Source organism: Thermoanaerobacter thermocopriae JCM 7501, from assembly GCF_001310975.1.
GTDB classification, from domain to species: domain Bacteria; phylum Bacillota; class Thermoanaerobacteria; order Thermoanaerobacterales; family Thermoanaerobacteraceae; genus Thermoanaerobacter; species Thermoanaerobacter thermocopriae.
Window position 1 is genome coordinate 1 of record NZ_BAZY01000017.1, and the last position, 46329, is coordinate 46329.

Below are 46329 nucleotides of genomic sequence, written 5' to 3' on the forward strand. Positions count from 1 at the left end.
TATAAAAATTATACCATAAATTCTGGCAAAAGATAAATGTTGAAAAAAAAGGCATTGTACAATATAATTATAAAAGAATTTTAAATAAAAGAATGGATGAGGATAAATGATAGATATAAAAAGGCTCATAATAGTAGCTTTTTTTACAATGGTCATAAATTTGATTGATACGCTTTCTTATTCAATAAGACCTTCTGGTGTAAGAACTCAAAAGCTTGCTGTTGCTCTTTCTCTTTTTAACATTATGGCTGTAATATCAAGGCTATCTAATATGATTCAAGCACCTTTTCTTGGCAGTATTGTAGATATGGCGATAAAAATGGACAAGGTCCATCTCCTTCAAAATGATATGAGAATTGTACTTTTTTCTGCTACATTAGGGGCATTGATAGGGGCACCTCTATTGCCTACTTTTGTATCGATTTTTACTGTTGCCATAAATGGAATGGAAGGGGCTGGAACAGTTCCTAAGCTTGTTCTAAAAGGATTTAGATGGAGTAATTTAAAAAAGATAAAGAAAAAAATTGTGATGCCAAGGCTGTCTATGTTAAAAGGTGTGTGGAAGGCCAACATACCAAAAACTTTTTTGATATATAACGTTATTATTACTTCTATATACACTACAGGTATTATTTCTTCACTTTACGCCGGAGCCATTATTCCTGAGTATAGAATTACAGCAAGTCAGCTTTCGGGTATTGTAAACGGATTTGCGACTGTATTGTTTACTGTTATAGTGGACCCTGTAGCAGCTCTTATTACCGATCAGGCTTTAAGCGGTAAGAGGACTCAACATGATGTCGACAGTATGGTAGTACTTCTCGTGATGGGGAAGATTTTAGGCACTTTGCTGGCTCAGCTTATCTTTATACCGGCTGCAGAGTTGATATTGCTTGTCACAAAATTGATAGTTTAACAAAAAAATTAAAAAATTTTAATTCACTTTTAACGAAAATGTTGTATAATTAAAATAAAATTAAAAATAGTTCAATTGCGCTAAGCAATTTGCAATTAAAGGAGATGGGGGCATTGTATTTCATTAGCCCAACTAAGGGAAAAATGCATATCGATAAAATGTTTGAAGACATCATGGAATTTGTCGAGGAAGACCGGCAATCGAATTACAGGTTGATGGTGGGTACAGACTCTCAACCAGGTAAATCCGCATCTTGCTTTGTAACTGCCGTAATCATATACCGAGAGGGGAAAGGTGCCAGGTATTATTATAGGAAATTTTATAATAAAAAGGTGTTGTCTTTAAAACAGAGGATTTTTATGGAGGCTACTTACAGCATTGAAATAGCGAATCAGCTTTTTGAAAAGATAAATAAGACTGATAAAAGGGATATAAATATACAGATTCATTTAGATGTAGGAGAAAATGGTAAGACAAGAGATATTATAAAAGAAGTGGTTAACATGGTATTGGGATGTGGATTTGAGGCACAAGTGAAACCTGCTTCATACGGAGCTAGCAAAGTAGCAGATAAGTATACTAAAACCATGGCTAATATTGGATAAGACCTCCAGAAGGAGGCCTTATTTTTATATCTTTATTTGTTTGTCATTTTTACATCTTTAACTGAAAAAAATACAATTATGCCAAGTAGTAATTTGGGGATTTGTTTTTGTGAAGGATCGAAAGTTGAAAAAATTTAAGAAAAATTTTAAGAAAAAATAAAAAATGTGGTAAAATTTAAATAAGCAATAATTTTAAATTTGAAAGATTTAGGAGGTCATAGAAGTGAATTTTTTGGAAAGATTGTATGGTATATTTTTTCAACCAGTAGAGACAATTAGAGAAATTGTAAGAAAAAAACCTATTTGGCAGGCTGTTATTATAATTATGGTTACAGGACTGTTGACTGTGACAAGCAATTATAATTTTACAATGGATAGGACAGATTTTTTTTCTTACAATACAGGTATGCCTGATTTTGGGAGGTTACGGTCACTATTAGCTATAATGACTGTATTTGGAAGTATTTTTATAGCTCCTTTGACTAATTTTGCTTATGCAGCAGTGTATCATTTTTTAGCTGAAATTTTAGAGGGCAAAATGTATGCCAAAGTAGAGGATAGTGTACCTTTTAATCAAATTGAAGAGAATAATCTTCAAATTGAACAAAAAACAGGCGATGAAAAGAAAGAGGTAGTAATAGGCACGGCAAAGGGATTGTATTCTGCAATAGGGTTTGCAAAACTTCCCATGATTTTTATGGTTGTTGTAAACTTATTTGTACGTTTGTTAAATCCCAAAACTGGTTTGATATTTATGTATTTATGTTTAGCGATATTTACAATCTGGGTAATTGTTTTAGAAATTATAGCTATAAGAGAAAATTACAAAATGAATACAGGTAATGCAGTGCTTGTATTTTTTCTTCCTTATATAGTTTTGATTGTTCTATTCATAATAATGATGATTTTTATGGGCGCAACCTTTATAAGCGTATTTTCAGGAATTTTAAATGATATTCCTATACAATAAATTACAGAAATAAAGATTTACAAAATTTCAATAATTTGAGAGGAGGCTTTTGCTCCTCTTTTTTTGTTTCTACTGTATTTTTTATTTGTCGAAAATTATTTTCTGTTTTGAAGCAGGATTTTTGAAATTTGTAAAGAATATATATTTATAGATAGGTGGTGTTGGGAATGGTGGAAAGTGGGAAAGTTTTAATTAAAGATTTAGAAAAAAAAGACAAAAAAATATTTTCCTTATGGTTGCAAGACATTAATGTGGTTAAATTTTTAATTGATTTGTTTAAAATATCTCGAAGGAAAGACAATGTTTTAAATATACCTTTTGGGAAAAATCGTAAAATGTTCGTATTAGAAACAAAAGATGGTATAAAATTAGGATTCTGTGTGCTATACGATATTGACTGGCAACAAAAAAAGAGCAGTATGTATATTTATATTGAGAAGAAGGAAAATGTAGGTGTAGAAACTGCACAAGAAATAATTAATTCTTTACTCAGAAGGACGGCTTTAAAGTATAATTTAGAGGATATAGAAGTTCATACAAAAAATGATATTTTTGTCAAATGCCTCACAGATATAGAAGACTTTAAAAAAGATGAAGATGGATATAGTTTCCGTATAGCTTTAAATAAGACAAAAGTTCCTGTAAATATAGCCCGATAAGGGCCTTTTACTTTTAGAGTTTTTGTATTATAATTTTATTAAACTTAACAAGTAGAGGGTTTAGATGAATATACCGAATTTTCTTACATTTATTAGATTTTTGCTTATACCTCTTTTTGTATATACTTTTTTTTATGTTCCTGAGGGGAATACTTATGCTGCAGCGATTTTTATATTATCAGGAATTACGGATATTTTGGATGGTTATATAGCGAGGCACTATAACCAAGTTACAAAAATAGGTACTTTACTTGATCCTCTTGTGGACAAGTTGATGATACTTACTGTTTTAACTAGTTTATGGATAAGAAGTTTAATTCCTTTTTTTGTTATTGCTATATTAATGGTAAAAGAACTATCAATGATAATAGGTGCCGCGATACTTTATAAAAAGCAGGAAATTGCTATACCTGCTAATAAGTATGGCAAAGCAGCGACACTTTTCTTTTATATTGCGATAATTTTTTCAATTTTTAAGTGGCCTTATAGATTTACTTTGGTGATTATAGCGTTGTTATTGGCTGTTTTAGCCTTTGTTGTCTACGCCTTGGAGTTTTATAAAAAGACCATAAAAATTATTAAAGAAGAGTGAATGCTTATACAAAAAACAATTTGCACTATGAGGTTACGAAGATACGATAGAGGGGTGTTAATATAGAAATGAAAGACAATCTGAAAAAACTGCAAGAATATTTGTCAAAATTAGATAATGCATTAATTGCTTTTTCTGGAGGTGTAGATAGCACTTTTTTAGCAAAGGTAAGTTATGATGTTTTAGGGAATAGAGCATTAGCTGTGACTGTCACTTCTCCGATACATGCTAAAAGTGAATTAAAAGAAGCTGTAGAGCTTGCTAAAAAAATAGGAATTCCCCATTTGGTTGTGGAATTTAATGATATTCTTGAAATAGAAGAATTTAAGAAGAATCCTTTAAATAGATGCTATATATGTAAGTTCAATTTATTTTCAAGGTTTAAAGCTATTACAGAAGAAAAGGGCTTCAAATATATTTTAGAAGGTACAAATGCAGATGACGTGTCTGATTTTAGGCCAGGAAGAAGGGCATTAAAAGAATTAGGAATTTTAAGTCCTTTGTTAGAATGTGGCATAAAAAAAGAAGAGATAAGGATTTTATCCAAAGAAATGGGGCTTCCTACATGGGATAAGCCTTCTTATGCATGTCTTGCTTCAAGGATTCCTTATGGGGAAGAAATAACTTATGATAAACTTTCTATGGTAGAAAAGGCAGAAGAGGATTTAAAAGACTTAGGCTTTTCAGGATTTAGAGTGAGATACCATGGAGATGTTGCAAGGGTTGAGCTTCCAAAGGACCAGATGGAGACAATTTTTAAAGAAGGTATAAGGGAAGAAATTGTAAAAAGAATTAAAAGAGCTGGTTTTAAATATGTAGCACTGGATTTAGAAGGGTACAGAGCTGGTAGCTTAAATGAACCTCACATGAGGGTGGTAAAAAATGTATAATGAAAAAATATTGCAGATTTTAATGGAGTTTAAACAAAACAAGTTGTCAACAGATGAAGCTTTAAATGCTTTAAAAAAACTTCCTTATGAAGATTTGGGATTTGCTAAAATTGATTATCACAGAGAGGTAAGAAAGGGATTTCCTGAAGTAATTTTTTGTCAAGGAAAGACTCCCCAGCAGGTTAGAGAAATTGCTTTTAATATGTTTAAAAATGGAAGTAATGTTTTAGGGACGAGAGCATCTCTAGAACATTTTGAAGCAGTGAAAGAGGTAGCAGAAAAAGCAGTCTATTATGAGAAAGCTCGTATAATTTCTATAAGAAATACGCCAATTGAAAAGACAAAAGGCATAATTGGAGTAGTGGCTGCTGGAACTTCTGATTTGCCTGTTGCTGAAGAAGCGGCTATTACTGCAGAACTTATGGGAAACACTGTAAAAAGATTTTATGATGTTGGAGTTGCAGGATTACATAGGCTTTTAGATAAATTAGACGAAATCAGACAATGCCGTGTATTGATTGCAGTTGCTGGTATGGAAGGAGCACTTCCTACTGTTTTAGGAGGATTAATTAGTTCTCCTATAATTGCTGTACCTACCAGTGTAGGATACGGCGCTAATTTTCACGGATTATCCGCTCTTTTAGCAATGCTTAATTCCTGTGCTAGTGGCGTAAGTGTTGTAAATATTGATAACGGTTTTGGGGCGGCTTATTCTGCCAGCTTAATAAATAAAATAGGGGAGGAAACTAAATGAAAGTTTTGTATTTTGACTGTTTTTCTGGAATTTCTGGAGATATGACTATTGCTTCATTATTATCTCACGTGGACGTGGAAGAGTTTAAAAAGAAGGTAAAGAAAATAGCTTTAGACAATTTTGATATAGAGATAGGGAAAACGCAAAAGAATAGTATAAGTGCTAAGACTTTTAAAGTATTGTATGAAGGAGAGCATCATCATAGGCATATGAAAGATGTGAGAGAAATCATCGAGAAGAGTGATTTAGAGGAAAAAGTTAAGAAAATGAGTGTTGATATGTTCGAGAAATTAGCAGAAGCAGAGGCAAAAGTGCATGAAAAATCTCCCGAAGAAGTGCATTTTCATGAAGTAGGAGCAGTAGATTCTATAGTAGATATAATAGGTACGGCGATACTTATAGACATGATAAAGCCAGATAAGATTGTTTCTTCTCCATTGCCAGTAAGTTCGGGCTTTGTAGATACTCAACATGGACTTATGCCTGTGCCTGCCCCAGCGACAGCAGAACTTTTAAAAGGAATACCTGTGTACCAAAGCGACGTAAAAGGTGAAATTGTGACACCTACCGGTGCCGCTATTGTAAAAACTTTAGCGAATGAGTTTGGTGGTATACCTGACATGAAGATAAATTCTATCGGATATGGTGCTGGCACTAAGGATTTAGAGATACCGAACGTTTTGAGAACATATGTAGGAGAAGAAGAAGTAAAAAAAACCTGAAGCATTGATGATTTTAGAGACAAATATAGACGATATGAATCCAGAATTTTATCAATATTTGTTTGAACTGCTCTTTAAAAATGGAGCATTGGATGTGTTTTTAACTCCTATTATAATGAAAAAGCAAAGGCCGGGAACCCTCCTCACTGTAATTTGTGAAAAAGAAAATGCTGATAAATTAAAGGAGATAATATTTAGAGAAACTTCTACTTTTGGCATAAGGTATTATGAAGTTTTAAGGCATAAACTGGATAGGGATTTTTCAATTGTGGAAACTCCTTACGGAAGGATAAGAGTAAAAAAGGGCTATTTAGATGGAAAACTTATTAAAGCGTATCCTGAGTATGAAGATGTTAAAGCCATTGCTGAAAAGACTGGGAATTCAATTAGCGATATTTACCGGAATGTGATGAGACACATTGATTTGCTATTTTTTTAAAGATTGAAAGCGGGATTTAACCCGCTTTTAATGTGAAATAAAAAGTAGTACCTACTCCTTCTTGGCTTTCTATTCCATATTTACTGGCGTGCAATGTCAATATTTCTTTTACTATTGCAAGGCCAAGGCCTGTTCCTGATTTGTTTCCTTTGTAATATCTGTCAAAGATGTGCTCTAAATCTTTTTGAGGTATGCCGCATCCTGTATCTGATATTTTAATTAAAACATTTTTATCTTGAGGTATTGCCTCTATTGAAAGAGTTTCTTCTTTTGTCATACTTGCTATAGCGTTGCTTATTATATTTATAATGGCTCGTTTTATCATTTCCCTATCTGCTATTACCTTAAGTTTAAGATTATTAAGCTTTACTTCTATATTTTTTTCCAAAATTTGAATTTCAAATATGTCTAAAATTTCAAAAATCAGTTTTTCTAAATCTATATTTTCTTTTTTTATCTGTACCATTCCTGATTGAAGTTTAGAAAGTTGTAACACGTCGTCTACCAGTTTAGACATTCTTTCTGTTTCTTTAATCACTGTATTCAAGTATTTTTCTCGCTTTTCTTTGTCATTTCCATAGTAGTCCAAAAGCATTTCAGAATATCCTCTTATAAGCCGAGAGGTGTTTTTAAATCATGGCTTATATTTGCAATCAGATCTTTTCTAAATTTATCTGTAATAGACAGTTGTTTTACCATGGTATTCATGGATTTTGCGAGGTCTCCTAATTCATCTTCTTCTTTGTAATTTATCTTAACATTTAAATTTCCAGAAGCGATTTGGTGAGCAGCGTTTTTTAGTATTTGTATGGGTCGAGTAAACTTTTTCGACATATAGACGGATATAGATAATATGGCAATTAGTGTGATGACAAAAATCCACCAAAAAACTTGCTTAAAAAGATTGACAGAATCGTTTATAGCGGCGATAGGAATGCTCAATATTAAAGTAGCGGGTTTTCCTTTATGTAAAAAAGGTCTTACAATAGAAAGATATTCTATATGCAAAAAAGGATGCTCATATTTTACAACTTTTACAGTGTTTGTAGGACGAAGAAATATTTCAGGAATTCCCAATCCCTTACCGTATCCTCTGTTATCTCCCGCGATTATTATGTTATTTTCTGTTATTGCCACAACTCTGGCACTAGATTTGTCGATAAGTTTACTTATAAGTATTTCATCGTTGTTATTTATTGCATTTACAATTTTTTCACTGTAATTTTTAAGCTGGTTTATTTTATAATAAGAATATATCTTATTAATAAAAACTACCTGTGTCAACCAAAACAGTGATAATATGATGCCTCCAACCAAAAGATAAGAGATAAAAAGTTTCTTTTGTATTCCTTTCAATTTATTCACCATCCAATTTATAACCTATCCCCCACACTGTTTTTATGAGTTTACGCTTTTCTCCTAATTTTTCTCTCAACTGTTTTATATGGGTATCAACTGTTCTTAAATCTCCGTAAAAATCATATCCCCATACTTCATTAAGACACTTTTCGCGAGATACCACTTTTCCTTTATTATCTATTAAGAGCTTTAAAAGGTCAAATTCTTTTGGTGTAAGGTCAATTTTTTCTCCATCAACCGTGACTTGTCGTGAACTTACATTTATAGATATTCCTTCATATTCTGTTTTTTCTACTTCTGACTCTCCTGAAGTTCGGGCTAAAATAGCTTTAACTCGAGCAACTACTTCTTTAGGGCTAAAGGGTTTTACGACGTAGTCGTCTGCTCCTAATTCAAATCCTAAAAGTTTATCATATTCTTCTCCTCTTGCTGTTATCATCATTACAGGCACTTTTGACTTTTCTCTAATTGTTTTTAAAAGGCTCCAACCACTTATATCTGGAAGCATTATATCTAAAAGGATTATGCTTATATCATTATTATTATTAAAATATTCAAGCCCTATTTTGCCATTTTCAGCTACTAATACTTCATATCCATTATTTTCTAAATAAGTTTTTAAAATATCTCTCATTCCTTCTTCGTCTTCAATTACTAAAACTTTTTGCATAAAAAACCACCTCTCATCTATAGTTTAATTATTTTTTAATCAGTTTACAATATTTAAAATTAAACTTCACACTTTTCTCACAAATTATATAAAATTACTTCAAACTATTTGGGTATCATAAAGAATGAAAAGGAAAAATCTAAAAGGAGGTATCCATGTATGAAGAGAAACAAATGGTTAATAGTTTTAGCAGTTGCATTGGCTTTGGCAATTCCTTTGACAGTTTTTGCAGCAAATATTGATTCACCGCTGACAAACAGCATAAAAGGTTTTTTGGGAATTGACACATCAAAGCTTACATCAGAGCAAAAGCAAATAATTGCAGATTACAACAAAAAAATAGCTGACCTTGAGAAAGAGTTTATAAACAAACTTTTATCAGAAGGGCTTATAACTCAACAACAAGCAGATAATATAATTAAAAACATTGATAGCAGAGTTTCTGAAGCAAATCAAGACAATGTTCCCTTCTTCATTGGTGGTGGAAGAGGATTTGACAAAGGATTTTTTGGAATAGGCCGAATTGATACTTCAAAGCTTACAGAACAACAAAAAGCAGCTTTAACAGAAATATACAAACAAATGGCGTCACTTCAGAAGGACATAGTAAACAAATTGGTATCCGAAGGATTATTAACTCAAGACCAAGCAAACAAAATCACAAGTGCGATAGATAATGCAATAGCTAATGCTGATAAAAAAGGCTATGCTATGTTTGGCGGCAAAAATGGATTAGGGTTTATTTTGAGAGGTGTTGATCCATCTAAATTGACAGACCAGCAAAAGAATGAGTTAATCAATTATTACAAACAAATGGCACAATTGCAAAAACAATTAGTTGATAAATTTGTAAGCTTTGGAGTTATTACTCAGGACCAAGGAAATACGATTAAAAGTAGAATTGATACAATGGTAAAAAATATGGAACAAAACGGATTGCCTCAAGGATTTTTCAAACATTTTGAAGGAAAAAATGGACAAACCAATACTGCTCCTCAAGGATATAGTAATTCTCTCTAATTGAATTTTTTGAATAAAAAGAGATGGTTAAATGCCATCTCTTTTCTATTTTTAAAACTTTGCATAGTAGGAACCCTCATATTACTCTAAAAAAATGTTCACACATCCTTCACAAATCCAATATAGTTATCTCAAACTAAAAGGTTATTATATAAGTGTAGCAAATAAAAAACAAAATTCAAAAAGGAGTGTGGTTTTAAATGAATATCAAAAAGACAATAGCAGTAGTACTTACAGGAGGTATACTTTTAAGTGGAATAGCTGCTTATGCAGCAACAAATGGAGACACAACTAATTCCTCTGCACCAGGTCAATATTCTACGACAGCACCAAGGTATGGCATGTCTAAAAATGCAGATTTTCTTGCAAAACTGACTGGTAAGACAGCAGATGAAATTCTAAGTGAACTTCAATCAGGGAAAACAATAGTTCAGATTGCAGAAGAAAATGGCATAACACTTGACAATCTGAAAAAAGCTTTAATTGAGCAAAAAGAAGGTTTATAGACCAATTAGTTAAAGATGGTAAAATAACTCAGGATAGGGCTGACACAATCAAAAAAACTATTGAAGACAAGATAAATTCATGGGATGGAACCTGTCAATATGGTAAAGGTTCAGGTGTAGGTTTAGGTCTTAGACTTGGAAAAAATAGCAATGGCAATACAGGTGTAGGCTTGGGAGCAGGTTTTGGTGCTAAAGGAGCGCATAAAGGAGCAGGCTATAGAGGAAATTTTGGCCCGACTGTTCAGCAATAGAGAAAAAAGGCAAGGAATTAACCTTGCCTTTTTTCATAGGACTCTACAACAGGCTTTAATTTTAAAGTGAGATAGGAAGCGATAAATGCTTTGATTAAGTCGCCAGGTATAAAAGGAAGTGCCCCGACTAAAATGGCTTTTTTAAATGGTATTCCGGTAACAAAAGAGAGCTGAGTTACTCCTAAAATATAAACAAAAATTATTGCAAATAAGAGGTAACTTAGAAAAATATTAATAAAATTTGCTTTTTTATTTTTTAGAGTCAAAGAAATTAAAAAAGCTGCAAAGGGCCAACTTAAAATATATCCTCCTGTAGGGCCTACTAAAACATTTAAGCCTCCTGTAAGTCCAGCAAACACAGGTATTCCAATTGCACCTAAAAGGTCAAAAATAAAAAGGCTTAAAAATGCTGATGTAGGATTTAAAAGTCCTCCGGCTAACATTACTGCAAAAGTCTGTCCTGTGATAGGTACTGGAGAAAAAGGTAAGGGGATTTTTACAAAACCCATTATAAAAGTAATAGCAGCAAAAAGAGAAGCTAAAATCATGTCTTTAGTTTTTATCATATTTTTCCTCCTCATTGTATTATTACAACAATTATTATATTTTTTTTAAAAAGAATTGTCAACTATTTTTACATAATGGTTAACAATTCTTTAAAAAAGTAGCCCTCTTAAATTTTTAAGAGGGCCAGTAGAATTTTAACTATCTCCATCATCAAATTTTAAATCTGCCATATCATAAGTGAATTCCGCTAAACGAACATTTATGAAAATTGGTATATCAGTTCGCATTGCTAAAGCTATAGCATCACTGGGTCTTGAGTCTAATTTTATAACTCTATCCCCTTGTTTTATATAAAGCTCCGCATAATAAGTGTCATCTTTTAAATCAGTAATTACAACTTTTTCAGGTTTTCCTCCAAGTTCTTCAATAACAGATTTTAAAAGGTCGGGGGTTAAAGGGCGAGGCGGTGTAATTCCTTGAAGAGGGATAGCTATGTTTTGAGCTTCCAGTGGACCTATGACTATAGGTAAAACTTTCTTTTCCTCTTCATCTGTCAATAGGACGGAGAAATTTCCTTCTACGTCCATCGTAATTGCCTTAACATGAAATTTTAACATTTTTTACACCTCGATTTAAAACATCTTCTTATTATCATTATATCATACTTATGCAAATTTAATCTGATTGTTTGCTTTAAAACAACTTAACTGTTGACAATTGGTGAGATTTTATATATATTATATATCAAACAGAATATGGGGCTATGAAAGAGAGGAGTAAGTGTATACTGGCTAAAGAGAGGGAAATCCCATGGGCTGAAAGGATTCCTGCCAAAGGTACACTGAAGGTAGCTCTGGAGCCTGTAAACCGAAGTTTAGTAGGTTTAAACGGGTCTGCCCGTTATAGCTTGAGTGATAAATGAAGGTGGTACCGCGAAATGCCCTTTCGCCCTTTGTGGGTGAAAGGGTTTTAAAATTTTACGGAGGGAGTGTGAGGCATGAAAGAGATAGCTAAAACGTACAATCCAAAGGAATTTGAAGATAGAATTTATGCTTTTTGGATGGAAAAAGGATATTTTACTCCTAAAATAGACTCTGAAAAACAGCCATTTACCATTGTTATACCACCTCCAAACATAACAGGGCAATTGCATATGGGACATGCACTTGATAATACTTTGCAGGACATATTGATAAGATGGAAAAGAATGCAGGGTTATTCAGCTTTGTGGATACCTGGCTCAGACCACGCCAGCATTGCGACGGAGGTAAAAGTTTTAGACACAATAAGAGAAGAAACGGGGCTCACAAAGAAAGAAATAGGAAGAGAAGAGTTTTTGAAAAGGGCATGGGCCTGGAAGGATAAATACGAAAACCGTATTTTAAGCCAATTAAAAAAGTTGGGTTCTTCTTGTGATTGGACAAGGACGCGCTTTACTATGGATGAGGTGTGTTCGAGGGCGGTAAGAGAAGTTTTTGTTTCTCTCTATGAAAAAGGGCTTATATATAGAGGAGACAGGATAATAAATTGGTGTCCTGATTGTAACACTGCTTTATCTGATGCGGAAGTTGAACATAAAGAACATAAAGGACATTTATGGTACATCAAATATCCCATAAAAGGTGAAGATGGATATGTAGTTATAGCTACTACAAGGCCTGAGACGATGCTGGGGGATGTAGCAGTTGCTGTAAATCCTGATGATGAAAGATATAAGGATGTGGTAGGTAAAACTTTGATACTGCCACTTGTAGGAAGGGAGATACCTGTAATTGCTGACAGCTACGTTGACCCTTCATTTGGAACAGGTGCTGTTAAAGTTACACCTGCTCACGATCCAAATGACTTTGAGATGGGGATAAGACACAATCTTGAATTTATCAATATAATGAATGAGAATGCGACGATTAATGAAAACGGGGGAAAATATAAAGGGCTTGATAGGTATGAGGCGCGAGAAAGAATAGTTGAAGACCTCAAAAATCTTGGACTACTTCTAAAAGTTGAAGACCACGTTCACAATGTGGGACATTGTTACAGATGCGATACGGTAGTTGAACCTCTACTTTCCAAGCAGTGGTTTGTAAAGATGGAGCCTTTGGCTAAACCTGCTTTAGAAGTTGTAAAAGAAGGAAAAATTAAGTTTGTCCCTGAAAGATTCGAAAAAATATACACTAATTGGTTAGAAAACATAAAGGATTGGTGTATTTCCAGGCAATTATGGTGGGGACACAGAATTCCTGCCTGGTACTGCGATGACTGTGGCCATATAACTGTATCGCGTAAAGACCCGCAAAAATGTGAAGCTTGTGGAAGTACCAACATACATCAAGACGAAGATGTATTAGATACTTGGTTTAGTTCTGCACTTTGGCCTTTCTCTACTATGGGTTGGCCGGAGGAAACCCAAGACCTCAAATACTTCTATCCTACTGATGTGCTTGTTACGGGATATGACATAATTTTCTTCTGGGTTGCAAGAATGATTTTTATGAGTTTGGAATTTATGAAAGAAGTACCGTTTAAGCATGTTTTGATACATGGTTTAGTCAGGGATGCTCAAGGTAGAAAAATGAGCAAATCTCTTGGCAATGGGATAGACCCATTAGAGGTTATTGAAGAGTATGGAGCAGATACTTTAAGGTTTACATTAGTTATAGGAAATGCTCCAGGAAACGATATGAGGTTTAGTCAGGACAAAGTTGAACTCAGCAGAAACTTTGCAAATAAATTGTGGAACGCTTCAAGATATGTGCTACTTAATTTAACTGATAATGATACTAACCTTTATACGGATGGGTTAACTATTGCTGATAAGTGGATTTTGACAAGGTATAACAATATAGTAAAAGAAGTGACAGAGAATTTAGAAAAATTTGAGTTAGGAATAGCTGCGACAAAACTTTATGACTTTGTGTGGAGCGAATTTTGCGATTGGTATATAGAACTAAGTAAACCTGTGTTATACAGTGATAACCTTGAAGCTAAAAAGGTTACAAAGTCTGTTTTAAGATATGTACTTGATAATACTTTGAGGCTTTTGCACCCCTTTATGCCTTTTATAACCGAAGAAATATGGCAGAATTTACCTCATGAGGCGAGAGCATAATGGTTGCTGAATGGCCGAAATACAAAGAAGAACTGGATTTCACTGAAGAAGCAAAAAATGCTGAGATTATAATGGAAGCTATTAGGACCATTAGAAATTTAAGAGCAGAAGCAAATGTTTCTCCTTCTAAAAAAGCAAAAGTTATTGTGGCTGTTGAAAATGAAAATTATGTAAAGGTGTTTGAAGTAGGTACAAATTATATAATGAAACTTGCAGGTGCTAGCGAAGTTGTAATTGAAACAGATAAAAGTAAAATTCCTCATAAAGCTTTAAGCGGAGCAATAGAAGGAGGATTGGTGGTACTTCCACTTGAAGATTTAATAGATTTAGAAGAAGAGATAAAGAGGCTTAATGAAGAAAGACAAAAGGTGATAAGCGAAATAGAAAGGGCACAAGGCTTTTAAACAATGAAAATTTCGTCAAAAAAGCGCCAGAAAAAGTAGTTAATGCAGAAAGAGAAAAATTGGAAAAATATACTACAATGCTTAAAAACATAGAGGAAAGACTTAAGTTATTAAAGAGTTAGCCTCTATTAGGAGGATTTGTATGTTATCTTTGTTTAAAAGGCCACAAAAAGAGCCTCAACTGGTTATAAGAGAGGCTAAGATAAAAGATGCGAGGGGGATAATAAAGCTTTTAAACAGTGTTGGAAGAGAAAAATTGTATATGGTGTCAGAGACATTTAATTGGTCTGAGGAGGAAGAAAAACAGCTTATTAAAAATTTAGACCGCAACAAAGATTTGATCCTAGTGGCAGACTACGGTGGAGAAATCGTAGGCTGCCTTACTCTCTTTCGTTATTATGGAGGAAGGTCTTCAAAAGTACAACATGTAGGAGAAATAGGTGTAAGTATAGACGCTCGATTTAGGAATATAGGAATCGGAACAAAGTTGTTTACGGAAGCTATTAATTGGGCAAAAAGCAAAGGTTATGAAAAACTTTGCCTTAGTGTTTTTAGTACAAATGAAGTGGCAATACATCTTTACAAAAAATTTGGCTTTGAAGAAGAGGGAAGAAGACGACGACAGTTTAAAATTGGAGATGAGTATGTAGACGAAGTTTTGATGGGGTTGTTTTTGTAAAATCCGTTTATATGGGAGATGGGCTTAAATGAACTATGAAGAAGCGATTAGCTACATACATGGTACATACAAATTTGGCATAAAGTTGGGATTAGAAAATATAAGAAGATTATTAAGTTATATGGGGAATCCTCAAAAAAGTCTTAAAATTATTCATGTTGCTGGTACAAATGGAAAAGGCTCTACATCAGCTTTTATAAGCAACATTTTGCAGCAGGCTGGATACAAAGTAGCTTTATATACTTCCCCCTATCTCGAAGAATTTGAAGAAAGAATGAGAATAAATGGAGAAAATATTTCCAAGGAAAAGTTGATTTATTATGTTGAATATATAAAGCCTATAATATCTCGTATGGCGGAGGAAGGATACAATCATCCGACGGAATTTGAAGTGGTAACTGCAATTGCTTTTAAATATTTTTACGATGAAAAGGTGGATTTTGTAGTATTAGAAGTAGGACTTGGAGGCAGATTTGACGCGACAAATGCCATAGATTCTTCTTTGGTTTCTGTTATAACGACAATTGATTATGACCATACAGACAGATTAGGGCATACTTTAGGAGAAATTGCTTATGAAAAGGCTGGAATCATCAAGCAAAAGGGAGTTGTGGTGAGTTTTTATCAACAACCAGAAGCGATGAAGGTCATCATAGAAGCCTGTGAAGTAAGAAATGCTTATTTGACTGTACTTGAAAAAAGTAACGTAATTATAAAAGAACAAAACCCTGATTTTCAGATTTTTGACTACAAAAAATACAAGGACTTAAAAATTACTTTATTGGGGGAACATCAGATTTACAATGCTGCTTTAGCGATTGAGAGCGTAGAAAAATTAAGAATGTATGGATACGAAATCACAGAAAAAGATATAAAGGAAGGGCTTTATAGGCAAAATGGCCTGGAAGATTGGAAGTAATGAGAAAAAAACCCTACGTAGTGATAGACGGTGCTCACAATCCTCAAGGAATGACTGTTTTGAAAGAGTCTCTAAAATTATTTAAATATGATAAATTGATTTTAGTAATTGGAATGCTTAAAGACAAAGATACACAGAAAATGCTGAATATCATTGTGCCAGAGGCAGATATTATAATAACAACTACCCCACTAAGTGAAAGAGCTTATAAGGCAAGTGAACTTGCACAAAAGATAGATAAAGAAAATGTAATTTCAATTGAAAATATTGAAAAGGCGGTAAAATATGCCTTGGATATAGCTAAGGAAGAGGATATGGTACTTTTTTGTGGTTCATTGTACATGATTGGTTATGTGAGGTCTATGCTTAAAAAGGTAATAATTAAGATATAGTTTTAATATAATGTAAGGTGTAAAGGCCGTAATGAGAAGGTGGTTGTTATGGAAATAACGGGGACTGCATTGTTACAGGAGATAGATAAGGCACTAAAGGCGATGAAAGAAGCAGAAAGAAATTTAGAAATGCTGGAAAATGACAACTACCTCAAGATAAAGTTAGCAAGGCTAAAGTACGATTTTGCAAGACAAGAATATTTGAGACTCTTAAGGATTGCTAAAGAACAAAAAATCAAATATAACATGAATGAATTGATGGAAAAAATAATAGACGTATGATAAAGCGGTCTTTCGACCGCCTGATTTATTGTTCAGGTAAGTTTGCTACTAATAATGGTTTTTGAAAAAATAATTAAATAGTTTTGAGTTTGGGTAGGGCTATAACTTTATTCATAGTGTAAAATTATCGTAGGATTTTTTTTGAGTGAAAAAAACAAGAGACAACCCCCGTGATAAAATAGAACTTGGAAACGAAACATTACAGAAAGGGGTGTCTCTTATGAAAAAACATATCTTTGAGGATATTATACTACAAAATGCTCTAAATTTCACTAAGGAAGTAGTAGAAAGTCCGTGTAAAGATTTGGTAGGTAAAAATTTTTATAACTGACCTCACCGTTAAAAATCTAGGAGCTTAAATCGATAGTTTATACATAATGTTGCCTCCTCATTCCTAGCCCTTCCTTGATGAGGCGCTTCCCCTTTCTTTTTATAAGGACTGTGTATAACACCTATAGGTAATAGTTCCACAGCAATTCTCCCTTCCTTTCCGTTAAAGTAGAATAAAAACTCAGACGGAAGGAACCGTCCCCTTTGTCTCTTATATTGATATAGATATATATGAAGATGACTTTTCTTATAACTGTAGTAATCCATTTTCTTTTTTTGTTGTTTGTACTGTCCTAAATACCTTTTTTGCTCATTTTCTCTAAGATAAAATTTTATGCGATTTATCACTTCATCAGTTAACTTTATCTTATGCCTATTTTTAACATTGTATTTAGGTTTCTCAATTATGTCATCAATGATCTCTTAAATATTTGTATTTCCATCTATTTTCCCTTCATTTATCAAGTCCATTCTCTTTTCTTCATATTTTTTTATTATATTTTCTGATAACTTTTCTATCGATATCAGTTTCTCTAGATATCTGTCTTTGAGATTTACTATCTCTAATATGTGATAATATTATTTCTTTTTTGTCTTTCAATGAAATCAACTCTACCGCTCCCTCATGATCTTATTTCATGAGAGAAATTTTATCTTAAAGGGGGGATTTTTCAGTTGAAATACTGGGATACTTTTAGTGTAACATAAACATCTGAGCTACTGGAAGAACATGAAAATATTAATGTGAGTTATTCTACAATATATAGGATCTTGACTAATGAGGGTATTAAAAGCCCTAAAAAACATCGTAAGCGTAAATTTCATCATCGAAGAAAGAGAAAACCTCAAAAGGGAATGCTGGTTCAGATTGATGCTTCTCCACATGAATGGCTCATAGGTAATAAAGCATTTACTCTACATGGAGCTATAGATGACGCTACCGGTGAAATTCTTGTACTTTTTTGCTCCAAACGAATGTATGGAGGGATATTTGAGGTCATAAGACGAATCGTTAACAACCATGGTATCCCTATCAGTATATACTCTGACCGTCCCACTATCTTTGTCTTTCCTAATAGCGGTAAATTATCTATAGAAGAGCAATTAGAGGGAAAGACAGTTAATCTTACGCAGTTTGAAAGAGCTATGGGAGAGCTTGGAATCAACGTTATTAAGGCTAATTCTCCACAAGCTAAAGGCCGCATTGAAAAGCTATGGGATACGCTTCAAAGCAGGCTTCCTATTGAGTTTAAGATTCATGAGATTGATACTATGGAAGCTGCTAGTGCATTTTTATCGCAATTTATTGTTGCTTACAATGAAAAGTTTGGTGTCGAACCTGAAAATCCTGAACCTGATTTTAGGCCACTTGATTCTAATATTAACCTTGATTATATCTTATGTGCAAAGGAGGAACGTACTATCATTGAAGGGTCTGTTTTTTCTTACAAGGGTAAGTATTATCAACTTATCAAGAATGGTAAAAAGGCTCCAGCTATGCCCAAAGCTAAGCTTACTGTCTTAAGTAGTTCTAAAATAAATGATGGAAGTAAACTACTTAAATCAAAGGAAAAATCCTGAAATATTGGTTCCTGATGGTATACTGACATCAATGGGCATCATTTTTTTACTTTGACATCTTTACAAACTGGGTTTACTCTGAATACACATGGTCTTTATACATTCTATCTATTGCAATAGGTCTTTTTCAGCTTTACATCGTAAGCAGAGATTTTGTACTGATGGGCTTGGTGTGGTCATAACCACCGCTGTAATATTAAGCTATGTATCCATCTTATACAACCAATTCTCCATCGCATGGCTTAATCCAAACTCGATAATCTCAATAATGATAATCTTATTAGGCCTTGCTTTAGTCATAAGAAGTCGGAGAAATAACAGTAAAAAAGACTGAAATAGATTCAGCCTTCTTCATCCAGATCAAGATAATACTACTTTGTATATATTTTTATAGCTGTAAAAGTATATAACATTCTGGTTTGTAGCGTCAAAAATCAAATTTGGAAGAATACTATATTTACTCTTAATATTAGTTACTTTGATAAAAGAATCATTTTCAATGTAATATAAAGTAGTATCATACAGAGAATTGCTTTCATTTTGCCGTATTACTATAACATATACTTTTCCTGTACTGTTTGATAAGCAATTCCAACGTTGTAAATTAACTCCCCCATGTTTGGAATGCTAATTTTTTTATTTTCCCATTATTTAATTCATATATACATCCTTCATTAATGGATTCTCTAGTTGTGAAGTACACATTATCATTTTTAGAAGGAGCAAAAATAGCTGTCAAAGACTCTGAGGTAGTTATTTGTTTCCACGAAACACCTCCATCAATGCTCTCCCAAAGACCATTTGAAGCAGAAACTAAAAAATGCTTAGAATTATTAGGATCAATCACAAGATGAGTAGACATAATAATCTCTTTTGTAGAATTTGCCTTGCTCCAATGAATCCCCGAATCATGGCTTTCTATTATTTCAATGCCATGTTCTTTATCATTTTTAACTAAAAATATTTCGTTTCTATTGGAAGGACTAAATGTCATATCAGCTAGCATCATACTATCATCTGAATTATAATAAACTTGCCCCCAACTTTTTCCGCCATCGTTGCTTTTGAAAACAATTTGCTCTGTTCCTTCTTTCCCTTCAGTAGACATAAAAAATATTTCTTTTGAATTATACGGTGAAACATAAAATTGTCCAAAATGACCTTCAAATAAAGCTATTTTATTGTATTTCTTAAAATCTTTACTAGAATACAAAGTCATATTTGTTAAATCCCTTGGTGTATCTTGCCCCTGCTGTGCTAAAACCTCTTTCCCTTGAAAAAAAATCGGACAGAAATATCCTAAATTCGGAACGGAATATTTGATTACTTTGACTTGATTTTTATCAAAAATATGATACTGACATCCATATAAAAAAAATAAAAATAAAACCAATATCGTTAATTTTTTTATTCGCATTTACAATACCTCCTAAACTTTAAAATTGAGTAGGAAAACATTAATTATTCCTACTCAATTAAATAATTTCTAATAGTAAAAGAAATGTATTGGCTGAGTTGACGATCTGTCCCAATAATAATGACACATGTAAGTATAGCCTTTACCTTGTTTTGCCCAATATAACGTTCCATATTGCCACATCGTACCACTATATTGCCCGCCTGGTCCTTCATATCCTGCTACGTGATGCACTTCAAATAGAACATAAGACGATCCACTGAGTATATCGACACCAATCCCTCCAACATCATTAACTGCTTTATTAAAATTAGTTGTCGCTGAATTGTATTTATATACTTGGTCATTTGTATTATCTTGTACGTCAGCATAGTAAGGGCTAAAATTCCATTTTGGATGATACACATGGTACCAACCATACATTTTTACAGCTATAGCTCCAGCTTGAACTGCTGTTTTCGCCGTATTGTACCAGTCGCCCCATTCATTTGGCAGTACATTATATACATACTCTCCAAAATCAACAGGGTAAGTTCCGGAACCATAATGATTTATATTTACTGAGTTTGTCATGTAAACCCTGATCTTGGAAGGTCTCGTATGTTCATCAGCTGCTGTACTATCTATACTTATTTCAGGTTCAATAGCTCTAGCATTTAATTTCTCATCTTTTAGCTGTTTTTCACTTGCAGCAATATTATCAATAACCGCACCTTTCATATTCATTATTTGTCCTTTTTTATCAAGAGTACTTTCGATTTTAACAGCAATATTTTCAGCATCTGAATTAAATCCATTGCCGGTATCTTTTAAGTATTCTATGGATGGGACTGATAGCCTTACTATTTTCCAGCTTCCATCTTCTTTTGTAACAACAATAACACGATGGTTTGTTCCATTATATAGCCATTTATCTTCTTTATCCACTTTAAAGTTAATTTCGGCATAAAAGATACGTGTATCATCTAAATTTAAGTTTTCTCCAGGTGATATGCCTGCAGCTACTACACCTACTTCTTTTGGAAGCTCTTTAATTTGAATCAACTTAGCTTCCTTCTCTTTAAAGAATGATTCTGATTTATTATTTGAAAGAAATTGTGTCATGGCTGTGCGATTAGAATTGGTAAAATAGTTCATATACTCATAAGGATCCTGATCATTAATTGCTTGAATCATCTTTAATTACTGCAATGGGGTCATCAAAATTTGTTGTATTACTCAAACTAACCGATTCTTTTGTGCTTGCTTTCGCTATTGAAGTAAATCCTGTAATCACTATTCCTATTAAAAACGTTGTTATAAGCAGTACTGCTGTTAATCTTATTTGATGTTTCATAAAAGATCTCCCTCCTAATATTTTTTGGGGATATTACATAATCTTTTTCCTTACCTCCATTTTCTGTTTTTCCCTTCTACTTAATTTTATGTCAAATTTTTTACCATGTCAAGATTTGGTAGGTAAAATTTTTATAACTGACCTCACCGTTAAAAATCTAGGAGCTTAATTTACTGCAAAAATGTCAATGATATTAGGAGCTAAAGAAAGTCAAAAAACTATAAGTGGTGAGCTAGTATTTAGAGCTCAAAGCGATATAAATATTACAGAATAATTGGATATATGAGTGTATCTTCTTCTCCGGAGGGGATAGGGAAATGCAGGGGTGCAACCTGAGCACTTCGGAGAGGGTTGGTGCCATAAAACAACTTTCTCCTGGTTCAATCCGGGGGAGAAGGTACATTCAAAATGGCATTTACCCAAGAGCGTAAAACCCAAAAATGAATATGCTTAAAACTATATGACTATGATTTTAGAATAATATGTTCTTATGATCGTATAATGTGAATTTTTAAGTAAAATCTCTTGTTTAGTGATTGTTTAATCTTTATACTTTTTTATGATAAGTCAGCTTATTTAATCTCAATTTTCCAGGATGTGATATCTTGCTGTTTAACACTACAAATGAAAAGATAAATAATATTACAGTTTTGAATATAGGGAAAGTAACGCCAATATACAGGATTTTAAGAGCAATAAAATACGCGCAAGTCATATAAAGAACATGATAAGACGAAGCCCTGAATTATGTAAGTTACAGGGGTTGTCTTAAAAAAATCCTACAGTATCTTGACACTATCCACTTTATTTTGTTTATTGAAAAAAGGAAAGGAATATGATAAAATGAATAATATGTCGGGGTATGGCGCAGTGGTAGCGCGCGCGGTTCGGGACCGTGAGGTCGCAGGTTCAAATCCTGTTGCCCCGACCATTTTTGTTTATGCAGGTTTTAAACTTTATCCAAAAGCTAAAAACGTGTGGTCCTGTTTAAGTCCTCCTGCATATTATGGAATTATGCTAATATGTGGGGGGATGTGTTTTGCACATTTACATCGCCGATATGGGGGAAGATATTATTGAGCGAGTTAATTTGGAGACAAATCACAGAGATTTCGCCAAAATCAACTCATATAACAATAAACATCTGCCATTAAATATCTATTCTAAATATTTGTGTGGTCCGCATCGATTGATTTTAGATAAACACAGGCAAAAACTGTATTCTTTAAATGCTTATGATAATTCAATTAGCATAATAAACTTAGAAAATTTTACTCTAGAAATTTCCTTGTATGTAGGGAATTATCCTAATAATGGTATTATATATAAAGATTGTATATTAGTGGTTAATGGAGATTCAGATGCGATAAGTATTTTTGATATTGAAGAGAAAAAAGTAATAGGGCAAGTTAAAGTAGGGAGCTTTCCACAAGACATAATTTACAATGAAAAGTATAATTTGATTTTTGTTAGCAATATGAACTCAGATGAAATTTTATTAATTGACCCTTATAGTTATAAAATTGTAGAGTTTATTGGAGCAGGAGCAAGACCTATAGGAATGACTTTTTCTGAGGATTGGGACTATTTATATGTGGTAGAAAGTTATTTTGAAACAGGAATAAATGGGAAAATTTCTATTATAGACTTGCAAAATTTTAAAGTAATTGATGAAATAGGAGTAGGAAAGGTTCCTACTATGGTGCGGAAAAAGGAAAACTTTTTATATGTACTTAATTCTTATTCTAATACCCTGTGCAAAATAGATTTATTTACAAAACACAAAAAAGAAGTTGTTTGTGGAAATGCACCTGCTTATTTGACTGTTTTAGATAAGTTCGCGTATGTTTCTTCTGTGGAAGAAAACAAGGTGAATATAATTGACATTGAGGAAATGAGAATAGTAAATTTTATTAAAACGAGAAAAGAGCCCCAAGGGCTTGTTATTGACCCGTGAGGCTTTGATTATATAGGCGTACACTTCTTGAGATTTTTGCTTCCAATTATCGCAAATGAGTTTTGCTTGTTCGCTGTTTACTACGTTTATGTTCAGTTCAATCAAAACTATATCATTTTCTACTACTTTGCAATTGGCTATATATTGATTTTCGTCTTTTTTGTAATAAGTAGCTATATATTGGGATTCTTGTTTTATTCTTTCTTTGTTTAAAAGGATGTACTCATCTATTTTTTGACGTGTTTCAAAGGGAATTCTTGTGAAAAATAGTTTTAAAATGTTTATACCTTCTTCTGTGATAAAATATTTTTCTTCTTCTAACGTTATAAAGCCAGTTTCTATTAATTCGTCAAGGTACTGTCTTAAATAGAAATAGTTCATAAGTTTGTTATCTAAGATAATTTTGCTTATTTGCTCGTCTGTAATAGGCATATTTATTCTGTTTAAGATGTATAATATAATTAATTTATTTTCTGCTAATTCTTGTATTTCGTAAGCCAAGTTACCACCTCGCAATAATACTATATGTGGTATGTTTAAATTAATTCTATCACAAAATATGCAATAAAAGAGAGTATGGGAAAATACTCTCTTTTTTTATCACTTATTTTTGCATGTATTCTGATTCACTTCCTGCAGCACCTTGAGGACCGCCTTGTGCAGGAGTAGAACCATATATACTGATACCTCTTGATAGGCAGATTCAGCAAAATGAACCATTCGCCTTAACATTTGTCCTCCTACTTTACCGCAATCTCGGCTAGATATATATCCCCAATAATCTTCAGAACCTTGCTTAACTGGAAGACCAAGTCTGATGCGATTTCGTATTTCATATTATCAAGGGCTTTGTGAGCCTCTGGTACCATTTTTGGCCGATCATTCCAACTACCTCTTGCCATTTAAATCCCTCCTTACTCTTTCTCATACTTAATTTGTGTAGGTGGATAAAAAATATACTTTGAAAAATTTTAAAAAATATAATTTTGTTGTGCTAAAATATTTATGTGTATAAATTTTACTAAAAGGGTTGATATAGATGGAGAAACAAAAAATTTTAGAGCAAAAAATAAAGGAATGGGGAGCATCTTTAGTAGGTTTTTCAAATCTTACAGATATTCTTCCTGATAATCTTTCAGATATTCCTTATGGCATTACAGTTGTAATAAAATTAGCGGATAGAATAGTGGATGAAATTGAGAATAAGCCTACTCACACTTATTATCACCATTACCGTTCTGTAAATACCCTAATTGACCAGATAACCTTAAGGACAGTTCTTCTTCTTGAAGAATGGGGCTATAAAGCATTAGCTGTTCCTGCTTCTCAATCGATTGCTGATTTGGGGGAATACAGGGGACTTTTTCCACATAAAACTGCTGCTACAAGAGCAGGGCTTGGTTGGATAGGAAAGAATGGTCTTCTTGTGACTGAAAAGTATGGACCAAGAGTGAGATTAGGAACAGTTCTAACAAATATGTTTTTTGAAACAGGAACCCCCATTACTGAAAGTAAATGTGGCAGCTGCAAATTATGTGTAGAAGCCTGTCCTGCTATGGCACTTTATGGTACTCTATGGAAAGAGGGAATGCCGAGAGAAGAAATAGTTGACGCAAGAGCTTGCAGTGAATACATGAATAAAAATTTTAAACACATTGGAAGAGGCTATGTATGTGGTATTTGTATAGAAGTGTGTCCTTATGGAAGGAAAAAATCTATTGACAGGTGAAAAGGTTTTGATAAAATGAAATCAAAACAACCAAAACGTTTTGGAAAAGGTGGATATTAAATGGCAGTTACAATAAGAGATATAGCAAAATATGCGGGTGTATCTGTTACGACGGTTTCAAGAGCTTTAAACGGATATCCGGATGTAAGTGAGGAAACCCGCGAGAGAATTAAAAAAATAGCGGAAAAACTTAATTATACTCCAAACTCTATTGCAAGAGGACTTGTCACAAATAAGACTCATACGGTTGGATTGGTTGTTTCTGAGTTAATAAAGCCGGGGGCGTATCATCCTTTCTTTCTCGAAGTGCTTGCAGGAATAAAAGCAGGATTAAGAAAAGATAAATATGACCTTATACTTTTTACTGTAGACCCAGAAAGCCAAGACACAACTTCCTATGAGAAACTTTGCAATGACAGAAAAGTGGAAGGTGCTATTGTAGAAGGCTTAAAATTAAGCGATCCTTACATTGAAGAGATAAAGAAAACACAAATTCCCACTGTGCTGATTGATATACCGATACTTACTGATAAAGTGGGATATGTAAGTTCGGATAATGTTCAGGCAGCTTTTGAGGCTACAAGTTATCTTATAAAGTTGGGACATAGAAATATTGGATTTATAAATGGGCATAAAGATGCGGCTGTAAGTTTTGAAAGGTTTGAAGGTTATAAAAAAGCTCTTGAAAAAAATAATATACCTTATAAAGAGGAATATGTAGTTTTTGATGATTTTACTCAAGAAGGTGGATATAACTCTTTTAAAACGCTTATATTTGAAAATCCAGAAATAACCGCTGTCTTCCATGCTTCTGATTTGATGGCAATAGGTTCTTTCAAGGCAGCAAAAGACTTAGGCATGAAAGTTCCCGATGACATCTCTATTGTAGGTTTTGATGATATTGAACTTGCATCCCTTATCACTCCTGGGCTGACTACTATACGACAGGATACTTTCAAGATGGGTTATAATGCAGCAAAACATCTTTTATCTATTATAAAAGGTGAAAAACCTCAACATATATTAATTCCTCATAAACTTGTAATCAGAGATTCGGCTAGAAAAATATAATTTTTTTTAAAAGTTATCCAAAACGTTTCGGATAAAATTTTTAGTAAGGATGGAGGTCTATTAGTGGTAAAGCATATGTTTTTAAAAGATGTAAACAATTTAATAAGTGAAGACAGATGGCTTATTTTTCAAGATGAGTACAGTTCAAATGTAAATCCCAAATATGAAACTATTTTTACACTTACGAATGGCTACATGGGCGTAAGAGGTACTTTTGAAGAGGGAAGTGAAGGAGAAAAGCCTGGGAATTTTATAGCAGGAATTTTTGATAAGGCTGATGCACAAGTGAGAGAAATAGTAAACGCTCAAAACTGGCTGGGAATCAAGTTGTATATTGAAGGTGAAGAATTAAGTTTGGATAAATGCCAGTTGCTGGAATTCAAAAGAATTCTTGATATGAAAAAAAGTATTCTATTTAGGAGCGCGTTGATAAAAGACAGCAAAGATAGAATTACTCGAATTGAGGGATACAGATTTTTAAGCCGCAGTGACCGTCATCGTTCTGCAATTAAGCTATTTGTAACACCTGTAAATTACAGTGGATGATAGGGGTAGAGAGTCTCATTGATGGAACTGTTTTAAATTCAGCAGATAATCCAAAGTATAGAGTAAAACATTTGAAGGTAGTTGATAACAGCAGTTTCAATAAAAGTGGGTGTTATCTTGAAACAGCAACTATTGACAATGATATTCGCATTGCCACAGGCAGTACTATAAGGGTATATCTTTATGAAGATGGAGAGAAAAATAACGTAGCTAAATTTAGAAGGTTTTTGTCTTTGGGTGAAACCAGTGTTGAATACTTTGAGTTTGAGGGTAGAAAAAACAATACAGTGGTGATTGACAAATTTGTTATAACCTATACTTCAAGAGACGTAAAAAAAGGCTTATTAAAGAGTACGGTGGAAAAAGAACTTTTTGCTTTTGCTCAAGAAGGTATTGACAAAGAGCTGCATAGACATATTGAGGTATATGGGAAACTTTGGTCTGTTGCAGATATAAATATTGAAGGGGATGAGGAAGCAGATAAAGCTTTGCGGTTTAATATTTTTCATCTCATGAGTTCTGTCAATGAAAATGACCCCCTGGTAAGTATTGCTGCAAAGGCTTTACACGGTGAGGGGTACAAAGGCCATATCTTTTGGGATACAGAAATATTTATGCTTCCGTTTTTCATATATGTGTATCCAAAAGCAGCGAAAACACTTCTAATGTACAGGTACAATATGCTTAATGCGGCGAGAAAAAATGCAGCTTTAAACGGGTATAAGGGAGCACAATATCCTTGGGAATCTGCAGATACAGGAGAGGAAGAGACACCTAAATGGGGATTTGATTACATGGGAAACCCTGTAAGAATATGGACGGGTGATTTAGAGCATCATATAACTGCTGATATAGCTTTTGCAGTGTGGGAGTATTTTAGAGCGACAGAAGATATTGAGTTTTTGTTGAATTACGGTGCAGAAATCATTTTTGAGACTGCAAGGTTTTGGGTATCTAGATGTGAATATGTAAAAGAATTAGATAGGTATGAAATAAACAATGTCATAGGTCCTGATGAATTTCATGAGCATGTTGATAATAATGCTTATACTAATTACCTTGCAAAATGGAATATTAAAAAGGGACTTGAACTAATCAATATGTTAAAAGAAAAATACCCAGAGCATTATCACACACTATCAAACAAGATATGTTTGACAAATGAGGAAATGGAAAAGTGGAAAGAAGTTGAAGAAAAAATATATATACCTTATGACGAAAACAAAAAACTGATAGAACAATTTGAAGGCTATTTTGATAAAAAAGATTATGTTATTGATAAATTTGATGAAAACAATATGCCGGTATGGCTGAAGGTGTTGATATAACAAAATTGGGTGATACCCAGCTTATTAAACAGGCTGACGTTGTTATGCTAATGCTTTTGTTAGGTGAAGAATTTGACGAAGAGACGAAAAGAATCAATTACGAATATTATGAAAAGCGAACTATGCACAAATCTTCTTTGGGCCCCAGCATGTATGCCATTATGGGGCTAAAAGTAGGTGACCACAAAAACGCATATCAGTCTTTTATGAGAAGTGCCAACGTTGACCTTGTGGACAATCAGGGAAACACTAAAGAGGGTTTGCATGCTGCATCTGCTGGTGGTACATGGCAAGTAGCTGTTTTTGGATTTGGCGGAATGGAAATTGACAAAGAAGGGAGATTAAATATAAATCCGTGGTTGCCAGAAAAGTGGGATAAACTTTCGTATAAAGTATTCTGGAAAGGCAACTTGATAGAGGTAGTTGTGACAAAAGATGATGTGTCAGTTAAAAAAATAAAAGGAAAAGATAGCATAAAAGTAAAAGTAAAGGGAAAAGAGATTACTTTGGCAGAGCTTAATGAGGTATAGGCAGGTGGAAACCTGCTATACCTTAAATAAATTGATTAAGTTTTAAGGGGGGATAAGTGAATTTAGAGTTAAGTTTAATGTCCTCAGCAAAATATTTTAATATAAAATTGTGAAAGGGGAAAGTGGTAATGAGTAAAAAATTTTTAAGTATCTTTGTTTTGACGATTTTCTTGTTGTCAACTGTTTTGGCTGGCTGTTCCTCTAGTAAAAATAATACTTCCAGTGCCAATGAGACAAATACGCAAAAACAAGAGACAGCAAAACCAGTTACTATAAAATTAGGCATGTGGTCATCATCTCCAGCAGAAAAGAAAATAGTGGATGACCAAATAGCTAAGTTTAAAGAAAAATATCCGAATATAGATGTGCAAATTGAGACAATTGTGGGAGATTACATGCAAAAATTACAAACAGAACTGGCGTCAAATACAGCACCAGATATATTCTATCTTGACAGCATGCCGGCACCACAGCTTATGTCATCCGGGGTTTTAGAGCCATTAGATGATTATATTAAGAAATACAATGTGGATGTAAATGATTTCGAACCTGCTTTGCTTTCCGCTTTTCAGTGGGAAGGAAAGACTTATGGTTTGCCAAAGGATTTCAATACTCTAGCCTTGTTTTATAACAAAGACATGTTTAAAGCGGCTGGAATAAATGAGCCTCCAAAAACATGGGAGGAATTAAGAAATGTAGCTAAAAAGTTGACAAAAGACGGTGTCAAAGGTTTGGTTTTATCAGCAGACCTTGCAAGATTTGATGCTTTTATCAATCAAAATGGCGGTTCAGTGTATAAAGATGGAAAAGTTACTTTAAATCTGCCAGAGAATACACAGGCACTTGATTTTTATGTGAGTCTCATCACAAAAGACAAAGTTGCTGACACGCCACAAAACATGGGAGAAGGCTGGAATGGAGATGCTTTTGCTGCTAAAAAAGCTGCAATGGCAATAGAAGGTGGCTGGATGATACCATTCCTCAAAGAAAAAGCTCCTGATTTAAACTATGGTATAGCAGAGCTCCCAGCAGGAAAGCAAAAATCTACAATGGCTTTTACTGTTGCATATGTGATGAATAAAAACAGCAAACATAAAGATGAAGCCTTTAAACTTATTGAGTTTTTAACCGGTAAAGAAGGACAGCAATTTGTAGTAGATTCAGGCCTTGCACTTCCATCGAGAAAGTCTATGCAAGAAGGATTTAAGGAGAAATATCCTGAAAGAGCTGCCTTTGTAGATGGTGCTTCTTATGCGGTACCATGGCAATTCGGTTTGTATGGCACAAAGGTGGTAGATGCGGCTAATAAAGCTTGTGAAGCATTAATAATGAAGCAAATTAGTAGTGCTCAACAAGCTCTTGACAATGCACAAAAGGAAGTTGGACAATAATTTAAACAAGCAGCACCTTACTAAAATAAGGTGCTGCAATTATGATTTTTTAAGGTTGAAGGGAAGGATGTACTTATGGAAGCTAAAATGACTATGAAAAAGAGGTATTTATACGAAGCTTTGTCAGGGTATGCTTTTGTGTTACCTTTTATTGCTTCAATATCTATTTTTTTGATAGGACCATTAATTTATGCTTTTATTATAAGTTTTAAAGAATTTTCTTTTTTAAATCCTGAAGCAAGCCGATGGATTGGATTTGCAAATTATATAAAATTATTCAGTGACCCAACGTTTAAAAGAGCTCTTTTAAATACAACACTTTACTCTTTAGGAGTAGTACCAACACAGCTTGTTATTGCTTTAATACTGGCATTAATTGTAAATTCGGATATTAAAGGTAAAACATTTTTTAGAGTAGCCTATTATATACCAACTGTTACCTCCACAGTTGCAGTTTCTGTAATATTTTTGTATCTATTTAAAGCAGATGGTTTAGTTAATGCTTTGTTGGCTAAATTTGGCATACAAGGTCCTACTTGGTTTAATGATGTAAGGTTTGCACTTCCTTCTATTATGATGATGGCGATATGGTCTTCTGTAGGTAATTACATGGTAATTTTTCTTGCCGGGCTACAGGATATACCATCAGAATTGTACGAAGCTGCGGAAGTAGATGGAGCTAATAAATTTCAAAGATTTTTCAAAATTACCCTTCCAATGTTGAGGCCAATAGTGTTTTTTAATCTAGTAATGTCATTAATTGGTACTTTTCAGGTTTTTGACCAAGCCTATGTAGTATCCCAAGGGACTGGTGGGCCTCTTGATGCTACAATGACAGTCGTGCTGGATATATATAGGACAGGATTTAGAGATTTTAACATGGGTTACGCTTCAGCTATGGCTTTTGTATTATTTGTAATAATCTTGATATTGACTCTTATACAGCGAAAGCTTTTCAAAGAAGAAACCTATTAGGAGGTGGCAATAGATGAAAAAGGTGTTGCGGTTTTTATTTTATACCGTTGTAGTAGGATATGCAGTAATTACACTTGGCCCTTTTATATGGTCTATAATAACATCTCTAAAACCCACAAGTGAATTAAATACTTTTGCTGTAAATATAAAACATTTGACTTTAGATAACTATAAAATGATAATCACAAAATTTCCCTTTTTGAGATGGTTTATAAATAGTGCTATAGTTGCAGTTATAGTAACGCTTGGCAATATACTGTTTAATTCTATGGCAGGGTATGCACTTGCAAGAATAAATTTTCCTGGAAGAAATTTATTGTTTATGGTTGTGCTTGCTCTCATGATGGTACCAGGACAGGTAGTGATGGTACCAACTTATATCCTCCTCAGCAAATTGGGCTGGGTAAACACTTACATGGGTCTTACAATTCCATTTTTGACCAGCAATTTTGGAATATTTTTAATGAGGCAATTTTTCTTATCTCTTCCCAAAGAGTTAGAAGAAGCAGCTACAATTGACGGCTTGTCACGATTTGGGATTTTCTTTAAAATAGTTTTGCCTTTGTCTAAACCTGCTCTTGCAACTCAATTCATTTTTATGTTTACTGGCAATTGGAATAGTTTCTTGTGGCCTAGTCTCTTGACGTCTAGTGATGATATGTATACACTGCCGGTAGGACTTAATTCCTTTTACGGCCAATACTATCAATTTTGGAACCAGGTAATGGCAGGAGCTATACTTTTGACGTTACCTACTATATTGATATTCTTAATATTCCAGAGATATTTTGTAAAAGGAATATCTACAACGGGATTAAAATAAGCGTAACGGAGGAGGAATAAAATGGCAAGATATCGTGGAGTAATTTTTGATTTGGATGGTGTTATTACAGATACTGCAAGATACCACTATTTAGCATGGAAAAAGCTTGCTGATGAGTTGGGAATATATTTTGATGAAGTTATCAATGAGAGGCTAAAAGGTGTAAGTCGTTTAGAATCTTTAGAAATAATTTTAGAGAAAAGCGATAAAAAATATTCTCAAGAAGAAAAAGAATATTATGCAAATAAGAAGAATGAGTATTATAAAGAGATGATAAAGAGAATTACGCCTCAAGATTTATTGCCTGGAGTGGAGAGATTCATTGAAGAGCTTAAAAAAAGAGGCATTAAAACAGCAATTGCTTCTGTTAGCAAAAATGCTTTTACTGTTGTTGAAAATTTAAAAATAAAAGATAAATTTGACTATATAGTGGATGCAAATGAAATTAAGCATGGAAAACCTGACCCTGAGATATTTTTAAACGCAGCGAAGCATCTTGGCATTTCTCCTGAAAAGTGTATTGGAATAGAAGATTCTGCTGCGGGCATCACTGCAATAAAAAGAGCAGGGATGTATGCAGTAGGAGTAGGCAATCCTGAAACGGTGAAAGAAGCCGACTTAATTTTAAAGGATTTAAGTGAAACGGATAAAATATTAGAATTGTTAGGGTAAAAAATTCCCCCATTTTGGGGAATAATTTTTTTGTTTTTTTTATATAGTGTATGTATAAAATTTCGGAGGTGCAATATAATAAGCTGACGTTTTGCACAGCTTGCTCCAGTGACATCACAGATTCTTTAGATATTTATTTCATTCTCATTTGAGATTTCGATTAGGGCCACAATTGCAAATAAAAATATTTTTTGATTACCTAAGGCGTATACGTCACTTGGCTTGCCTTCTATTTCTCTGCGATTTCGTCATAAAAAAGTTATTGCATATTTTTATATTAAAGCATATAATATACTATAATTGCTTTATTCTCAATTGAAATAAAAAAGTTTAAAATTATCATTTTTTGTTTCACTGGAGATAGTAAATACTACTTAAACATTTTTAGGAGGGAAAATAATGGCAAAAATAAATGGTTTTAAAGGTGATTATACTGGTCTTTCTGATGAAGAAGTAGCAAAATTACAATTAAAATATGGCAAAAACGACCTTGTACCACAAAAGAGAAATACATTACTCAGCAGAATTTTAACTATATTTAAAGAACCAATGATTCTACTACTCTTTGGTACAGCACTCATTTATTTTCTATTAGGTGAATATAGAGATGGCATTATAATGTTGATTTTTGTAATGTTTGTTACGGGCATAAGTTTCTTTCAGGAATGGAAAACAGATAGAACATTAAATCTACTAAAAGATCTAACTTCTCCCAAGGTAAAAGTTATTAGAAATGGCCATTTAACAACTATAGACAGCCGTGAATTAACTGTCGGCGATCTTATGCTTCTTGAGGAAGGCGATAAAGTACCTGCCGATGGGCAAATTATTGAAATGCATGACCTTGGCATGGATGAATCTGCACTTACTGGTGAATCAGAAATATGTTGGAAAAAAGTCGAGATTACACCAGAGGAAAATAACGAATATTGGAAGAAAAATTATTGTTATGCTGGGACAACGGTTATAAGTGGAACAGCTATTGTTAAAGTTACAGCTATAGGGCTTAATACAGAATATGGTAAAATAGGTGTGGATGTTAATTCTGCTCCAGAGTACCCTACGCCTTTAGAAAAGCAAACCAGAAAATTAATTATAATAAGCTTGTATATAAGCATTTGTTTATTTGTAGTAGTATTTTTAGTAACATTTATTCATCAAAAAAATCTCATAGATGGAATACTTCTGGTATTACTATTACTATGGCTATGATACCTGAAGAATTTCCTGTTGTTTTAACTGTTTTTCTTGCTATGGGGGCGTGGCGCCTTGCAAAAAGGAATTCATTAATAAGAAGAATTCCAGCGATAGAAACCCTTGGAGCTATATCTGTTTTATGCGTGGACAAGACTGGAACCTTGACGAAAAATCAGATGGAAGTCCGTGACACTTACGTTTTTAACGATCATGATGAGAGGGAACTAATAAATTATGCGGTTTTAGCCTGTGAAGAGGAATCATATGATCCCATGGAAAAAGCTATTAAAGAATATGGAGAAAAAAATGGATTGGATGTTAAAAGTATTTATTCAAAAAAACTAATACATGAATATCCTTTTAGTTCAGACTTAAAGATGATGGGACACGTGTGGGAAATTGACGGTAAACTTGTACTTACTGCTAAAGGTTCGCCAGAGTCTATACTTCCGTTATGTCATTTAGATGATAAAGAACTAATTGACATTAAGGACCGCCAATTTAAAATGGCATCAAATGGTTATAGAGTTATAGCTGTGGCAAAAAACGATAATATGAGCATCATACCCACGAACATTACTGAAACTAAGATGGATCTGATTGGATTAATAGGTTTAGCTGATCCTCCAAAGGAAGCTGTCCCTGATGCGATTGACATTTGTAATGAAGCCGGTATAAGGATTGTATTAATTACCGGAGATAATGGCGTTACTGCTCAAGCAATAGCAAAAGAAATTGGTATAAAAAACTATAATAATGTAATTACAGGACAAGAATTGGATAAAATATCGGAGGAAGATCTCAGGAATAGAGTTAAAAAAACCAATATTTTTGCTCGTGTAACTCCAAGGCATAAAATGCGTATAGTTAAAGCACTCAAGGAAAATGGCGAAGTAGTTGCGATGACAGGCGACGGCGTCAACGATGCCCCGGCGTTAAAATATGCCGATATTGGCATTGCTATGGGCAAGAGAGGAACAGGCGTTGCAAAAGATGCTGCGGACATGGTTTTACTTGACGATAATTTCACTACCATTGTTGACACTATAAGAGACGGCCGTAGGATTTATGATAACATAAAAAAGCATTTGGGTATATAATAGCTATCCATATACCTATAGCATTGACAGCAGTATTAACCCCGCTTTTGCACTTGCCGCTACTTTTGCTTCCAGTACATGTGGTGTTGTTAGAGTTAATTATCGATCCGACTTGTTCAATAGTGTTTGAGCGTCAACCAGCAGAAGATAAAATAATGAAAAGAAGTCCAAGACACCAAAATGAGCCATTAATTTCAGTGAATTTAGGAGTTAAATCTATATTGCAAGGTGTTGCAATTTTTACTGCTACATTTATATCATATTTGTATATGAATAATAATGGCTTTTCCCAAAATATGGGACGTAGTTTTTCCTTGACGGTAATAGTATTGGCAAATCTACTTTTGGTATATATAAACGGGTCGGAGACGGACAATATGTTTAAAGTAATGTTTAAGCAGAAAGACAAGGCAGTTTGGTATGTCAACATAGGGGTATTTTTAGGTTTGCTGGCAATTTTATATATACCTTCTTTGAATGATATTGTAAAGACCACTCCTTTAAATCTATTTAACTTTTTGAAGGCAGCTATTATTGCCTTTTTGTCAACGGCATGGTGGGAATTCGTTAAACTTTATAATAAGAATAAGCTTAGTTTAAAACAGATATAAAACAAACAGACTTTGCCTTTAGTTACATAATGGCAAAGTTTGTTTTTATAAAAACTCTTGCATTTTTAAAAGAATCGTAATATAATATAACTGTAAGCGGTTACAGTAAATTAAGAAAAGGGTGTCAAAATGGCAACAATAGACGATGTAGCAAAATTAGCAGGGGTTTCCATTGCAACTGTTTCGAGAGTTTTTAATAATAGTCCTTTAGTAAGTGAAAAAGCTAGGCAAAAAGTTTTAAAAGCGGCAGAAGAGCTAGGGTACAAACCTAGTATGCCAGCCAGAAGTCTAGCGATGAAGAAGACAAATACTATAGGGTTAATTGTGCCTGATATATCAAACCTTTACTATGCGGAAGTAGTAAGAGGGATTGAAGATGTCTGCAATATTTATAAATACAATATTACTTTGTGTAATGCAGACAACAAAAGAGAAAAAGAATTTCAATATATAGAAATGCTAAAAAATCGGTGGGTTGACGGAATAATATTTCACTGTGACTATTTTTCAAAAGAGCATTATGAAATCTTTGAAAATGGCAATATAAAAGTAGTACTTGCAGGAAGAACAACAAAGTTTGATGTGCCATATGTAGGAATTGATAATTTTAAGGCGGCTTATGATGCAGTGAAATATTTGATATCATTAGGTCACAAAAAGATTGGAATTATTCATGGTCCTTTGGACGAGATGAAGGAAACCATAGATAGTGTGGATAGGTTAAGGGGATATAAACAAGCTCTTATTGACAATGGATTACCAATTATGATAAATTTATTAAAGAAGCAAATTTTAAGTATAAAGGTGGATATAATGCGGCGATGGAAATGTTAAAAGGCGAGATGAGACCTACTGCTATATTTGCAATAAGTGATATTATGGCAATGGGAGCAATAAATGCGGTGTTTGACAGTGGGCTTTCATGTCCTGAAGATGTATCAGTAATGGGATTTGATAATATTGACTTGGCAGAAGCGACAAGGCCTTCTCTTACTACTGTATCACAGCCTATGTACGAAATAGGGGCTGTTGCAGCGAGAATGCTTATAAAAATGTTAAATGGGGAAAATATTGATGAGTATCAGACAATTTTAGAGCACAAAATTGTAGTAAGAAATTCTTGTAAATTTCCAAAAGAATAATCTTTGTTTTATTTTTTAAATTGTAAGCGCTTACAGTTTTAACATGAAAAGCGAAGCGCAGTGAAGATTTTAAGCTTAAGAAAGGGGAATATGGTATGTCTTATGTAAACTTTGTAAAGAAATACAAACTTGAAATTGCCATGATTTTACCATTACTATTGTATATTCTTGGATTTACAGTATACCCTATTATTCAAACTATTACTTTAAGTTTTCAAGACCAGTATACTAAAGCATTCACATTGGCAAATTACAAAGAGATTATAGGGAAAACAGAATTTAAACAGGCTTTTTTCAATACCATAGCTCTTACGTTTATAAGCTTAACTTTGGAGATGACTGCGGGCCTTGTTATTGCACTTATTTTAAAGAGAAATTTTAGAGGAAAAGGACTTTTGAGGTCTTTGATGTTGGTGCCAATGGGAGTACCTACTCTTGTGTCGGGTGTTGCAATGACTTATATTTTCGGATTAAATGGCTATTTTAATGCTTTTTTGCAAAAACTTCGCATTATTGAACTTCCTGTGGATTGGGCGAGCGGTGGTTTTAAGACATTACTTATGGTTTCTATAGCTGATATGTGGAAAGTTACACCACTGGTTATACTTTTGCTTTTGGCAGGTCTTGAAAGTATACCAGACGAAGTTTATGAAGCTTCCAATATCGACGGGGCAACTGTGTGGCAGACTTTTAAATATGTGACATTGCCCCTTTTAAAGCCTTCTATTACTATGGCTTTAATTTTAAGAGCGATAGATGCTTTTAGAATATTTGAACTTGTACTTGTTCTTGCAGGGCGTGCTACTCCTGTTATTTCTACCTTTGCGTATGATGAGTATAACAATTATGCAAATGCCTATACATCTGCGGCAGCATCTACAATACTGCTCCTAATAATAGCAGTATTTATAGTGAGCTACTTAAAAATAGGTGGTACTAAGGAGGAACAATGATGAGAAAAGTGGATATTAGTGAAAAGATTTCAAATACAGCGTATATTCCAATAGCTATAATAGCAGCAATATTGATGATTATACCAGTATATATACTTTTTATAACTTCTTTTGCAATGCCAAGTGATATATTAAAGCCTCATCCAGACTTTTTCATCACTCGCTTTACGTTGGACCATTGGAAAGATGTATTTCTTTCAGGAAATATATGGCCTCCTTTTAAGAAAAGTTTTGTAGTGGCAACAATGACTACTATCATCGCAATTATAATAGCTGCTCCAGCGGCTTATGTTATAGCGAGATTGCCTTGGAAAATAAAATACGCTGTAGTATTATCACTGTTTTTTACAAGGATGTTTCCTGATGTAGGTATTGCTCTTCCGATAGCGGTTGAGTTTATAAAATTAAATTTAATGGACACTTATTTAGGATTAGTTATGGCGCACCTTATTGTAAATTTACCTTTTGCAGCGTGGATATTGGTTGGAACTTTTGAGACGATACCAAAGGATTTAGAGGAAGCTGCACTGGTTGATGGAACGAGCAAATTGACGGCATTGATGAGGATTATAATGCCAATTGCACTACCTGGTATAGCTGTTACTGCTATATTTGTGTGGCTGAATTCATGGAATGAATTTACTTATGCTCTTTACTTGACTATTTCAGATAGGACTCTGCCTCTTCAAACTTACTATTATGTTCAAAGAGGAGGAATTTTTGATTCTGCACATATGCGGCAGTACTCACAATCCCTGTAATGCTTGTGACATTCTTCTTGCAAAAATACATGAAGAGTGGATATCTTGCAGGAGCTGTTAAAGGTTAGCATATACGTATCCGAGTTTTTCGGATACTGTATATATAAAAAAATTAAATTTTAAGGAGGTTTTATTAAACCATGAAGAAGTTTTACACCAAGTTAATAGCAGTTTTAATCATTATCTCGCTTATAGGTACTGGTATTGCAGGTTGTGGTAATAAGACCCAATCAGAAGCAAGGAAAAAAGTTCTAAAAGTTTCAATGGGACTTGGAGAAGCAGAGTGGAAAGTGATGAAAGAAGATATTTTCCCTGCATTTGAACAAAAGTATGGTGTAAAAATTGAGCCTCTTCAAATTGAAGCAGGAGACCTTATTAAAAAATTAGATGCCATGCACAAAGCAAATGCGATGGATATAGACATTATAACTCAAGATAACATGCAACTTGCTCCACTTGTGGCAAAAGGGCTTGTGGAAGATTTGTCTCAGTATAGAGACATGATACCAAAGGAAGTGATACCAAGTCTTGTACCAGTAGGAGAGTTTGATGGAAAGCTGTACTTTATGCCATATAGACCAAATGTAGAAATAGCTTTTTACAATGTAGATAAATTCAAAGAATACGGTTTAAAACCACCTACGAATTGGGATGAGCTTTTAGAGGTTGCAAAGACTTTTAAAGAAAAAGAGGGAATAGGCAGAGTGATAATTAAGCAAAATTTAGGGCCTGACAGTACAGTTCACATGTTTGACCTTATAAGGTCTGCTGGTGGTGACCCAACAGTATTGAATGATGAGGGTTCAATAAAAGCATTTACTTTCTTGAAAGAAATACAGCCATATCTCTCTCCTGACTCAAAGAAAGCTGACTGGAATACACCTGTAGAATATCTTGCAAAAGATAGTGTGTATTTGGTTCAAAACTGGCCCTATACTGCAAACGTCCTTGTTCAAGAATATGGCAAAAGAACATTTTGGCATATCACGGTTGGGTAGGTCCTGTTAAAGAGTCTCACGTTTTGGGAGGAGAAGTTATAGGAATACCAGCTGGTGCACCTAATAAAGAGATGGCTATAAAGTTTATGGAATACCTTATGAGTAAAGAAGTTCAAGAGAAACTTGTCACTAAATTAGGATGGCCATCCATGAGAAGTGATGCTTATGGAAAGGTTGAAGAATGGCAAAAACCATATTTTGAAGCTATAAATGAGGCATTAAAACATGCAGAACCAAGGCCAAACCTTGTATACTGGGCTGATGTAGACAAGGCTATAAATGGAGCACTAAGAGAGATAATCTTTGAAAATAAACCTATTAAACCTACTCTTGATAAGTATCACAACATGATAGAAGAAGCTAAAAAAGCTGCAGAAAGCAAGTAAATGTTTAAATTGATTTTGGTCGGAAACGACTTTGTTTCCGACAAAATTTTGAATTAAACTAAGAGTGGAGGATGGATATGGCCAACAAAACGAAGAAACCAATTTACCCTTTTGAAGATTGGGTTATAAGAGAGACGCAGTTTAGCATAGACACTAACTACAGAAATGAAACTATTTTTGCTTTAGCAAATGGATATATTGGAATGAGAGGAACTTTTGAAGAAGGATATTCAGGGCCTAAAAATACTTCTTTTAATGGGACGTATATCAATGGGTTTTATGAAATACACGATATAACATACCTGAAGGGGGATATGGTTTTGCAAAAATAGGGCAGACGATGTTAAATGTGGCTGATAGTAAAATAATAAAATTGTATGTAGATGGGGAAGAGTTTGATTTGTTACAAGGGAAAATCCTCTTTTATGAGAGAGTGCTTGACATGAAGAAGGGGTTTGTAGAAAGAAAAGTAAAATGGGAATCCCCCACAGGAAAAGTTTTAGAGGTAAGAATAAAGAGAATTGTATCACTTACTAGGCAACATTTAGCGGCAATTTCTTTTACTGCAGAACCTGTAAATTTTAGCGGAAAAATTAGATTTGTTTCTGCTATTGACGGAAATATTTCAAATATAAGTGAGAGTGAAGATATAAGGGTAGGGTCAAATTTAAAAGGAAAGGTTTTAAAGACTATAGACAAAGGTGTAGAGGGTCTAAAAGGGTGGATTGTTCAAAAAACGCAAAAGAGCAATTTTTCCTATGTTTGTGCAATAGACAATGTATTAGTGGGAGACAGCAAATATGAAGTCTCAAATAGTTTAGAAGAAGATGGAGTAAAAGTAATCATAGATATAGAGGCTGAAAAAGGCAACTCATACACATTGAATAAATTTATTTCCTATTACACTTCAAAGGATTTTGATGAAAATAAGTTAGTTGCTCTTGCTTTAGAAGAAATAGAAAAAGCTAAAAATGACGGCTTTGAAACGATAGAAAAAGAGCAGGAAGAATTTTTGAATTCTTTTTGGAAAGATGCTGATGTAATCATAGAAGGAGATAAAGCTCTGCAGCAAGGCATACGCTTTAATGAATTTCATCTACTTCAATCAGTCGGAAGAGATGGAAAGACAAACATTGCAGCAAAAGGGCTGACGGGAGAAGGTTATGAAGGTCATTATTTTTGGGATTCTGATATTTATATAATGCCTTTCTTTCTTTATACAAAGCCCGAAATTGCAAAAGCTTTGGTAATGTACAGGTATAATCTTTTGGATGCAGCAAGATCCAGGGCAGAGGAATTAGGTTACAAAGGAGCTTTGTATCCTTGGAGAACGATAGATGGACCTGAATGTTCTGCATACTTTCCAGCTGGTACGGCACAGTATCACATAAATGCTGATATAGTTTATGCTTTAAAAAGATATGTGGAGGCTACAAATGATTTGGACTTTCTCTATGACTATGGCTGTGAAATATTATTTGAAACTGCAAGATTTTGGGAAGATTTAGGAGCATATATTCCTCTTAAGGGCAATAAATTCTGCATAAACTGTGTCACTGGTCCGGATGAGTATACAGCTTTAGTCGACAACAACGCTTATACCAATTATATGGCGAAAATGAATTTGGAATATGCCTATAATATTGCAAACAAAATGAAAAAAGAAGTGCCTCATAAATATCAAAAAGTCGCTTCCAAGTTAAATCTAAGGGATGAAGAAATTGTTGCGTGGAAAAAAGCTGCTGACAATATGTACCTTCCTTATTCAAAAGAACTTGACATTATACCACAGGATGACAGCTTTTTGTATAAAGAGAGAATAACAGTGGATGAAATACCACAAGATCAATTTCCACTTTTGTTGCACTGGCATTACCTAAATATTTACAGATATCAAATATGCAAACAGCCTGATGTGTTGCTTTTGATGTTTTTACAGAGAGAAAAATTTACTAAAGATGAACTTAAAAAGAATTACGATTATTATGAACCTATTACCACTCACGACTCCTCCTTATCGCCAGCTATATTTAGCATACTAGCCAATGAAATAGGATATACTGACAAAGCTTATAAATACTTTATGATGACTGCAAGAATGGATTTGGACGACTACAATGACAATGTTAAGGACGGAATTCATGCTGCTTCTATGGCAGGTACATGGGGCGCAGTTGTGAATGGCTTTGGTGGAATGAGGGTTTATACAAATGAACTGCATTTTGAGCCGAGACTACCAAAAGAGTGGAATTTGCTCTCTTTTAATGTGAGATACAAAGGGAGAAAAATAAATGTCAAATTAACAAAAGAAAGTGTTGTGTTTACACTATTAGAAGGAGAGCCTATAGAGATTTACTACTTTGACAAGAGGTTAGTTCTCCAAAAGGGAGAGAATAAACTAAATGGGTATGGAAAATAATTCTATACCCATTTAGTTTGGAGGTAAAAATAACCATAAAAATTTAATAAAAATGGGAACAAAATTAATGAAGTTTACGTCTATATTTTTAACAAAAAACATATTAAAGGGGTTGTAGCGGTGAGGAAAAAATGGTTGATATTTTTTGGTAGTGTTATTTTAATAGTATCTCTTACCATAGTAGCTTTTGCGGCTAGTACAGTCAAATTGATTATCAATGGGCGTGAAATTAAGCCAGATGTGCCACCACAGATTATCAATGGAAGGGCAATGGTACCAATTAAGTGTGTAGCTGAGGCGTTAGGTGCTGAGCTACAGTGGGATGGCAATAATAGGGTTATTAAGTTAATCTCGCTTACAGAAAGGCCTATCCTTTTTGCAAGGATTGCTTTCTCAAGGGACTGGCAAAAAACAACAAAACCGATATACCAGGAGTTACCAGAATATCGGGATATCTATACCAAAAATTACTATGTTATAGTTGGTAACAGCGATGGAAGTAAGATTTTTGATACTTTAGGCATAGATAAACTGGAGTGTGTCTCATCAAAGAATATTGTTCCTGAAGATAGTTTAAGTATTCTTACGGTTTATAGCTCTATTATTGGAATTACTGCAAAAGAACAGAATATAATAGTCTACGTCCAACCTCAAGATGCTGGTTATGATTTCGTTGCAGTACCAGTTGCTGATCTTCAAGCATATAAAGATAGTAAATATGGCAATAAAATGTTTACCTTCGTTTTTATAGATACTAAAGGCAAAGAACTTACAAGGATTGAAAAAATGTTCCCGTAAATTTTGCCAAGATACATAGGGAGACTCTTAAGCCTCCCTATGTATATGATATTTTCGCTATTAATTAGGGAGTGGAAATAGTAACTGTCCCGCTGCCAGGGAAACCAAGGGCTTTTGCAATACCTCCATAAGTCAGATCGATTGTATTAGTAGGAGCTGTATCATTTACTCGTGCTATAACGCTTTTACCATTGTATGATACTTTAACCCAACAGTTACGTGGTAAATCGGAAAGACCAGATGCAATAGTAAGGTCGCATGTATGGAATATTTCACCATTACTTGTATAAGGATTTAAGAGTTGTTCTCCTGCACCATAGTACGTAGCAGTTATGTTCTTATTTCCAGAATAACTTTGTGAAGGAACAACGAGTTGCCTTGAAGATTTAACAGGTTCTCCGAGACAGTTCAAATCGCTACTCTGAAGTGCACCTCTTATATTTCTTGCCCAATTTAAGGCTAATGCTGCGGATGTTATACCATATGCGATTGCGTCTGCGGTAGTAACAGTGCAGATAGAGTCTAGATTTGTATCATAGAGATCCTCATATATCGTGTTCGGGTAACTTTTGAAAGTAACTTTACCATCTCCTTGGCGAACATGGGCGGATGCAACGACATATTCACCAACTACCCATGCTGGAGTGATAAAATCAAGATCTCTTTTAGTATCTGCAAAAATTGCATTGAGACGATTAGCGGTTATTTCTGCTCTCTGACCAGGATTATATCCTCCAGCAGATACTTTGAACCTAATTACTCCATAGTTGTTTACGAGGACAATGCCATCTCCGTTTGTATCTATATACCATGTTGCTTGATTTGCCATCTTGTATTTTCCCCCTTAAATAATTTTTCTTTACTCAAGGCAAGAGTAAGATAAAATAGTTTTGTAATTCTTAACCTTGCGTAAGAGGTATCTTGGATGAAGCTCTACTTAGGGATGGGCTTGTCCGTGGCAAAATGCTTTTTTAACCTTTTCAATGCTCGTTCTTTTATTTGATGTACTGCGGATTGTGAAATTCCTAGGTCTGCAGATACCTCCTTTTCCGTATACCCATCTAGTATCGTTGCTTTAATGACCTTCTGTTGTTTTGGTGTGAGTAATGAGAGGATTTCTTGTAGAAATATTAAATTCTCTACTTCCATGAAGGTGTCACGTGTGTCAGCTATGTTATCAATCATCTCTGTTTCTTCATCTTCGTCATCTCCTTTTAATCGAGCGTTGAGAATTAGGAGTTCATGTTTTTGGATTTGCTTATTCTTTTTTACCAGTCTGATAGCTTCATGACATAGACCTGCTAAAAACCAACCTATTATTTGAGCATCTTCGGAGCTATTATAAGGGAAATAGGGAGCTATAATTAGTCCACCTCCTTTTAGCTTGTTTTTTTTATCCTCTACTATATAAAGAGAAAATAAGAGGGAAATTTAATAACCCCCTATGGAAAAATTTTTTAATTAAATTTTGGATGTCATTTTTTTATTTATTGTATTTGGTTTATAATAGCAAACCGCTTTTATTATCCATATTATCAAGTCGATGAACTGCATTTTGAGCCGAGACTACCTAAAGAGTGGAATTTGCTCTCTTTTAATGTGAGATACAAAGGGAGAAAAATAAATGTCAAATTAACCAAAGAAAGTGTTGTTTTTACACTATTAGAAGGAGAGCTTATAGAAATCTACTACTTTGACGAAAAAATTTTACTTGAAAAAGGAAAAAAGAAAGTAGAAAGTCGCAAAAGTTAAAGAAGTATGGAGCCAATCGGCACCATACTTCTTTAATTAAATTATTTTATATGTCGTTACTTGAAAGGGTAAGTGAATCGCCGCCCGTACTTAAATCAAAGTAATAATTTCCACTGCCTCTATATGAATATACTTTGATATAATAGGTTCCCGTTTGTGTTGGAATATATGTTATTGTCTCCTGCCTTTGTATTCCAGTTGAACTTTTAACAAGAGTACCGGTGGGGTCATAGAGGTATATATCGAAATCAGGGTTATAGTTTGCCCAATCAGGTATTATGAAAGTTATTGCAATAGGATATGATGTGTCTGTCACGTTAAATGTCCAAATGTCACTGTAACGAGACCCAGTGAGTGAATCTGATGCATAATAATGGTTTGGCACAGATATATTAGTCCCTGTGAAATTTCCAGCTGTTTTAATTGCTTCATATGCATCTAATCTTCCTGCACCATAGTCAATGTTTTTGCTTGGAGGTCCCCAACTTTTTGCAGTAGTCATTATTATATTTTTTACATCAAGTGGTGCAAGGCTTATATTTGCATTGAGCATAAGGCTACTGTACCTGCTACAAAAGGTGTTGCCATGCTTGTACCACTGTATGTCACATAACCATTTATAGAGTTTGCTTTTGCGGCGGTTATATTATATCCGGGTGCTGCAATGTCAGGTTTTATCCTTCCGTCAGCTGTGGGGCCACGGCTGGAGAAACTTGCAAGGTTAAATCCAAGTTCTCCTACATCCGCCATTGCTGCAACGGTTATGGCTTTTTCTGCTGCACCAGGTGATCCTATGGTGTACCTTGCAGGGCCTGAATTTCCAGCAGCAACTACCACTACAATTCCGCTATCTACGGCGCTGTTTACTGCTAATGAGGTAGAGTCAGTTCCATCAGAACTTGTAGAAGTGCCGAGGCTTAAATTTATAACTTTGATTCCGTATATATCTTTGTTTTGAACAGCCCAATCAATTCCTGCCGTTACAGTGCTCATACTTCCGCTTCCATTTGAATCGAGTACTTTTATTCCTACCAAAGCTGCACCAGGAGCAACACCTGTATAAAGGCTGTCCCCTGTCCCAGTGCCTGCCGCAATGCTTGCTACATGAGTTCCATGTCCATTATCATCGTAAGGGGTAGTTTTACCGTTTACAAAATCTTGCCATCCTATTATTTTCCCACCAGCAAGGTCAACATGGGATCCATCAATACCTGTATCAATAACTGCTATTACTATATCATTCTTGGAGTAAGAGGAAGGATTACCATCTTTGTCTCCAGTTACGCCAAAGTCACTTCTCGCTTTTGTAACGCCAAACCATTTTGTTGCAGTGTCTAATGTTGCATATACAGGCTCGTCATACTCAATTTGCTTTACTATATCTAATTTTGACAAAGCGTTTATTTGTCCTTTAGTTAAAGTAGCAGCAACTCCTGGAATAATTTTGTATTTATGCTTTATATTAAACTTTCCAATGGATTTAGAAATATTTAATAGTTCGTTATCATCTATGTTTTTGTTGAAGGTTATTATGACAGAGAATTCCGCACTGTCAGGCTTATCAGTAAGCTTTGCTTCCAGGTTATCAAAGATTTTGTTTTTGTTAGAATCTTGCATCAAAACTTTTTGAATTTGAGACGGGTAATTTTTTGTTGGAGAGTCGCCAGATAAGTTTGTTAAGTTGGGCTGAGCTTGGGCTAATACTCCACTTAGCGACATTAAAGTTACAATTAACGCAAAAGCCAGTAAAACTTTTAATACTTGTCGACTTTTCATTTTTTGTTACCTCCTTAAAAATTTAATATTTTTTAAAATTTAAGTCAGCCCTTCTAGTCGCTAAGTAAAACTGTTTCTTTCTTCTATTCATCATCTCCTTTCTGT

Annotated in this window: 34 protein-coding genes, 1 tRNA gene, 13 pseudogenes and 1 other annotated feature; of the genes and pseudogenes, 36 read left to right on the top strand and 12 right to left on the bottom strand. The window is 34.0% G+C overall.

All coding sequences use genetic code 11. The features are described 5' to 3' along the window. The first annotated feature begins 106 nt into the window (after positions 1-106). The 9 genes from JCM7501_RS07490 to larC2 all read left to right on the top strand — a co-directional run bounded on the left by JCM7501_RS07490 (position 107) and on the right by larC2 (position 6547). Positions 107-916 (top strand): lipid II flippase Amj family protein, encoded by an 810-nt coding sequence (locus JCM7501_RS07490; RefSeq protein ID WP_012994819.1) that lies wholly within the window; start codon positions 107-109, stop codon positions 914-916. A 113-nt stretch (positions 917-1029) separates the two neighbouring features. Next, positions 1030-1521 carry a ribonuclease H-like YkuK family protein gene (locus JCM7501_RS07495; protein ID WP_012994820.1) on the top strand — a complete coding sequence of 164 codons (492 nt, stop codon included), beginning with the start codon at positions 1030-1032 and terminating at the stop codon, positions 1519-1521. Between the two features lie 223 nt (positions 1522-1744). Further along, on the top strand, positions 1745-2491 hold the full coding sequence (locus tag JCM7501_RS07500; protein ID WP_028991553.1) for a Yip1 family protein: 747 nt from the start codon (positions 1745-1747) through the stop codon (positions 2489-2491). A 167-nt stretch (positions 2492-2658) separates the two neighbouring features. Beyond that, positions 2659-3150: a hypothetical protein gene (locus JCM7501_RS07505; protein WP_013150047.1), complete on the top strand. Its 492-nt coding sequence runs from the start codon at positions 2659-2661 to the stop codon at positions 3148-3150. Positions 3151-3214: 64 nt separating this feature from the next. Then, positions 3215-3742, top strand: a complete 528-nt coding sequence (gene pgsA / locus JCM7501_RS07510) for a CDP-diacylglycerol--glycerol-3-phosphate 3-phosphatidyltransferase (protein WP_028991552.1) — start codon at positions 3215-3217, stop codon at positions 3740-3742. A 68-nt stretch (positions 3743-3810) separates the two neighbouring features. Beyond that, on the top strand, positions 3811-4632 hold the full coding sequence (gene larE, locus JCM7501_RS07515; protein ID WP_038001935.1) for an ATP-dependent sacrificial sulfur transferase LarE: 822 nt from the start codon (positions 3811-3813) through the stop codon (positions 4630-4632). Beyond that, positions 4625-5386 carry a nickel pincer cofactor biosynthesis protein LarB gene (larB, locus tag JCM7501_RS07520; protein WP_028991550.1) on the top strand — a complete coding sequence of 254 codons (762 nt, stop codon included), beginning with the start codon at positions 4625-4627 and terminating at the stop codon, positions 5384-5386. The genes larE and larB overlap by 8 nt, the downstream gene beginning before the upstream one ends. Beyond that, complete coding sequence (gene larC, locus JCM7501_RS07525) at positions 5383-6108, top strand: nickel pincer cofactor biosynthesis protein LarC (RefSeq protein WP_054644839.1); 726 nt, start codon at positions 5383-5385, stop codon at positions 6106-6108. Before larB ends, larC begins: the two co-directional genes overlap by 4 nt. A gap of 7 nt (positions 6109-6115) precedes the next feature. Next, the gene (larC2, locus tag JCM7501_RS07530; RefSeq protein WP_028991548.1) at positions 6116-6547 is read left to right on the top strand and encodes a nickel pincer cofactor biosynthesis protein LarC2; all 432 of its coding nucleotides are present in this window, start codon (positions 6116-6118) and stop codon (positions 6545-6547) included. Between the two features lie 16 nt (positions 6548-6563). On the opposite strand, the pseudogene JCM7501_RS15900 reads toward larC2, so the two are convergent. Both JCM7501_RS15900 and JCM7501_RS07540 read right to left on the bottom strand, forming a co-directional pair. After that, a pseudogene (locus tag JCM7501_RS15900) lies at positions 6564-7903 on the bottom strand (sensor histidine kinase). 1 nt (position 7904) lies between these two features. Next, positions 7905-8576 carry a response regulator transcription factor gene (locus JCM7501_RS07540; protein WP_012994827.1) on the bottom strand — a complete coding sequence of 224 codons (672 nt, stop codon included), beginning with the start codon at positions 8574-8576 and terminating at the stop codon, positions 7905-7907. A gap of 159 nt (positions 8577-8735) precedes the next feature. Here JCM7501_RS07540 and JCM7501_RS07545 point away from each other — a divergent pair, with 159 nt between their 5' ends. Beyond that, positions 8736-9596, top strand: a complete 861-nt coding sequence (locus JCM7501_RS07545; RefSeq protein WP_028991546.1) for a YckD family protein — start codon at positions 8736-8738, stop codon at positions 9594-9596. A 200-nt stretch (positions 9597-9796) separates the two neighbouring features. Continuing rightward, positions 9797-10353 (top strand): annotated as a pseudogene (locus JCM7501_RS07550) (DUF2680 domain-containing protein). A 17-nt stretch (positions 10354-10370) separates the two neighbouring features. Here the strand turns inward: JCM7501_RS07550 and JCM7501_RS07555 are convergent. Both JCM7501_RS07555 and JCM7501_RS07560 read right to left on the bottom strand, forming a co-directional pair. Beyond that, entirely contained in the window at positions 10371-10919 is a 549-nt protein-coding gene (locus JCM7501_RS07555) for a biotin transporter BioY (protein WP_028991544.1), read from the bottom strand. Between the two features lie 135 nt (positions 10920-11054). After that, positions 11055-11477, bottom strand: coding sequence for a bifunctional nuclease family protein (locus JCM7501_RS07560; RefSeq protein ID WP_028991543.1), 423 nt, complete (start codon positions 11475-11477; stop codon positions 11055-11057). 137 nt (positions 11478-11614) lie between these two features. Next, positions 11615-11816 (top strand) — a binding site (T-box leader). Positions 11817-11857: 41 nt separating this feature from the next. On the opposite strand from JCM7501_RS07560, the pseudogene JCM7501_RS07565 reads away from it, so the two are divergent. The 5 genes and pseudogenes from JCM7501_RS07565 (at position 11858) to JCM7501_RS07595 (ending at position 18556) form a co-directional block, all read left to right on the top strand. Beyond that, positions 11858-14495 (top strand): annotated as a pseudogene (locus JCM7501_RS07565) (valine--tRNA ligase). 20 nt (positions 14496-14515) lie between these two features. Continuing rightward, positions 14516-15052 (top strand): GNAT family N-acetyltransferase, encoded by a 537-nt coding sequence (locus JCM7501_RS07570; protein ID WP_028991541.1) that lies wholly within the window; start codon positions 14516-14518, stop codon positions 15050-15052. A gap of 28 nt (positions 15053-15080) precedes the next feature. Continuing rightward, a pseudogene (locus JCM7501_RS07575) lies at positions 15081-16363 on the top strand (bifunctional folylpolyglutamate synthase/dihydrofolate synthase). Between the two features lie 48 nt (positions 16364-16411). Beyond that, the gene (locus JCM7501_RS07580; RefSeq protein ID WP_012994834.1) at positions 16412-16645 is read left to right on the top strand and encodes a hypothetical protein; all 234 of its coding nucleotides are present in this window, start codon (positions 16412-16414) and stop codon (positions 16643-16645) included. Between the two features lie 1050 nt (positions 16646-17695). Continuing rightward, the gene (locus JCM7501_RS07595) at positions 17696-18556 is read left to right on the top strand and encodes an ISNCY family transposase (protein ID WP_154653775.1); all 861 of its coding nucleotides are present in this window, start codon (positions 17696-17698) and stop codon (positions 18554-18556) included. A gap of 604 nt (positions 18557-19160) precedes the next feature. Here the strand turns inward: JCM7501_RS07595 and JCM7501_RS07600 are convergent. The 3 genes from JCM7501_RS07600 to JCM7501_RS14790 all read right to left on the bottom strand — a co-directional run bounded on the left by JCM7501_RS07600 (position 19161) and on the right by JCM7501_RS14790 (position 21309). Further along, the gene (locus tag JCM7501_RS07600) at positions 19161-19973 is read right to left on the bottom strand and encodes a WD40/YVTN/BNR-like repeat-containing protein (RefSeq protein WP_054644840.1); all 813 of its coding nucleotides are present in this window, start codon (positions 19971-19973) and stop codon (positions 19161-19163) included. 69 nt (positions 19974-20042) lie between these two features. Next, entirely contained in the window at positions 20043-21149 is a 1107-nt protein-coding gene (locus JCM7501_RS14785) for a SpoIID/LytB domain-containing protein (RefSeq protein ID WP_256201288.1), read from the bottom strand. Then, positions 21133-21309, bottom strand: a complete 177-nt coding sequence (locus JCM7501_RS14790) for a hypothetical protein (protein ID WP_256201289.1) — start codon at positions 21307-21309, stop codon at positions 21133-21135. The genes JCM7501_RS14785 and JCM7501_RS14790 overlap by 17 nt, the downstream gene beginning before the upstream one ends. A 605-nt stretch (positions 21310-21914) precedes the next feature. Here JCM7501_RS14790 and JCM7501_RS12995 point away from each other — a divergent pair. The 3 genes from JCM7501_RS12995 to JCM7501_RS07615 all read left to right on the top strand — a co-directional run bounded on the left by JCM7501_RS12995 (position 21915) and on the right by JCM7501_RS07615 (position 23266). After that, the gene (locus JCM7501_RS12995; RefSeq protein ID WP_169303713.1) at positions 21915-22028 is read left to right on the top strand and encodes a UPF0236 family protein; all 114 of its coding nucleotides are present in this window, start codon (positions 21915-21917) and stop codon (positions 22026-22028) included. Between the two features lie 137 nt (positions 22029-22165). Further along, positions 22166-22240, top strand: a tRNA-Pro gene (locus tag JCM7501_RS07610). A 108-nt stretch (positions 22241-22348) separates the two neighbouring features. Further along, positions 22349-23266 (top strand): YncE family protein, encoded by a 918-nt coding sequence (locus JCM7501_RS07615; protein WP_012994837.1) that lies wholly within the window; start codon positions 22349-22351, stop codon positions 23264-23266. Here the strand turns inward: JCM7501_RS07615 and JCM7501_RS12690 are convergent. Then, a pseudogene (locus JCM7501_RS12690) lies at positions 23267-23767 on the bottom strand (DUF4364 family protein); the annotation flags it as partial. Between the two features lie 103 nt (positions 23768-23870). Continuing rightward, positions 23871-24168, bottom strand: a pseudogene (locus JCM7501_RS15905) (small, acid-soluble spore protein, alpha/beta type). Positions 24169-24305: 137 nt separating this feature from the next. Between JCM7501_RS15905 and JCM7501_RS07625 the strand changes: the two are divergent. The 16 genes and pseudogenes from JCM7501_RS07625 to JCM7501_RS07690 all read left to right on the top strand — a co-directional run bounded on the left by JCM7501_RS07625 (position 24306) and on the right by JCM7501_RS07690 (position 42696). After that, positions 24306-24995 carry a 4Fe-4S double cluster binding domain-containing protein gene (locus JCM7501_RS07625; protein ID WP_028991536.1) on the top strand — a complete coding sequence of 230 codons (690 nt, stop codon included), beginning with the start codon at positions 24306-24308 and terminating at the stop codon, positions 24993-24995. Positions 24996-25055: 60 nt separating this feature from the next. Then, complete coding sequence (locus JCM7501_RS07630; RefSeq protein ID WP_028991535.1) at positions 25056-26066, top strand: LacI family DNA-binding transcriptional regulator; 1011 nt, start codon at positions 25056-25058, stop codon at positions 26064-26066. Between the two features lie 63 nt (positions 26067-26129). Beyond that, positions 26130-28470 (top strand): annotated as a pseudogene (locus JCM7501_RS07635) (glycoside hydrolase family 65 protein). Between the two features lie 128 nt (positions 28471-28598). Next, positions 28599-29861 (top strand): ABC transporter substrate-binding protein, encoded by a 1263-nt coding sequence (locus JCM7501_RS07640; RefSeq protein ID WP_028991533.1) that lies wholly within the window; start codon positions 28599-28601, stop codon positions 29859-29861. 75 nt (positions 29862-29936) lie between these two features. Further along, positions 29937-30836, top strand: a complete 900-nt coding sequence (locus JCM7501_RS07645) for a carbohydrate ABC transporter permease (RefSeq protein ID WP_012269470.1) — start codon at positions 29937-29939, stop codon at positions 30834-30836. Positions 30837-30849: 13 nt separating this feature from the next. Further along, complete coding sequence (locus JCM7501_RS07650; RefSeq protein WP_012269469.1) at positions 30850-31659, top strand: carbohydrate ABC transporter permease; 810 nt, start codon at positions 30850-30852, stop codon at positions 31657-31659. Between the two features lie 21 nt (positions 31660-31680). Beyond that, positions 31681-32331, top strand: coding sequence for a beta-phosphoglucomutase (gene pgmB, locus JCM7501_RS07655; protein ID WP_012994845.1), 651 nt, complete (start codon positions 31681-31683; stop codon positions 32329-32331). Between the two features lie 399 nt (positions 32332-32730). Next, positions 32731-33543, top strand: coding sequence for an HAD-IC family P-type ATPase (locus JCM7501_RS16630; protein WP_218184437.1), 813 nt, complete (start codon positions 32731-32733; stop codon positions 33541-33543). Beyond that, positions 33534-34628, top strand: a complete 1095-nt coding sequence (locus JCM7501_RS16635) for a cation-translocating P-type ATPase (RefSeq protein ID WP_256201291.1) — start codon at positions 33534-33536, stop codon at positions 34626-34628. Before JCM7501_RS16630 ends, JCM7501_RS16635 begins: the two co-directional genes overlap by 10 nt. A gap of 65 nt (positions 34629-34693) precedes the next feature. After that, positions 34694-35239, top strand: coding sequence for a cation transporting ATPase C-terminal domain-containing protein (locus tag JCM7501_RS16640; protein WP_256201297.1), 546 nt, complete (start codon positions 34694-34696; stop codon positions 35237-35239). 129 nt (positions 35240-35368) lie between these two features. Beyond that, positions 35369-36381 (top strand): annotated as a pseudogene (locus JCM7501_RS07665) (LacI family DNA-binding transcriptional regulator). Positions 36382-36476: 95 nt separating this feature from the next. Continuing rightward, the gene (locus tag JCM7501_RS07670; RefSeq protein ID WP_012994847.1) at positions 36477-37334 is read left to right on the top strand and encodes a carbohydrate ABC transporter permease; all 858 of its coding nucleotides are present in this window, start codon (positions 36477-36479) and stop codon (positions 37332-37334) included. Continuing rightward, positions 37334-38163, top strand: a pseudogene (locus JCM7501_RS07675) (carbohydrate ABC transporter permease). Before JCM7501_RS07670 ends, JCM7501_RS07675 begins: the two are co-directional and overlap by 1 nt. A 72-nt stretch (positions 38164-38235) precedes the next feature. Continuing rightward, positions 38236-39479 (top strand): annotated as a pseudogene (locus JCM7501_RS07680) (ABC transporter substrate-binding protein). Between the two features lie 77 nt (positions 39480-39556). Then, positions 39557-41898 (top strand): annotated as a pseudogene (locus JCM7501_RS07685) (glycoside hydrolase family 65 protein). 120 nt (positions 41899-42018) lie between these two features. After that, positions 42019-42696 (top strand): copper amine oxidase N-terminal domain-containing protein, encoded by a 678-nt coding sequence (locus tag JCM7501_RS07690; protein ID WP_028991529.1) that lies wholly within the window; start codon positions 42019-42021, stop codon positions 42694-42696. Between the two features lie 64 nt (positions 42697-42760). On the opposite strand, the gene JCM7501_RS07695 is transcribed toward JCM7501_RS07690, so the two are convergent. Beyond that, positions 42761-43525, bottom strand: a complete 765-nt coding sequence (locus tag JCM7501_RS07695) for a septal ring lytic transglycosylase RlpA family protein (protein ID WP_051421909.1) — start codon at positions 43523-43525, stop codon at positions 42761-42763. A gap of 104 nt (positions 43526-43629) precedes the next feature. Next, positions 43630-44127: a sigma-70 family RNA polymerase sigma factor gene (locus tag JCM7501_RS15910; RefSeq protein WP_306301459.1), complete on the bottom strand. Its 498-nt coding sequence runs from the start codon at positions 44125-44127 to the stop codon at positions 43630-43632. Between the two features lie 111 nt (positions 44128-44238). On the opposite strand from JCM7501_RS15910, the pseudogene JCM7501_RS12695 reads away from it, so the two are divergent. Beyond that, positions 44239-44448, top strand: a pseudogene (locus tag JCM7501_RS12695) (glycosyl hydrolase family 65 protein); the annotation flags it as partial. A 46-nt stretch (positions 44449-44494) separates the two neighbouring features. On the opposite strand, the pseudogene JCM7501_RS07705 reads toward JCM7501_RS12695, so the two are convergent. Continuing rightward, positions 44495-46224: pseudogene (locus tag JCM7501_RS07705) on the bottom strand (S8 family serine peptidase). Positions 46225-46329 lie beyond the last annotated feature (105 nt).

What these genes read in the sequence shown, in the direction of transcription:
- JCM7501_RS07545 (WP_028991546.1), top strand. Translation starts at nt 8,736, where the DNA reads ATGAAGAGAAACAAATGGTTAATAGTTTTAGCAGTTGCATTGGCTTTG.
- larE (WP_038001935.1), top strand. Translation starts at nt 3,811, where the DNA reads ATGAAAGACAATCTGAAAAAACTGCAAGAATATTTGTCAAAATTAGAT.
- JCM7501_RS07670 (WP_012994847.1), top strand. Translation starts at nt 36,477, where the DNA reads ATGTCTTATGTAAACTTTGTAAAGAAATACAAACTTGAAATTGCCATG.
- JCM7501_RS16630 (WP_218184437.1), top strand. Translation starts at nt 32,731, where the DNA reads ATGGCAAAAATAAATGGTTTTAAAGGTGATTATACTGGTCTTTCTGAT.
- pgmB (WP_012994845.1), top strand. Translation starts at nt 31,681, where the DNA reads ATGGCAAGATATCGTGGAGTAATTTTTGATTTGGATGGTGTTATTACA.
- JCM7501_RS07540 (WP_012994827.1), bottom strand. Translation starts at nt 8,576, where the DNA reads ATGCAAAAAGTTTTAGTAATTGAAGACGAAGAAGGAATGAGAGATATT.
- JCM7501_RS07570 (WP_028991541.1), top strand. Translation starts at nt 14,516, where the DNA reads ATGTTATCTTTGTTTAAAAGGCCACAAAAAGAGCCTCAACTGGTTATA.
- larC (WP_054644839.1), top strand. Translation starts at nt 5,383, where the DNA reads ATGAAAGTTTTGTATTTTGACTGTTTTTCTGGAATTTCTGGAGATATG.
- JCM7501_RS07625 (WP_028991536.1), top strand. Translation starts at nt 24,306, where the DNA reads ATGGAGAAACAAAAAATTTTAGAGCAAAAAATAAAGGAATGGGGAGCA.
- JCM7501_RS07630 (WP_028991535.1), top strand. Translation starts at nt 25,056, where the DNA reads ATGGCAGTTACAATAAGAGATATAGCAAAATATGCGGGTGTATCTGTT.
- JCM7501_RS14785 (WP_256201288.1), bottom strand. Translation starts at nt 21,149, where the DNA reads ATGATTCAAGCAATTAATGATCAGGATCCTTATGAGTATATGAACTAT.
- JCM7501_RS07555 (WP_028991544.1), bottom strand. Translation starts at nt 10,919, where the DNA reads ATGATAAAAACTAAAGACATGATTTTAGCTTCTCTTTTTGCTGCTATT.
- JCM7501_RS07645 (WP_012269470.1), top strand. Translation starts at nt 29,937, where the DNA reads ATGGAAGCTAAAATGACTATGAAAAAGAGGTATTTATACGAAGCTTTG.
- JCM7501_RS16635 (WP_256201291.1), top strand. Translation starts at nt 33,534, where the DNA reads ATGGCTATGATACCTGAAGAATTTCCTGTTGTTTTAACTGTTTTTCTT.
- JCM7501_RS07640 (WP_028991533.1), top strand. Translation starts at nt 28,599, where the DNA reads ATGAGTAAAAAATTTTTAAGTATCTTTGTTTTGACGATTTTCTTGTTG.
- JCM7501_RS07650 (WP_012269469.1), top strand. Translation starts at nt 30,850, where the DNA reads ATGAAAAAGGTGTTGCGGTTTTTATTTTATACCGTTGTAGTAGGATAT.
- larB (WP_028991550.1), top strand. Translation starts at nt 4,625, where the DNA reads ATGTATAATGAAAAAATATTGCAGATTTTAATGGAGTTTAAACAAAAC.
- JCM7501_RS07505 (WP_013150047.1), top strand. Translation starts at nt 2,659, where the DNA reads ATGGTGGAAAGTGGGAAAGTTTTAATTAAAGATTTAGAAAAAAAAGAC.
- JCM7501_RS07580 (WP_012994834.1), top strand. Translation starts at nt 16,412, where the DNA reads ATGGAAATAACGGGGACTGCATTGTTACAGGAGATAGATAAGGCACTA.
- JCM7501_RS07490 (WP_012994819.1), top strand. Translation starts at nt 107, where the DNA reads ATGATAGATATAAAAAGGCTCATAATAGTAGCTTTTTTTACAATGGTC.
- JCM7501_RS07560 (WP_028991543.1), bottom strand. Translation starts at nt 11,477, where the DNA reads ATGTTAAAATTTCATGTTAAGGCAATTACGATGGACGTAGAAGGAAAT.
- larC2 (WP_028991548.1), top strand. Translation starts at nt 6,116, where the DNA reads ATGATTTTAGAGACAAATATAGACGATATGAATCCAGAATTTTATCAA.
- JCM7501_RS07600 (WP_054644840.1), bottom strand. Translation starts at nt 19,973, where the DNA reads ATGCGAATAAAAAAATTAACGATATTGGTTTTATTTTTATTTTTTTTA.
- pgsA (WP_028991552.1), top strand. Translation starts at nt 3,215, where the DNA reads ATGAATATACCGAATTTTCTTACATTTATTAGATTTTTGCTTATACCT.
- JCM7501_RS07695 (WP_051421909.1), bottom strand. Translation starts at nt 43,525, where the DNA reads ATGGCAAATCAAGCAACATGGTATATAGATACAAACGGAGATGGCATT.
- JCM7501_RS14790 (WP_256201289.1), bottom strand. Translation starts at nt 21,309, where the DNA reads ATGAAACATCAAATAAGATTAACAGCAGTACTGCTTATAACAACGTTT.